The organism is Pseudomonas sp. ICBG1301, from assembly GCF_016918385.1.
GTDB classification, from domain to species: domain Bacteria; phylum Pseudomonadota; class Gammaproteobacteria; order Pseudomonadales; family Pseudomonadaceae; genus Aquipseudomonas; species Aquipseudomonas palleroniana.
In genome coordinates this window covers 173,015-229,611 of the sequence record NZ_JAEKGB010000003.1, presented here as the reverse complement: position 1 = coordinate 229,611, position 56,597 = coordinate 173,015, and the positions used below count along the sequence as shown (strand labels likewise).

Here is a 56,597-nt window from a genome sequence, read left to right as displayed (position 1 = left end):
CCCTGGAAGACCTGAACCTCAAGCTGGATGGCAGCACCTTCACCGGTCGCGTTGCCGTGGATGACTTCGCCAAGCAGTCCCTGCGCGTGCAGCTCAAGGGCGATACCTTCAATGCCGACAACTACTTGCCGCCTAAATCCGAGTCCGCCAAAGGCGCCGCCGCCGCACGCCAGGCTGAAGTCCAGAACAGCGAAATGGGCGCCATGGCCGCCGGTGGCACCACACCGCTGCCGGACGCCCCGACCAAAGGCGCTTGGAGCACCGACAGGCTGCTGCCGCTGACCCGCTTGCGCACCCTGGACGTGAACGCCGACCTGGCCTTCGGCCAACTGACCCTGAGCAAGCTGCCGATCCAGAATGCTGCACTCCAAGCCTCCGGCATCGACGGCCAACTCAAGCTCGACAACCTGAGTGGCGGTCTCTACAACGGTACGTTCCAAGCCAACGGTACGCTGGATGTGCGCCAAGACATCCCGGTCGTGGCACTGCAAACCCATATCAAGCAAGTGCCGGTCGAACGCATCCTGCAGGCCCAGGGGCAAAACCCGCCGGTGAAAGGCCAGGTCACCCTGGACAGCAACCTCACAGGCCGTGGCAACAGCCAGAAAGCCCTGGTCGACAGCCTCAACGGCACCGCCAGCTTTGTGATCAACAACGGCATGCTGCTCAATGCCAACCTTGAACAGCAACTGTGCACCGGCATCGCCCTGCTCAACCGCAAGACCCTGAGCAGCACCCCGCAGGGCAAGGACACGCCCTTCCAGGAACTGCGCGGCAACCTGACCTTTCATAACGGCGTGGCCAGCAACCCGGACCTGAAAGTGCGCATCCCGGGCTTGACGGTCAACGGTAACGGTGACGTCGACCTGCGTGTGCTGGGCATGGACTACCGCGTCGGCATCATCGTCGAAGGCGACAAGCGTGACGTTCCGGACCCGGCCTGCCAGGTCGGCAGCAACTTCCAGGGTATCGAAGTACCGCTACGCTGCCGTGGCCCGCTGGAGTTGGGCGCCAAGGCCTGCCGCCTGGACAAGGATGGCTTGACCCAGGTGGCGCTCAAGGCGGCCGGCAACAAGCTCAGCGACAAGCTTGAAGAGAAGCTCGACAAGGTCAACCCACAGTTGAAAGACGCCCTGAAAGGCCTGTTCAAGCGATGAGAAACGAGCAATTTTCACAGGCGGTGCTCGACTGGTACGACCGCCACGGGCGCCATGACCTGCCCTGGCAACAGGGCATCACGCCTTACCGGGTGTGGGTCTCGGAGATCATGCTGCAGCAGACCCAGGTCAGCACGGTGTTGAACTACTTCGATCGCTTCATGGCCTCGCTGCCGACGGTCGAGGCCCTGGCCGCCGCGCCGGAGGACGAGGTGCTGCACCTGTGGACGGGCCTGGGTTACTACACCCGTGCCCGCAACCTGCAGAAGACCGCCAAGATCGTCGTCGCCGAATACGGCGGCGAATTTCCCCGCGATGTCGAAAAACTCACCGAGCTGCCCGGTATCGGCCTGTCCACCGCCGGCGCGATCGCCAGCCTGAGCATGGGCCTGCGCGCCCCGATCCTCGACGGCAACGTCAAACGCGTGCTCGCGCGCTTTACCGCGCAAGAGGGCTACCCCGGCGAACCCAAGGTCGCCAAGCAGCTGTGGGCTACCGCAGAGCGCTTTACACCGCATGACCGGGTCAACGCCTATACCCAGGCGATGATGGATATGGGCGCCACGCTCTGCACGCGCAGCAAGCCAAGCTGCCTGCTGTGCCCACTGGAAAAAGGCTGCGAAGCCCACATGCTCGGCCTGGAGACGCGCTACCCGGTCCCCAAGCCGCGCAAGACCATCCCGCAAAAGCGCACACTGATGCCGCTGCTGGCCAACACCGATGGCGCGATCCTGCTTTACCGACGCCCGTCCACGGGCCTGTGGGGCGGTTTGTGGAGCCTGCCGGAGCTGGATGACCTGGAAGACCTGGACCACCTCGCCAACCAGCACGCGCTGGCGTTGGGCAAGCAGCAGCCACTGCCCGGGCTGATCCACACCTTCAGCCACTTCCAGCTGGCCATCGAGCCGTGGCTGGTGCAGGTTGAGGAAACCGTCCATCACGTGGCCGAGGCCGACTGGCTCTGGTATAACCTCGCCACCCCGCCGCGCCTGGGCCTCGCCGCCCCGGTCAAAAAATTGCTGAAGCGCGCGGCCGATGTATTGAACGCAGGAGAGTCGTCATGACCCGCACCGTAATGTGCCGCAAGTACAAAGAACAACTGCCGGGCCTGGAACGCCCACCGTATCCGGGCGCCAAGGGCCAGGATGTATTCGATCACGTGTCCGCCCAGGCATGGGCCGACTGGCAGAAACACCAGACCCTGCTGATCAACGAAAAACGCCTGAACATGATGAACGCCGAAGACCGCAAATATTTGCAGGGCGAAATGGACAAGTTCTTTTCCGGCGAAGATTACGCCAAGGCCGACGGCTACGTGCCACCTGCTCAATAACTGATCAAAAACCGGGGTCGGAACGTAAGCGACGGTAATAATTAAATATTTTTTGAAAACTTGCTTGACGCCCCCCTGAAAAACCCGTTTAATGCGCCCCGTTGCCCAGATAGCTCAGTCGGTAGAGCAGGGGATTGAAAATCCCCGTGTCGGCGGTTCGATTCCGTCTCTGGGCACCACTAATACCGAAAAACCCCAAGCGAAGATGATTCCTTGGGGTTTTTTATTGCCCACGATTTAACGCCGGCTGGACGAACTCAGGGCCACGCCGGACCGCCCCCCAGTTGAAGCTTGTTTATCGTGCGGCTCAATCGTCTAGTTTTTACATTTCTGGCTGCAAGGTAGTGATTTCATGACCCGGTATTTGTCCTGCGCGCTGTTACTGCTGGCTGCACTGCTCAGCGGATGCGCCACGCAAATGGATGTTTCGATCAACGCAACACCTGATCCGGACTATCACTTTGATCGAGAGGCAACCGTGCTGGTGACGACCTCCGTTGGCGGCAATGCGCAGAACACGCTCAATGCGCGCTACTACCTTCGAGACATGGTCAGGGCCATGAAGGACCAGGGCTTTCGCAACGTGTTCACTGACACCACCCTGCCTCAGAACCCTGCACCGATCAGAATGACCGTCACGCTCGATGTCGACAGCCGCCAGGTCACTTACCGCTACACCGCCACCGAGTACGGCCAGGTGCCGACCAGCACCACCACTGAGTGCAAGAAGAACAAGAAAAAAGACGATCAACTGACCTGCACCAGCAAACCCAATACCACCTATGGCCCAGTGGGCACCTCGGAGCGAACCGGCTACACCACGCTCACCACGTTCACCGCCACGGCTCGGGACGAAGCGAGCCGGCGCGCGGTGTATGTGCTTCGGGCAACGTCCTACAACGAGGATTGCCAGGCGGCCAAAGTCGAGGCGTTCCTGGTTGAACAGGGTTTGCAGAACCTGAATTTTCAGGATCGCGTGCAACGCAACTACACCGTGAAGATGCCGGAGGGCTACCAGTGCAAGTAGCCTGCACTGGTTCCGCGGTTTAATTGAGCAAAAACACCATCAACGGATTGTCATTCAAGCGCCCTTCGAAGCTGGGCGCCAGTTGCTCCACCGGCGTGCCCTTCAAAAGCGCAGTCTCTTTACGCGAGACAATCACCCAGGATGGACGCGGCAACGCGTTCAACTTCTCAAGCTCGTTACGCCCCACGAACAGCGGCTGCTCATCGTGGTCCAGGTTCATCATGTAGCGTATGGCCCAGGTGTCCCGCGCCAGATCGACAAACACCAACGGGCCGGGCTGCGATACCCGAAGTGTTTCTACCTGGCTGACGAACCGCTGCGTATCGAATTGCAGGTCCTTGGCCGGCTCGATCACCGCCACCAGCAGCAGCCATTGCGCCGCCAGCGCGATCACACTGAGCGACACCAACCTCAGCTCCCGCCGCCAGGCCACCAGGGCCGCCACTTGAAGAATGACCAGCACACCGATCAGCAGCGGCAGCGAAACATCAGGCCAGTAACCGTGCTTTTGCCATACCTGTCGACAGACGAAGAGCACAACCACGCCCAAGGCCGGTAGCGCTGCGACAAGCCATTCATAACCGCGACGTACACCCACCAACCAATTTTGCGCGTGAAGCAGCCCATAGGCGGCGACAGCGGCAAACATCGGCACCATTGGCAGGATGTAGTAAGCACGCTTGAAGTGTGGCACCGACAGGCCGAGCAAAATCATCAAGCCACACGCGCCCAGGCGCCAAAAAAGCTGCATGTCCTCATTCGCCCAGCGCTCAGACCAACGCTGACGCAGCACAATCAAGGTCGCCAGCGCCATCGGCACCACAGGGAAGTAGCGATACAAACTCAGCTTGAAGTAGAAATAAAACGGCTCGCCCGACTCATCAAGACGGCCACCCACCTGCATTTTGAAAACTTCATCGGCAAAGGCATCGCCGCCACTGATACGTGCCAGCTTCATCAGCAGCCACCAGCACGCCGCAAGCAGCACCAACCCGACAACGCCGTGGACCAGCACCTGCTTGACCCTCTCGCCTGGCCGAGCCAGCGCCCAATACACGCACACCACCCCGCACACCTCGATCAACCCCAGCGGCCCGCGAATCGCGAAGCCCAGGACGAACAGCGGGAACACCGCCAACTGCCGCACCCGCGAACCCAGACGCTCGCCGCTGTGCAGCAGATAAAAACTGCCGACGCACAACAACGCGACCATCTGGTCCAGGCATACCGAGCGGGATTTTTCCAATAACTGGGTCGTGAGCAGCGTCAGCAACACCGTGAGCAACGCCCAAGGACGGCCAGCAGGCGCCAGCAAGCGGTAGATCAGGGCGACCACACCTGCCGAGGCGAGCGCCGTAGGCAGCACATTCGCCAAGTGATTCGGCGCACCAAACAACCGGGCAAACACAAAACTGAAGAAAGTCGCCGTGCCGGGGTAATCCGCATACGGCTGACCATAGGTAGTAGGGAAAAGGCTCGCACCATGGCGAAACATTTCCTGCATAAACAGCGCCCAACGCCCATCAAAACCCTGGGGCTGCTGATCCCAGATCCCTAGGGTGAATAGCAGTAAGGCGATCAGAAAAATGCCCAGGGACTCCAGGCGAAAACGACTGCGGTGGTCCATCGATTGTCCTTTCAGGTAGGGTGCGCCGACTTATGGTGCCGCAGCCCGTCCTGAATGACGCCTGAACAAAACCCAACATTCACGCTTTACCGATTGGCGGGCCACACCCACGGTGGCACCAGGCGAATGTAGATCAGCTCCCCCACCAACTCGACCAGTGTTTGCAGGATGACTGCCGTTGCGGCAATACCTCGCACCTCTTCGGGCAGAGCCAACGCCAGGGGCAGCACCACCAGCGAATTGCGGGTCGATGCACTGAAGGTCACCGCCCGCGCCGTCATCGCGGGCAAAGCGAACAACTTCGATGCAAACGCGCCCATCAGCGGCGCCAACAACAGGAAGCCCAGGTAGACCGGAACCACCGGCAACAACAGGCCGATATCGCGCACCACTGCGCTGATCTGCCCGCCGATCACCACAAACAGCACCAACGCCATCGCCGGCACCGGCAGCCAGGCCCAGGCATTGTTCCACGCGCCGACAATCTTGGAGCGGCGCGCCAGGGCCGTGGTCAGCACCGCAAGGATCATCGGCGCCACGATCAACCCCAGGAATGCCTCGACAAACGGCCCCACCGCCACTACCCCCTCGAACTGCGCGCCCAACAGGAAACTCAGGTAAACCGGCAGCAACACCAATTGCAGCAACAACAGCAGCGGCGTCGCCGCCAGCATTGACCGCGAATCGCCCTTGCCGATATGGGTAAACACCACCACGTAGTCGATGCACGGCGTGAGCAGCACCAACAGCGCCCCCACCAGCAAACCCGGGCGCTCCACCAGGCCACGCGTCAACGCCCACACGAGCAATGGCACCAGGACGAAATTGGCCAGCAACAATGCCCAGAGGAAGCGTTTGTTGGTCAAGCCCTGGCGCAGGTCCAGAAACGGAATTTGCAGGAACATCGCGTACATCAGCACCGCAATGGCGGGCATGACCAGCATGCCAAGCCCTTGGGCGGCCACGGGCGCGAGCAATCCGAAGCAGGCAGCCAGCAGGACCGCCGCAAAGTACACAGGAATCTGGTGGTGTTCGAGGGTGTCGCGGGTCATGGGCCACTCTGTTCAATCAACACGATCGCAAGCCTGGGCGGCCGAGGCGATACACCGAGCATACCGGCACTTTCTGCACGCATGGCAGGTTAAATTTGGTAATTTCGGCTTCTTATAAAAAAGCGCATGAGTCTCCAGGCTTACCCTACAAGCGCATGGATTGAGGCAACCGATGAACCTGCCGACCCGACCTACCCCAGAAGCCTTTCGACAGCCTGCCGCCGACGGCTACCTTATCGGCGGCTTCACCTGGCGGCACATCCGTACCGACCCAACACGCCCGGTGGTGATCATCAACGCCGCCACGTCCGTGCGCTGCCGCCATTATTCACGCTTTGCCGACTATCTGTTTGCCAATGGCTTGGACGTCATCACTTACGACTATCGCGGCATCGGCGAATCCAGGGACGGCTCCCTGCGCGGCTTCAAGGCCTCTTGGTCAGATTGGGGCGTGCTGGATTTCGAGGCAATGCTGCAACGGGCTCAGCGAGAATTTCCCGGGCAACCGATTGATGTGGTCGCCCACAGTTTCGGCGGTTGCGCTGCCGGACTGGGGGCATCGGGAGCGGTGATTCGGCGGGTTGTCACGGTAGGCGCGCAGTTCGCCTACTGGCGCGATTATCACGCAAGCGAACGCTGGCGCATGCTTGCCAAATGGCATGTGGCGATGCCCTTGCTGACGGCACTGTGCGGTTACTTCCCCGGCAAGCGTCTGGGCTGGTTGGAGGACACGCCGACGGGCGTGGTGAAGGATTGGGCCACACCGACCTCGAGTTACGAAAGACGCCCCAGCGGTCGCATCCTGGGTGAGCTGCCATTTAGCCGCGTGAAGGCGCGGATACTGGCCATCAGCATGACCGACGACCCGTTTGGCACCGTGGCGGCCATCGAACGGTTACTGGGCTATTTCAACAACAGCGAATGTACTCACTGGCGGATTGCCCCCGAAAATATCGGCGAGAAAAACGTCGGACATTTCGCGTTCTTCCGTAGCGAGTACCAGAACCGACTATGGCCCATCGCACTGGCGTGGCTACAAAAAGGCGAGATGGCAGACGGTACGCCCGGGCACCGAGTGACGGAACGCACGTAGATTCCCTTGGGATTTCACCCAACCTGCGCTTCAATACCCGACCCCGATCCTGAACCAAGGACGCAAGCCCATGGCTTCGCCAAACAAACAGCAAAAACGCGCCCACCGGGCAAAGGCCAAGGCCAAGCAAAACCGCACCCAACGCGCCGTCGCGGCGAAGCCGGATGCGTTCGCCGGCGATGACAACCGTATCGACCTTGAATCGGTGGATTTGACCGAGCTGTTTGTTGAAATGCGCACAGCCGGTGAAATCAGCCAGCAGGCGCTGTGTGCGGCATTCCTGTCGCACCCTTTGCTGGCACTGGTGCTGGAGCAGGAAGGCGAAGAGGAAGCCACCGATTTTATCCTGGCGGCGCTGATCGAGTATCGGCAATGGGCCACGGACAGCGATGACGAAGCGGCGGCGCTGGCGTGGATCGAATCGTCAGAGTTCCAGGCCGATTACGTGGCAGCTTCCCAAGCGCTCGCCAACTCGGAAGACTGACGCAAAACGAAATGTGGGAGGCGGCTTGCTCCCGATAGCATCAGGTTTGTCAGAGTATCTGGTACTGACACACCGCTATCGGGAGCAAGCCCCCTCCCACATTTTTGCTCTGCGGCGTGTCAGTTCAGTACTGCAGCACCCACTCTTTGAGCCTTGCGACGGCTTGCCACAACCAACCCCGCCAACACCACCAACAAGCTCAAGATGCCGGTCGCGATAATCTCGACCCGATGCGCTTCCTGGAACAGCATGACGGTCAACGTACCGACGATGAACACCATCACCGCGTAGGTCAGGCCCGGGAACAGCCACATTTTGAACGCGATCTTCTCGCCCGCCGCCGTGCGCTTCTGGCGCATGCGCAGTTGCGACACCGCAATCACCAGGTACACCAGCAACGCAATGGCACCGGAACTGGCCAGCAGGAACTCGAACACTGCCGCCGGCGCCACGTAGTTGGCAAACACCGCCAGGAACGCCGCGCCAGTGGACAGCAACACCGCCCAGTAAGGCGTGCCGCTTTTGTTGGTGCGCTTGGATACAGCCGGCGCATCACCGCGACGCCCCAGGGAGAACAGCATGCGCGAGGCGGTGTACAGCGCCGAGTTCAGGCAACTGGTCACCGCAACCAAGACCACCAGGTCGACGATCAACTTGGCATTCGGGATGCCCATGCGCTCCAGCACCGTCTGGTAGGAACCTACCGCCGCCAGAGTCGGATCGTTCCATGGCACCAGGGATACGACGATAAAAATCGACAACAGATAGAACAAACCAATCCGCCAGATCACCGAGTTGGTGGCCTTGGTGATTTGTTGGCCGGGGTTCTTCGATTCAGCCGCCGCGATGGTGACGATCTCGGTGCCCATGAACGAGAACATCGTCGTCAGGATGGCCGCCAAGACTGCGCCGATGCCATTAGGCATGAAGCCCTGGGTGTCGAACAGGTGCGAGACGCCACTGACCTGGCTGGTTGGCAGGAAACCGAAAACCGCCGCCAACCCGAGGATCACGAAGCCGACGATCGCCACCACTTTGATCAGTGCAAACCAGAACTCGAACTCACCGTAGTTCTTCACGCTGAACAGGTTGGTCGCCGTCAGCAGCAAGGTGATGATCAGGGTAAACGCCCAGATTGCCACGCCGGGGAACCAGGCATGAAGGATGGTCGCAGCGGCGTTGGCCTCCAGCGGAATCACCAGCACCCAGAACCACCAGTACAACCAGCCGATGGTGAAACCGGCCCAATGGCCGATCGCACGGTCGGCATAAGTGGAAAACGAACCGGTGTCCGGCGACGCAACGGCCATTTCGGCCAACATGCGCATCACTAATACCACCAGCGTACCGGCCGCCGCGTAGGCCAATAGCACGGCCGGGCCGGCTGCAGCGATCGCATGGCCGGAGCCGACAAACAAACCGGCACCAATAACGCCGGCAATCGACAGCATGGTGACATGACGCGGTTTGAGCCCCTGTTCGAGGTCATTGGAGCTTTGCGTACTACTCATTGACACACCTTTGCGAGGAATTGCGAAAACGGTCCGTCCCGCCTGCAGTCTTTCTCGTGAAAAGAAACCAACGGGGCGTTCTTTATTTTTTACGCAAGATTTGCGCCAAAATGTTACAAAGCCGCGATTGACGCGGGCTGTAGGACGATTCAACAACCGACGCAAGTCATTGAGAACAATGGCATTCCGCTATAGCGTTACCGTGCGACCCACTTTCAAGACGAACAAACGCACCAAAAGCACACACAAAAAGTACGTGACGCCTCATAAAAGGGCTGATAAGCACCGTTTGCCCGGTTAACCCTTCCAACACCCGCCCAAAGCTGGCACCATCGCGCCCTTTTTTACGCGAAGCCTGTGGATTTACCGGGTTCAAACGTCTGTCAGGTTGTAGATGGCGCGACACGCTGCTGTGCCGATGCGACACCCTGCCGCAGACCACCCGTTAACCGCCCGCAGCGCTGTTGGCTGCCATCCGAACGCTATGCTAGCTTGGCGCCTCGCCAGGAAGGCGGCCCAACAGCGTCGAACGCAACGAACACAATGAGGACCGCACATGGCTGAGGCCACGCCCGCGCTTGAAATCCGCAACTTGCATAAACGCTATGGTGAGCTGGAGGTACTTAAAGGTATCTCGCTGACCGCCCGCGACGGCGACGTGATCTCGATCCTGGGTTCCTCCGGTTCCGGCAAGTCCACCTTTTTGCGCTGCATCAACCTGCTGGAAAACCCCCATCAGGGCCAGATCCTGGTCGCCGGTGAGGAACTCAAGCTCAAGGCCGCGAAAAACGGCGAGCTGATGGCTGCCGACGGCAAACAGATCAACCGCCTGCGCAGCGAAATTGGTTTTGTGTTTCAAAACTTTAATCTGTGGCCGCACATGAGCATCCTCGACAACATCATCGAGGCGCCCCGCCGCGTGCTCGGCCAGAGCAAGGCTGAAGCCATTGAAGTGGCCGAAGCCCTGCTGGCCAAGGTCGGCATCGCCGACAAACGCCACGCTTACCCTGCGCAACTGTCCGGCGGCCAGCAGCAACGGGCGGCCATTGCGCGCACCCTGGCGATGCAGCCCAAGGTCATCCTGTTCGACGAGCCGACCTCGGCCCTTGACCCGGAAATGGTTCAGGAAGTACTTAATGTGATCCGCGCACTGGCCGAAGAAGGCCGCACCATGCTGCTGGTCACCCATGAAATGGGCTTTGCCCGCCAGGTGTCCAGCGAAGTGGTGTTCTTGCACCAGGGCCTGGTCGAAGAGCAAGGATCGCCACAGCAGGTGTTTGAAAACCCGCTTTCGGCACGCTGCAAACAATTCATGTCCAGCAACCGCTAACGGAGCAACATGCATGCAGAACTATAAAAAATTCCTTCTGGCCGCGGCCGTCTCGATGGCGTTCAGCGCCACAGCCATGGCGGAAACCCTGAAGATGGGGGTCGAAGCGGCCTACCCGCCCTTCAACAATAAAGACGCCAGCGGCAACGTCGTGGGCTTCGACAAAGACATCGGCGACGCCCTGTGCGCCAAGATGAAAGTCGAGAAGTGTGAAGTGTATGTCTCCGACTGGGACGGCATCATCCCGGCCCTGAACGCCAAGAAATTCGACTTCCTGGTGTCTTCGCTGTCGATCACCGATGAACGCAAGCAGGCCGTCGACTTCACCGACCCGTACTACTCCAACAAGCTGCAATTCATCGCGCCGAAAGCCACTGCGGACTTCAAGACCGACGCGGCATACCTGAAGGGCAAAACCATCGGCGCACAGCGAGCGACCCTGGCCGGTACTTACCTGGAAGACAAGCTGCCGGACACCACCGCCAAGCTGTATGACACCCAGGAAAACGCCTACCTCGACCTGACGTCCGGGCGCCTGGACGGCATCCTCGCCGACAAGTACGTGCAATACGAATGGCTCAAGAGCAAAGACGGTTCGGCCTACGAGTTCAAAGGCGACCCGGTTGTAGAAAGCGACAAGATCGGTATCGCCGTACGCAAGGGCGACCCACTGCGCGAGCGCCTGAACAAAGCCCTGGCGGAGATCAAGGCAGACGGCACCTACAAGAAGATCAACGACAAGTACTTCCCGTTCAGCATCGAATGATCTGAACGACTTGCCCGGCGTGCTCAGCGGAGCACGCCGGCTTTAAGCTCTGCCTTGCGATATGAAAACACCATGAATTTCGATCTCTACGGATTCGGCCCGGCACTTGCCGCCGGCGCGCTGATGACCGTCAAACTGGCGCTCACGGCCCTGTGCCTGGGGCTGGTGCTGGGCCTTGCCGGCGCCTTGGCCAAGACGTCCCCGTACAAGCCGCTGCAATGGCTTGGCGGCGCTTACTCGACCATCGTCCGCGGTATTCCCGAATTGCTGTGGGTGCTGCTGATTTATTTCGGCACGGTCAACCTGATGCGTGCCCTCGGTGAGTTCTTCGGTAACCCCGACCTTTCTCTCAGTGCCTTTGCCGCCGGGGTGATCGCCCTCGGCCTGTGCTTTGGCGCCTACGCCACGGAAGTGTTCCGTGGCGCGATCCTCGCCATTCCCAAGGGCCACCGCGAAGCGGGTGTGGCGTTGGGGCTGTCGAAGTTCAGGATTTTCACCCGCCTGATCATGCCGCAGATGTGGCGCATCGCCCTGCCCGGCCTGGGCAACCTGTTCATGATTCTGATGAAGGACACTGCACTGGTTTCGGTGATCGGCCTGGAAGAAATCATGCGCCACGCCCAGATCGGCGTGACCGTGACCAAGCAGCCCTTCACCTTCTTCATGGTCGCGGCATTCATGTACCTGGGCCTCACCGTGCTGGCCATGACCGGCATGCACTTCCTGGAAAAACGCGCCGCCCGCGGCTTTGCAAGGAGCACCCAATGAGCGGCGACTACAGCTGGCTGGCGCATTTCGACCTGGGCCTGAACTGGGCCGTGATCATCAAGTGGCTGCCCAAGCTCGCCCAGGGCGCCACCCTCACGCTGGAACTGGTCGCCATCGCGGTGATTGCCGGCCTGCTGCTGGCGATCCCGCTGGGCATCGCCCGTTCCTCGCGCCGCTGGTACGTGAGCGCCCTGCCCTACGCCTACATTTTCTTCTTCCGGGGCACGCCACTGCTGGTGCAGTTGTTCCTGGTCTATTACGGCCTGGCACAGTTCGATACGGTCCGTGAGAGCGTCCTCTGGCCCTACCTGCGCGATCCGTTCTGGTGCGCCACGGCGACGATGACCCTGCACACCGCCGCTTATATCGCCGAGATCCTGCGCGGCGCGATCCAGGCCATCCCGCCGGGTGAGATCGAAGCGGCACGCGCCCTGGGCATGTCCAAGCCCAAGACGTTGTTCTACATCATCCTGCCCCGCGCCTCGCGCATCGGCCTGCCGGCCTACAGCAACGAAGTGATCCTGATGCTCAAGGCCAGCGCCCTGGCCAGCACCGTGACCTTGTTGGAGCTGACAGGCATGGCGCGTACGATCATCGCCCGCACCTACTTGCCGGTGGAGATATTCTTCGCCGCCGGGTTGTTCTACCTGCTGATGGCTTACATCCTGGTGCGCGGCTTCAAACTGCTCGAACGCTGGTTGCGCGTCGATGCCTGCCAGGGACGCTGAGGCCCGTTTCAAAGCGCTGGATGCGTTTCTGATCGAGCATCAAGGGCTGTGGCGACCACGGCCCTTTACGCACTTGCAATTACCCTGGGAAGCCGCGCATCCCGAGTTGGCCCACTGGCTTCGCCAACGCTCGTTGGCGGATGCCGAAGCCAGCCACAATCATGCCCACGCGTTAGCGGCGCCTGCGCCTTTTCCACAGTTGGCGGAGCGGGCATTGCGCCTCAGTGCAGTGGACGAGTTACCCAAACGCGCACTGGAGCCGGCCCGCCACCGCCTGAACGTCGACGTGCCTGGCCGCAAATGGCAGCAGATCGAAGCCTTCGGCGCCGCATTGCAATTCACCGAAACACCTGGCCACTGGTTGGACTGGTGTGCCGGCAAAGGTCATCTCGGCCGTCGCCTGCTGCAACCCGGCCAGCAACTGACTTGCCTGGAATACGACCCCGCCCTGATCGACTCAGGCCAGGCGCTGAGCGAGCACCACCGATTGCCGGTCACGCATCGCCTGCAAGACGTGATGGCGGATGTGACACTCAGCCCCGCCCACACGCCCGTCGCCTTGCATGCCTGCGGCGACTTGCACGTGCGCCTGTTGCAACTGGCCAGTGCTGCCGGCTGCAAACAACTGGCGCTGGCGCCCTGCTGTTATAACCGCATCAATGCCGAGCACTACCAACCGCTATCGAGCGCCGGCCGTACGTCAGCCCTGCACCTGTCAAAGGATGACCTGGGCCTGCCATTGAGCGAAACCGTCACCGCCGGCAATCGCGTGCGCCAACAACGTGACACTTCCATGGCTCGACGCCTGGGCTTTGACCACCTGCAACGCCAGTTACGCGGCCACGACGACTACTTACCCACCCCGTCACTGCCCGCCAGTTGGCTGGGCAAACCCTTCGCCGACTACTGCCGGGAACTGGCGAACCTCAAGGGCTTATCCACAGGTGAACAGGATTGGGCTGCACTGGAGGCCGAGGGTTGGCGCCGCCTCGCACAGGTACGCAACCTGGAATTGGTGCGAGGCTTGTTTCGACGCCCGCTGGAGATGTGGCTAGTGTTGGACCGGGCGCTCTATCTGTCGGAACAGGGCTACAAGGTCGAGATAGGCAGCTTCTGTGAGCCCGCCCTGACCCCACGCAACTTGATGGTGCTGGCCGAGCGCGATTAAGGGGCAAAATTTCCTACACGCCCCTGTGGATAACTCTGTTGATGAATTCTTTACAGAGGCTGTTCCCATCAGCGCTGCAGGCCAAAAGGCACGCTGGTCATTTTTTGTTCACAAAATAAAATGCACACAAAACAGGCAGTTGCAGCGTGTTGAGAACCGCTCCACAAAATGGCCGTCGCCTGACAGCCGCAACCAACCGATTGTGAATAAGCATCTGGCATTAAGCCTATAAAGCGTGCTTCATGGTTTCTTTTTCGGTGCCTTCAACGCCAGGCAAATCTCATTGATATCGTCTCCGGCCAGCCGCTTGGCTGCGCTGTCCAACGGGTCTGCCGCAAAGGCCAGCGCCTCGTTGATTGCCACGTCACGATGTACTTCAAATGGTGGGGACTCCAAGCGCTGCTTGAAGGCCTCGACCATGTCCAGGCCGAAGGCATCGCTCTCGTCCACCTGATTGACCACTACATGCACAGAGGGTGGGCGAGAGCCCTCAAGATGGGGCGCCAGCAGTTGGTCAAAATGCTCCAGAGTGGCAAGACACGCAGCATCGGGATGAACCACCAGCAGCACCACGTCGGCAACGCTCAGCGCTTGATGGAAGTAGACGTTATTACCGGCAGGCGTATCGATGATCAGCGTTTGCCGCTCGCTCAGACCGAGGGACGCGAGACGCTGCGCCAACCAACCGGGCTCATGCTTGAGCCAACGCTCCAGGTTTTCCTGCTGCTGGAAATCGATATCGCCAAAGGTAATCACCTGGCAACCGGCGAAGCTGACCTGTTGCAAAGCCCCCCACTGCCCATGCTCCAGACTGGTGCGACCAATACCGGGTAACGCCGCACTGACGCCGAAGTGATGGTGCAAGGCATTTTGCGGGTCCAGATCCAGCGCCACCACTGACTCACCATGACGCTGCAAGCCACTGCTCAAGGCCGTGGCCAACGTGCTGCGCCCAACGCCGCCATTGATAGACACCAGCGCCACGACCTTGGCGCGCACAACCGCGATATCGACGGGCGGGGAATGTGAGTGGGTGTTTTCGTCGCCAGGCACACTGCCAAAAAAGTGCATCCGCGCATTAATGCCTTGGGCATCGTGGCTGACATCTTTGCCAAATAACGCCAAAAGTTCTTCGCTGAGGCTCATAGCCTTCTCCTCACGACGCAGCTTAAAGACGTGAAGTTCGGCAAGCAGGCACTAGCCGCAGGTCTTTTTTATAGGCGTCCCGGTGAATGCATTCTGGGTCAGGCACAGAAAAGTGTCATTATTTTGATGTTTTAGCAGATTATTTTTCGGACGAACGGCTTTAAGTCAATTAAATGGCTTTCCAGCCACATACTGCCCCTTCCCCCTTCAGCCCTCCTTCGTATCGGCAAGTACATAAATATTCAGCCAATACACAACGAGACAAAACCCAAGATCGACGACACAGACCAGATACCTCCCAGGCGCTCAATGACCTCACCCCATCACTGACCCTGAGGACACCACGATGAACCCCAACAACTGGAAACCCCTGATCGCCGCCGCCCTGCTTGCACTGACCGCCACCGCACACGCCGGCGTAACCCCCAAGCCAGACATCCAGCGCGTACTCTCCACCAGCGAAGACTCCCGCTCGGGATGCGGCATAGTGAACGCGCGAATGACCTATCTCGACTCAAAGAACCAGACCCGGGTGTTGGAGTACATGAAATTCACGGACAACTGTGGCGATGGCAACTGAGCTGATTTGCCGGCCCCGGAGCACGACTCGCCGCAACGAAAATACGGCCTGCTCAAAAAAACCTCTGTATTTGCAAAAATAGTCAGAATTCAGGGGTTTACAGATGCCTGCCAATCGCTATAATCGTCGCCCTAACACGCCGGTATAGCTCAGTTGGTAGAGCAACTGACTTGTAATCAGTAGGTCCCGGGTTCGACTCCTGGTGCCGGCACCATACAAAACGAAGCCCTCGCAGAAATGCGAGGGCTTTGTCGTTTCTGGAACGTCCATTTTTCCGTCAACCCACTGACAATCTTCCAGCCAATACACCAACACAACGTAAGTAACTTCACGCCTATTGGCCGAAAACGCTGAACAGTGCATCCAACATCAGCGTGCTTATCTTTGCCCGCTGCCTCTCTAGACTGGGTCGTACCTTTCCCAGCCCAAGGAGCATTGTCATGTCCAAACATTCAATCAATGGCAAGGTCGTACTGATCGCCGGCGGTGTGAAAAATCTCGGCGGTTTGCTCGCCCGCGATCTCGCCCAGCAGGGTGCCAAGGCGGTAGTGGTGCATTACAACAGCGCCTCCAGCCAGGGCGATGCCAACGCCACTGCGGCGGCTCTCGAGGCGCTGGGAACCCAGGCGGTGGTGTTGCAGGCAGACCTGACCACCGCTGGGGCCGTTGAAAAGCTGTTCAGCGATGCCGTGGCCGCAGTCGGGCGTCCGGATATTGCGATCAACACCGTGGGCAAGGTGTTGAAGAAACCCATGGCTGAGATCACCGAAGCTGAGTACGACGAAATGATGGCGGTTAACTCTAAAACCGCGTTTTTCTTTCTCAAGGAAGCCGGCAAGCACCTCAACGACAACGGCAAGATCTGCACCATCGTCACCTCGCTGCTCGGCGCGTTCACGCCGTTCTACGCGGCGTATGCCGGCAGTAAAGCGCCGGTGGAGCAGTTCACCCGAGCGGCTGCAAAAGAACTCGGCGCGCGTGGTATTTCGGTGACGGCAGTGGGCCCGGGCCCGATGGATACACCGTTTTTTTATCCGGCCGAAGGTCAGGATGCGGTGAACTATCATAAGACCGCCGCGGCGCTTTCGCCGTTCTCACGCACGGGCCTGACTGATATCGAGGATGTGGTCCCGTTCATTCGCAACCTGGTGAGTGATGGCTGGTGGGTGACGGGCCAGACGATTTTGATCAACGGCGGGTATACCACCAAGTAACGGGCGAAAAGCGATTGCAACCCCGTAATGCGGCGTTGACACTTTTCCCGACAAACCAGGCCGTGGGTTGCTATGAACCTCGATCAGTCTGCACATCACCCGCCGGTTTCGAGTGAAACAGGCTAACGCCGTCGTCGAGCACTGATAACCCATGGACCGCATCGACCAGTACCAAATTTTCGTTCAGGTGGCTGAGCTCGGCAGCTTCATCCAGGCCGCACGCCTGCTGAAACTGCCGCGTGCCACGGTATCGGCGGCGATTCAACAATTGGAAGCCAATACCGGAACGCGCTTGCTGCACCGCACCACGCGTAAGGTGTCGTTGACCACCGATGGCAGCCAGTTACTGCAGCGCGCACGCCAGGTATTAGTCGAGATCGATGAGATCGACCAACTGTTCCACATCCATCAAGAGCAGGTAATGGGGCGCCTGGAGGTCGATGTGCCCAGCCGTATCGCCCGGCGCCTGCTCATTCCTGCGCTGCCCGATTTTCTCCAGCGTTACCCGCACCTGCAACTGGGCCTGGGTTCCACTGACCGGGCGATAGACCTGGTGCAGGAGGGCGTCGATTGTGTGATTCGTTTCGGCACGCCGCAGATCAGCAGCCTGGTAGTGAAACCGTTAGGGCAGGTGTTGATGATCAACTGCGCCAGTCCCGCTTACCTGAGCGAGTTTGGCGTACCCACCGACCTTGCCGAGTTGCAGGAGCGGCACGTATGCGTCGGCTATGTGGCGGGATCGAGCGGGCAGGAGGTTCAGTGGGAATACTGTCTCGACGGCGTCCGGCATTCGTTGCCACTGCCCTGTCGCTTGGTGGTCAATAGTGCGGAAAGCTATATCACCGCATGCCGCACAGGCCTCGGTTTGATTCAGGTGCCGTTGTTCGATGTGCAGCATCTACTCGATAGCGGCGAGTTGGTGGAAGTGCTGGCAGCTTACCGGCCGCCGTCGATGACCGTGTCTGTACTGTATCCGGATCGTCGCCAACGCTCTCGCCGCCTCAGTGCCTTCATCGAGTGGTTTGCCAGCTTGATGGCGCCGTATCTGCAAAGTAGGTAACGCTATTTGAAAGCCAGCTGGCGGCCTTTCAACTGCTCAGTGGTAGCGCGCAGCGGCGAGGCGTAGATCTCGGAAAGTTAGACGGTGACGTGCAAACGCACATCGACGTTGCCACGGGTGGCGTTGGAATACGGGCACACTTGATGGGCCTCCTCCACCAACGCGTGTGCATCGGCTTGCTCCAGGCCCGGCAGGTTGATGTTCAGGTCGATATCCAGGCCAAAACCGCCTGGGATCTGGCCAATGCCGACCTGCGCCGTGATCGTGGCGTCGACCGGAATGCTGCGTTTGCTCTGGCCGGCGACGAATTTCAGTGCACTGATGAAGCAGGCCGAGTAACCGGCGGCGAACAGTTGCTCAGGGTTGGTGGCCTCACCACCGGCGCCACCCAACTCCTTGGGAGTGGCCAGTTTCACGTCAAGGTTGTTGTCGCTGGAGATGGCCCGGCCATCACGACCACCGGTTGCGGTGGCGACTGCGGTGTAGAGAATTTTCATGGTTTTCCTCACTTTTGAATGTCTTCGGGTGCCTTACCGTCTCAAGCCACGACCGGAGTCGGGCAGACTGCCTGTCGCTGCCAAGCCGTCGGTGTCATGCCTACAGTTTTCACGAAGGTACGGCAGAAGTGAGATTGATCGCTGAAGCCGCATTCCAGCGCGATCTCTGTGAGCAACATCGTGGAAGTCTTCAATAACTCTCTGCTCTTCATGACCCGCTGTTCACGCAGCCATCGCTGCGGGGGCATCCGGGTGCTTTCCTTGAACAGGCGGGTGAAGTGACTGCGCGACAATGCGCAGGCTTCAGCGAGTTCAGTCACTGAAATGCCGGTATCCAGTCTGCCCAGCATCAGTTGTTTGGCAGTGCTGATCTGCCAGGATTTGAGCGGTTCTGTCGAAGCCAGTGTGAGAGTCGCAAGCACGGTAGATTTGTCCATGTTCATACACATCTATTAATCCGGGTAACCGGGTGCAAGCGCCTGACTCGAACAGCACTGGGCACTGGAAACCCCCAGAGGTTCCAGGCCAGGCTCGTTTGACTCGGTTCAGTCGACTGCGCACCCTTCGCAAGTCTGTGAACAGCCCCCAGGGCAGGGGCTGGCGATGGCTCAGACAGATGCAGCGACAGGCGCCAAAGTAGGGCCATGCTGAACGCGCTCAGGCGCCTTGTGCACCATGGTGTAGGCGTAGTCGACGCCCATGCCATAGGCGCCAGAATGTTCCTTGACCAGTTCCATTACGGCGTCGTAGGTGTCGCGGTTCTTCCAGTCCCGCTGCCATTCCAGCAGCACCTGCTGCCAGGTTACCGGTACCACGCCGGCCTGGATCATGCGCTGCATGGCGTAATCGTGGGCTTCTTTGGTGGTGCCGCCGGAGGCGTCTGCAACCATATAGATTTCATAGCCGGCATCGTTCATTGCCGACAGGGCGAAGGTGGTGTTGCATACCTCGGTCCACAAGCCGGAGACGATGATCTTGTTGCGACCATTTCTCTTGAGGGCGTCGCGTACCTTCTGATCGTCCCAGGAGTTCATGGAGGTGCGCTCCAGCAGCGGGGCGTCCGGGAATACAGCGAGTAGCTCAGGGTAGGTGTGACCTGAGAAGCTTTCTGTCTCAACCGTGGTGAAGGTGGTGGGGACATTAAAAATCTTCGCGGCCTTGGCCAAGGCAACGCTATTGTTTTTCAGCGTTTGCCGGTCAATGCTCTGAACGCCGAAAGCCATCTGGGGCTGCTGATCGATGAAGATCAGTTGGCTGTTCAGCGGAGTCAGGACTTCAGTTTTAGGATTGCTCATTTTTTGTTTTCCTTTCGGCTTGGATGAAGTTCTATCGCACACGTCTCGGGTCCCGCACCTTGCAGGCATCACCGTAGCCATGAGCGCACTCCTCAGCGTCATGGCTTGAGGACGAGCAAAAGATAACCAATCAAGACGTTTCCTGGTGGCGCACTTTTGCGCCTGTATTGGCTCATTTATGCGCCATCACCCACGCGATCGCGCTGTTAGCATTCGCCCACCCATTCGGATCAAGCCGATCCGTCATGTGCAGGAGAATGCAATGGCAGCGTCACAACCGTTCAACAAGCAGACCGCCTACTGGGGCGTTTCCTGGGAGGAGGCATATGGCTATCCGCAGGCACGGCGGGTGGGAAACGAGATCTACGTATCAGGTCAATTCAACCATGACGAGGAAGGTAACCAGGTAGCCCCGGCGCCGCTGAACGCCGACGGTAAGCCCAGTGATTTCTCTTCGATGGGAGAGCAGATGCGGGTCTCTTATGACAACATTTCGAAGCTGCTCGCCTTGTATGGCGCCACTCTGCAAGATGTTGTCGAGGAAACCCTTTATGTGCTGGATATGGACGCTGCGTTTGCCGTGGTCGGCAAAGTGCGCAAGGCGGCCTATGGCACTGAGCGGCCGCAGTGCGCGAGCAATATCATTGGGGTATCGAGACTTGCCCAGCGCCAGCAGTTGATTGAGATCGTGTGCAAAGCCGTGATTGGCGCCCGAGACATCTGAGTTGCACTCCCGGTTTCGATCTAGACGACCGGGAGTATCAACTGCCCCTCGACCAAAGGCTTTTGACTGGCCACGGCAGCGGCGCAGAAGGTCATGAATGCTTTGACTCGCCACGACTTTCGAATGTCCTGGTGAGTCAGCAACCACAACTCATCCTGAAGCTCTGGCACCACCGGGCCGGCGCGTACCAACCCTGGAGTTATGTCGCCCAACATGCAGGGAAGGAATCCAAACCCCAGACCCGCCGCAATTGCAGCGCTTGCTGCTGCAACTGAATCGGTGCGGTACGCGATGCGCTCAGCAGCGACTCGGTTTTCGACATAGCTTGTCGCCTTCAAACCGAAGAGCGCTGCTGAGTATGACACCCATGCCTGGCCCTCTTCGAAAAGGGGCGCGGCAGTCACCTGTTTGGCGCAGCAGTAAGGTGCCCAGGCAATATTCGCCAGCTTGCGTCCCACCAGGCTTTCCGCAGGTTTTCTGGTCGCTCGAATCGCGATATCCGATTCATCCCGGGCGAGGCTGAGGGTTTCATTGCCCACCAGCACCTCGATGGTGATGCCCTCGTTCAGGGCTTTGAAATCCGCGATGATGGGGGTGAAGAAGTACAGCAACAGCGAGTCGCTGGTGGTAATTCGAAGTTTGCCCAGAGGGCCCTGGCCTGAACGTGAAACACGCCGCGTGACGCTGACGATATCCAACTCCACTCTCTCGGCAAGTGCTCGCAATTCAGCGCCCTCGGCGGTGAGCAGATACCCGGATTTGCGGTGATCGAACAGCGCGATGCCGAGCGTTCGCTCGACTTGAGCAACTCGGCGCGAAACGGTGGATACGTTGATGCCAAGCTTCTTGGCTGTAGCCGAACGATTGCCGCAATCACTGAGCGTCTTGATGATGCGCAAGTCGTCCCACGAGAGCTGATTGACAGCCTCGCCTACGTCCCACTTCGTCCCATCAGGGGCAGCCGGAGTTTTTCCAGTTAGCGATTTCACACAGTTCGTTCCAGATGCGAAGGCGCTGATGATACGAGAAGGGGTTGGGTGAAGCAGCCATATTGTTCCGGCGACTGGTTTAAAACGGCTGCTTCCGGTGGATTCCTGCCTGTTTTCTGCGCAAGGCCCCAAACACCCGCACACGACTCATACTCGACAGACAATCAAGCAACCCGCCCCCCTCTCCTGCGCAAGTAGATCATCTGCACAGTAACGCCGATAACAAGCACCAGCGCTATCCCCGCTTGCGCACCAATCAGCACCGGCGATTTCAAATCGGTAACAAAAGGATGACCATCAGGCACCCGACGCAATGTCTCGGACACCGTCGGCACCATCAGGAAAAACGCCGTCAGGCTCAGGAAGATGGTTTCCAGATAAATCCGCGCACGGCCCAGCCAGGCCAGGTGCGCAACGCCATAACCGGCCACGAGCAAGGCAATCGTGATGACGCCAATGAGGTTGCTGACCGGTTGTTTGGCGACCAGGAACACGCTGAAGGCACCGATCAGCATCGATGCCAGATAGAACCTGCCCGGTGTTGAGCGGGGAACGATGCGCCCGCAGCGGATGAACATGTAGGCCGCCAGTGGAATGGCGGGCAGGCTGCCGAGGGTGTGGATCCAGCCGAGGGTGGAGATTCCGAACATTTTGCGTTTCCCGTGTGATTGGAAGATATGCATAAACGACCTGCGCTGGAAACGCTCATCCAGATCGCCTCAGCGCGTTATGATCCGGGAATCAGCTTATTGAAGGCATGGCCGTGCAGACATGACCAATCCCCTCGAACATTTGATCATTCATCCGGAAATGCAGTTGGAGGGCCTGGCCAAGGGCGACCTTCTGTCTCAGGTACTGGCGCAGATTCGTCTGACGGGCGACCGCGTTTATGCCTCTGAGCTGACCATCGGGCAGCCGCTCAAGCTTGATGAAAAGAGCGCGCATATCTGCGTAGTCCAGCAAGGCGGGTTGCAACTGGAGAGTGGTGGTCAACCACCGGTTATGCTGGAACAGGGCGATGTCCTGCTACTCCCTCACGACCCCACAGGTATCAGGATTACGGCATGCAGTGGGCCGGCCACGGTGGTGGTCTGCCGATTCTGGTTCGATGCAAGCAGTTTCCAGGCGATGCTGTTTGCCCTGCCGCAGTTGATCCACATCCGACAAACCGAAGCGGCGGCCTGGGCCGAAGGTATTCTGCATTTCATGTTGCTCGAAGCCCATGACACGCAGCCCGGCGGTGCGTTGATGATTTCGCGCCTGATCGATCTGGTGGTGATTCGCATCCTGCGCACCTGGGTTCAACAGGGTGGCGCGTCGGGATGGCTCGGCGGGTTGTCGGATGCGCGTATTGCCCGGGCGCTGCGGGCGATCCACGCAACGCCCGGCCAGCAATGGCGCATTGATGCGCTGGCGGAAGTTGCCGGCATGTCGCGTTCCAATTTCTGCGAGCGGTTCAGTACGTTGGTCGGGCGCTCACCGTTGCGCTATCAGAATGAGTGGCGGCTGACCTTGGCAAAAACCATGCTTTCCCGGCAGGGAGGTCGCATCGGCGAGGTTGGGTTTGCGGTGGGCTATGAGTCCGAGGCAGCGTTCAGCCGGGCCTATAAGGCTTTTTTCGGGCGTTCGCCTCGGGATGACCACGCCCGACACGCACCCGATAAGTGATCGCCTGCACATAAAAAAACCCCGAACCAGTCGGGGTTTTTATCGCCTGGGATCAGGCGCGACTTGCGATCAATCAGAAAACGTTGATCGGGTAGTCGGCGAACAGACGGATTTCGTTACCGCCTACGTTGTAGTTGCTGGCGTTGTTGGAGACGCGCAACCAGGACGCACGCGCACGCAGGCTCAGGTCTTTGGCTGGGCCGCTCTGTACGACGTACTTGAACTGGTTCCAGATTTCACGCTCGGTGCCGTCGCCACGGTTGCTACCGTCGTCGATGTTGGTACCGCGTACGTAGGCAACGTTGTAGGTCAGGCCCGGTACGCCGAAGGTGGCGAAGTCGATGCCGTAGCCAACCTGCCAGGAACGCTCGTCCTTGCCGTTGAAGTCAGACCAGTAGGAGTTGGCCAGCAGGATGGTGTTGCCACCGTCGCCGATGCCGCCGGCGTTGCGGTAGCCGCCGTACAGGTAGCCGGTGTCGCCGGTGCTGCGCTGGTGAGCGACGGTGAAGCTGTGCGGGCCGACAGCCCAGGTAGCGCCCAGGCTCCAGATCTTGTTGTCGCGAGCGTCCGCATCACCTTGGTTTTCCAGGGCGAAGCTGCGGTCCAGCTTGGTTTTGTAGCCGTTGAAGTCAAACGTCAGGGACTGTTTCTCTGGCAGGGCCAGCACGTAGTTGACGTTGACGTATTGCTTCTTCAGCACGTCCTGCATGTTGGAGGCATACAGTGCAGCCGACAGGCTTTCGGTGAATTTGTAGCTACCACCGATGTAATCGATGCTTTTCAGGCGGCCGCTGTCGCTGCCTTCGGCGCTCTTGCGCGCTTCCTTGGTGAAGTGACCGGCGTCCAGTTGCAGGCCGGCGATCTCTTTGGAAACGATCGAGGTGCCTTCAAAGGTTTCCGACAACAGACGGGAGTTGTCGTACTCCAGGACCGGTACGGCTGGCATCTGCTGACCGTATTTGATCACGGTATTGGAGATGCGCGCCTTGACGGCTGCGCCACCCTTGGCCAGGTCGTTGGCGGCTTCGCCGCTGTCGCCTTGTTTGAAGAAGTCGATACCGCCAGCGCCGCTACGGCCTTTGCCACCGTCCAGGCGAATGGCGTACTGGCCGATCACGTCCACACCCACACCGACGGTGCCTTGGGTGAAACCGGACTCGAACTTGCCGATGAAGCCTTGGCCCCATTCGGCTTTGTCTTGCTTGCCGTTTTTGTAGTCGCGGCTGATGTAGGCGTTACGGGCAGCAATGTTCAGGTGGCTGTCGTCAACAAAACCCTTGGATTGCTCCTGGTCGTTTGCCATGGCTGTCGATGCGCTCAAAATCCCCAGAGCGATCAGACTCATCCGTTGCTTCAACATATTCTTATATTCCTTATTACTGGTTGAGTACGCGCTGTGACACCAGGCTCCGTGTTGCTTTTCTGGTGTCGGCTTTTTCCGGAAAAAAGAAGGCCCGCGGACGACTGAACTGCCGCGGGCCTTTTTTTATTGGAGTAAGTCATGGCGGTTAGCCACAGGCGTTGGCGCAATCCTATGCGCCCGTTGAACTATGTGTCAATTTCGTGAATCGTCTGTATTTAGGCGAAATAATTCTAAGCAGCGTCCTACTGCGCCCACCGTGGATGGGTATGCGCAAACCGGCAGTTGCGCGTGGCGCTCTTCAGTTCTTCAATAACTCACACAATGCTTGCACTTCATCGTCACTGAACAACCCCACCGGATAGCGCTGCATCACCACGCTGCGCAGGTCTGCCCGCCTGGCTGGTCGCGGACCATTTGCCTTCAACCACAGCGCCAATGCGTGGATCGCATCACCGTTGACCCGCGTCGGGTGGAACGGGCGCGTGTAGATCAGGTTGATATCGGCATTCATTTCAGCGCTCTCTCCTACTGCGTGAGCGGCTAACTTACTCAAGGTTTATGACAGAACTGCGCAGTCATCAAACCTTGATCACGGTGACAACACCGATACAAGAGCTATGCCAAAGTCCCGTGTTTGCAGGCTTTAGAGCATAAAAAAGCCCGCGACCTTGCTGGGCCGCGGGCTTGCTATGGGCGCTCTAAAGAGGTAGCGCGCAGCGCTGCTGCAAGCGCTGTTACAACTGCACTCAGTTTTTGTGCGGGGCGGGCTGTTGTTGGGTCAGGCAATGGATATTACCGCCGCCCAGTAACAGTTCACGGCCCGGCACCATCACCACTTCGTGCTGCGGGAACAGGTGCTGCAGGATAGTCCTGGCCTGGCCGTCCATCGGATCGTCAAAGCTCGGCGCGATGATGCCGCCGTTGACGATCAGGAAGTTGACATAGGAACCGGCCAACCGAACGCTCGGGTTACGCTCCTGGCTGCCATCCACCGGGTCCACGCCTGCGCACTCTTCCTCGGTGGCGAACAGCGGCCCCGGGATCGGCATTTTGTGCACGATGAACGAGCGTCCCTGTGCGTCAGTGCTACTTTGCAGCACATCCATGGCCGCGTGGCAGCGCGCATAGTTCGGGTCTTGCGGGTCGTCGGTCCAGGCCAGCAGCACTTCGCCCGGGCGTACGTAGCAGCAGAAGTTATCCACATGGCCGTCGGTTTCGTCGTTGAACAGACCGTCCGGCAGCCAGATGATCTTATCCACAGCCAGATTGGCGCTCAGCACGGACTCGATGGCCGCGCGATCCAGATGCGGGTTGCGATTACGGTTCAGCAGGCATTCTTCGGTGGTGATCAGCGTGCCTTCGCCGTCGACATGGATAGAACCGCCTTCCAGCACGAACCCTTCGGTGCGGTAACGCGGTGCGCGCTCAATCTCCAGGATCTTGCCGCCCACCTGCGAGTCACGGTTCCACGGCGCATACAACCCCCCGTCAAAACCGCCCCACGCGTTGAAGTCCCAGTTAACCCCACGCACCTCACCGCTGTTGTTGATGACAAAAGTCGGGCCGGTGTCTCGCACCCAGGCGTCGTCGCTGGACATTTCCACGACACGGATATTGGGCACATCCAAACGTGCGCGGGCGTTTTCGTACTGGCCGGCGGAAACAGCAACCGTCACCGGCTCAAAACGCGCAATCGCCTTGGCCACCGCCACATGAGCCGCCTGCGCCGGCTTGCCGCCCAGGCGCCAGTTGTCCGGGCGCTCGGGCCAGATCATCCAGGTTTGGGTCTGTGGCGCCCATTCGGCGGGCATATAGAAGCCATCGGCGCGAGGTGTGCTGTGCAGGGTGGTCATGGCGTTCAGGACTCCGAATGGGGGAATGGCCGACTTTATAGCGGATAAAAATCGGCTTTAAAAGCAACAAAAGATCATATGAGGAAAACATTACATAAATTGGTCGATAAAAATCGGCCATCTATAATTGTTCATCCAGCACCTTCGACAGCATGTCGACGAAGAAATCCACGCTGCGCCTGGACGTGACCATCGGCGGCTTGATCTTCAAGATGTTGAGATAGTCGCCGGTCGGCTGCATGAAGATGCCCAGCTCGCGCAGACGATCGCACAACAGCGCGGTCTCGAAAGTGGCGGGCTCCAAGGTATGCCGATCACGAACCAGCTCCAATCCCAGATAGAACCCAGAGCCGTGAACAGCCCCTACCAATGGGTGACGGTCGATCAGTGCCTCCAGGCGAGCCTTGAAATGCCCTCCCACTACCTGGGCGTTTTCCCACAGCTTTTCTTCCTCCATCACATCCAGTACCGCCATGCCGATACGGCAACTGACCGGGCTCCCCCCTGCCGACGAGAAGAAATAGCCCTCGGCCTCCAGCGCTTCGGCGATCTCCCGTCGGGTGATTACCGCACCGAGCGGTTGGCCGTTGCCCATGCCTTTGGCCATGGTGATGATGTCCGGCACCACGCCCTGCTCCTCAAAGCCCCAGAAAAAATGCCCCATGCGGCCGTAGCCCACTTGCACCTCATCGGCGATACACACACCACCCTGGGCACGTACCAGGCCATACACCTGCTGCAAATAGCCCGGCGGCAGGGAAATGCCACCGGCATTGCCGTACACCGGCTCGCAAATGAAACCCGCCAACTGGCGTTTGCTCGCGGCGATTTTCGCCAAGTTATGCTCCACGCTTCGCACGTAATCTGGCGCGCTGTCCGGCCCGCGGAACTCACCTCGATAGGTATTCGGTGCGGTCACCGGGTGCACCCAATCCGGGCGGCTGCTCAATGCCTGGGGGTTGTCGGCAATCGAGGTGGACACCGCATCCGCCGCCACCGACCAACCGTGGTACGCCTCCAGCACGCTGAGCATGTCGCGCCCACCGCTGTAGGCCCATGCCAGGCGGATCGCCAGGTCGTTAGCCTCGGTGCCGCTATTGACCAGGAATACCCGGTCCATGCCATCCGGCGCCAGCGCCAGCAAACGTTCGGAAAACTCGGCAATCGCCGCGTAGTGAAAGCGCGAGTTGGTATTGAGCAACGACCATTGCCGCGCCGCCACTGCGGCCATGCGCGGGTGACCATGGCCCAGCACCGCCACGTTGTTGAGCATGTCCAGGTAGGAACGGCCCTGCATGTCGATCAGGTGGTTGCGCCAACCCCGCTCGATGCGCGGCGGGTCTACGTAATAGTGCTTCTGCGAACGCGCGAAACTGGCGTCACGTCGCGCCAGCAGGGCTTCGGGGTCCAGTTCCGGCTCGGCATCACAGGCCAGGCCCAACAGCGTTGCGGGTGAGGGGCAAAGCGCCTGCCAGGCCGGCGCCCTGGAGGGCGTGCAAAACAACGGCGGCTCAAGCTCCGCCCGGCACAACTGGACCGTGAGCGGCGCCTGCACTTGCCCCAGGACCTGCCCTTTGACCAGTGCCGAGCCAGGCGTCAACTGCGTCTTCACGCCCCATAAACGCAGGCTCAATGGCGCCCCCTGCAAACACACTAGACCGTCAGCGCCTGCGTGCAATGTCCCGGCAAAAGGCGCTTGTACGACACTGCCGTGGGGAAGATGCAGCTCCACATGCAGGGCAAAGGTTTCCGGCTCGGCGGCGCTGTCGGGGCGCGTGCGCGACAACCGGTACTGCCCATATCGGCTGGCCGCCAGCCCATGCACCGCCGCCGCCTCATCCAGCAGCCGGTGGTCGATACCCGGCACTTCCCAGTTGCCGGCCTCGAAATGCGGGCTGAGTACGCCCAGGTCGATCAACGCAAACTCACGGCCTACCAGGCCCGGCAGCAAAGGGGCAAAGTCCTGCTCGGCAATCGTCGGCAACGTGTCACCGAGGCAACTGAAGATCGCGGCCTCCATCAACTCGAACGGTACCGATGTCGCCACATCGAAGATTTCCCACTCGTGCTCGGCGTTTTTCAACAGGTAGGCATTGTCCGGGTCCAGGCGTTGCTGCTGTTCGCTGCTCAGCACCAGCACCGCCGCACGGGCGACGATCAACGGCCATAGCACTTGCAGCTCTTCGCGTTGCAACGGCGTGATTGCGTGGCACGCCTGGATCGCCGGCAAAATGGCAAACGGGTCCCCTTCGGCATGGTGCAGCAGCGCCGCGCAGGTGACTGACAGGTCGGCAATGCGCCAGGTGTGCACCAGATCACCGAAATCAATCACGCCCTGGCATTGCCAATGCCGCTGGGCGTCGCGCTGCCACACGACATTGTCGTCAGTGATGTCCATATGCACCGCCTGCCATGGCAACCGTTGCGCCAGAGGCTTCACGTACGCTTCGACCTGCCGGGCCACCTGTGCCAGGGCGGCGCGCTGAGGCAGATCCTGTAGAGTCGTCAACAAATGGGTGATCAGTTCCTGTGCATGGCGCGGGTCCCACTGCAGGGTACGCTCCAGGCCCGGGTGTTCGAAGCCCGCCAGGGCCTGGCTCATCCGCCCGCACAGCGCTCCGAAGCCTTGGATCACTTCGCGGCTCAGGTGCGGCAAATCGGTCAGGGGCTGGCCGTCGATATACTCCAACAGCCGCAGATGCAGGGTTTGGTCATCGAGGCTTACCGTCAGCAGTTCGTCGCCCTTGAGGCTCTGGATGACCTTCGGCACACGTAGGTGCTCGCGTCCCTGCAGGTCCTTGAGGGCGGCATGCTGGGCCTGTAATTCAATGGCGGCGTAATCGCCCCGGCTGATTTTCAGAACAAACCGGCCGCGCTCGCTGTCGATCTTGTAGTTGACGTCTTGTTGGCTACCCAATGACTGCAAGGAACCATCAAGGCCATAATGCTGCTTGAGTAATTGCGCCGCTTGGTCAGGGCTCACTTGTGGGCAAGGCAAACTGGCACGATGGATCAATGTGGCAAGCAACATTGTGACGCCCTCTGTTTTTTCAGGCGTCTATATCGCCATTGTTATGGGCAGTTAATCAACCCCTCATGCTCGCCGTGCTTGCACCAGCCCGCCTCACAACTCAAGCTATGCTTCTTTCGCCCAGTGTCCGTCTAAGGAAAAGGCCCTCGACATGCGCATTCTCATCACCGGCGGTGCCGGATTCATTGGCTCTGCCCTGATCCGCCACCTGATACAACACACTGAGCACGAAGTCCTTAACCTGGACAAACTCACCTACGCCGGCAATCTTGAGTCGCTGACCAGCATCGCGTCCAACAGCCGCTACGAGTTCGTCCAGGCCGACATCGTCGACCAGGCCACCGTCAGCGCCGTACTCGCGCGCTTCGAGCCGCAGGCGATCATGCACCTGGCAGCCGAGTCCCACGTCGACCGCTCCATTGACGGTCCGTCGGATTTTATCCAGACCAACATCGTCGGTACCTATAGCCTGCTGGAAGCCACACGGGCTTATTGGCAGAAGCTGGCAGAACCAGCCAAAAGCGCGTTCCGCTTTCACCACATCTCCACGGATGAGGTATACGGCGACCTGCACGGTGTAGACGATCTCTTCACTGAAACCACGCCTTACGCGCCGAGCTCGCCGTATTCCGCGAGCAAGGCAGCCTCCGACCACCTGGTACGCGCCTGGCAGCGCACTTATGGCCTGCCGGTGTTGCTGACCAACTGCTCGAACAACTACGGGCCGTTCCACTTCCCCGAGAAGCTGATCCCGCTGGTCATCCTCAACGCCCTCGCGGGCAAGCCACTGCCGGTCTATGGCGATGGTCTGCAAGTGCGCGACTGGCTGTTCGTCGAAGACCACGCCCGTGCCCTGCTCAAGGTGGTAACCACCGGCGTAGTCGGCGAGACCTACAACATCGGTGGCCACAATGAGCAGAAGAACATCGATGTGGTGCGCGGCATCTGCGCCCTGCTCGAAGAACTGGCGCCGCAACGCCCGGCCGGCGTGGAAAAATTCACCGACCTGATCACCTTCGTCAAGGATCGCCCAGGCCACGATCAGCGCTACGCGATCGATGCCAGCAAGATCGAACGCGAGCTGGGCTGGGTTCCGCAAGAAACCTTCGAAACCGGTCTGCGCAAGACCGTGCAGTGGTACCTCGACAACCTGGAATGGTGCCGCAGGGTCCAGGATGGCAGTTATCAAGGTGAACGACTCGGCAACACTGACGCAAAGGATCTGATCGCATGATGAAGGGTATTGTATTGGCCGGCGGTTCCGGCACCCGTTTGCACCCCATCACCCTGGGCGTGTCCAAGCAACTGTTGCCGGTTTACGACAAGCCGATGATCTACTACCCGATCTCGGTGCTGATGCTGGCGGGGATCAAGGACATCCTGGTGATTTCTACACCAACGGACTTGCCGCAGTATCGTAACCTGCTGGGTGACGGCAGCCAGTTCGGCGTGCGCTTCAGCTATGCCGAACAGCCGTCTCCGGACGGGCTGGCTCAAGCCTTCATCATTGGTGAAGAATTCATCGGTGAAGACCCGGTGTGCCTGATCCTGGGCGACAACATCTTCCACGGCCAGCATTTCGGCGAGCAGTTGCGCACCGCGGCCCAACGCCCGTCCGGCGCCACCGTGTTTGGCTATTGGGTCAAAGATCCTGAGCGTTTCGGCGTGATCGACTTCGACAAGGACGGCCGTGCCCTGTCCATCGAAGAAAAACCGGCGAAGCCCAAGTCGAGCTATGCCGTGACCGGGCTGTATTTCTACGACAACGACGTGATCCAGATTGCCAAGGCAGTCAAGCCTTCGCCGCGTGGCGAATTGGAAATCACCGATGTCAACAACGCCTACCTCAAGCGAGGTGACCTCCACGTTGAACGTTTCGGCCGCGGCTTCGCCTGGCTCGACACGGGCACCCATGACAGCCTGCTGGAAGCTTCAACCTACGTGCAGACCATCGAGCATCGCCAGGGCCTGAAAGTTGCTTGCCTGGAAGAGATCGCCTATCAGAACGGCTGGATCGACCGCAACTATCTGCTGGAGCGCGCCAAATACTTTGGAAAAACCGGCTATGGTCAATACCTGTACTCACTGGCCGACGAGGACACTAAATGAATGTAACCGCGACTGAATTGCCCGGTGTATTGATCATCGAACCGAAGGTTTTTGGCGATGATCGCGGTTTTTTCTATGAAAGTTTCAACGCCCGGCACTTTGAACAAGCCACCGGGTTGCAACAGCAGTTTGTGCAGGACAACCACTCGCGCTCGCAAAAGGGCGTGTTGCGGGGCCTGCACTATCAGGTCGAGCACGCCCAGGGCAAACTGGTGCGTGTGACAGCCGGTGAGGTTCTGGACGTGGCGGTGGATATCCGCCGCAGTTCGCCCAACTTCGGCAAATGGGCCAGCGTGCGCCTGTCTGCCGGCAATAGTCGCCAACTGTGGATTCCACCAGGGTTCGCCCATGGTTTTGTGGTACTCAGTGATTACGCTGAGTTCCTCTACAAAACCACCGACTATTACACGCCGGCAGCCGAGCGTTGCATCAGTTGGAACGACCCCACGCTCAACATTGACTGGCAACTCGATGGCCCGCCGATCCTGTCCGCCAAAGACCAGAACGGCAAGAGTTTCAAAGACGCGGACGTGTTCTCGTGACCTCCCGTCTGAAAATCTTGATCACCGGCCAACACGGCCAAGTCTCCCAGGAGCTGCAACAGCGGCTCCTGGACCTGGGCGAACTCATCGTACTGGGCCGCGACCAACTCGACCTGGCCAACGTCGAGCAGATCCGCCAACAGGTTCGCACCCATCGCCCCGGCCTGATCATCAATGCTGCGGCTCACACCGCTGTCGATCAGGCCGAAAGCGAACCAGATGCAGCGTTTGCGATCAACGCAACCGCACCCGGCATCCTTGCCGAAGAAGCCAAGGCCCTGGGCATCCCACTGATTCACTACTCGACCGACTACGTGTTCGATGGCGGCAAGCCGGCGCCGTATACCGAAAACGACACGCCAAACCCGCTGGGCGTCTATGGCCAGAGCAAGCTGGCGGGCGAGCAGGCGATTGCAGCGGTAGGCGGTGAGCACCTGATTTTACGTACCAGCTGGGTGTATTCGAGCCACGGCAAGAATTTCCTGTTGACCATGCAGCGTCTGCTGCAAGAAAAACCGCACATGCGCATCGTCGCTGACCAGATCGGCGCGCCGACCTGGGCCGGCAGCATCGCCGAGAGTACCCGCGCCCTGATCGAGCGCTGGTTGGCTGGCGCAGCGGGTGAATGGGGGGTGTATCACCTGACCGCCCAGGGCGAGACCTCATGGTTCGGCTTTGCCCAGGCGATTGGCGAACACCTGCGTGCGCAAGGCAAGCCTTGCGCCGAGCTGGAAGCGATCCCGTCCAGCGCTTACCCGACGCCCGCCCAGCGGCCGCTGAACTCGCGTCTGGATTGCAGCCGCCTGCAGCAACAATGGCAGGTCAGCCAGCCGCGTTGGCAAGACGCATTGCGCGAGTGTCTTGCAGGGCAGCACTAGGCATAATGCGCCTGTACCCACAGGCGCATGACTTCCATGACTCCACCCCTTCCACGAAGACCTCGCTGGCGCAGCCTCGCCCTGTTGGCGTTATGCCTGGCCCCGCTGCTGTGGCCGCTGGAACACTTGGCCGAGCGCTATTACGGCAGCGAGTTGGCGGGCCAGAACCGGCAAACCCTCGACCTGTACGTGGCCAACCTGTTGGGCACCCTGCACCGCTACGAAGTCTTGCCGCAGATCCTGGGGGACCTGCCCGCCCTGCGCACGGCCCTGGATGCGCCTCAGGTGAGCACCAACCTGGCCAACGCCAACCAGTTGCTCCAGGACGTCGCCGCCCAGGCCGGGGCGGAAGTGATGTACCTGATGGATACCTCCGGCAAAACCCTGGCGGCTTCCAACTGGGACAAGCAAGACAGTTTCGTCGGCCGTAACTTCTCGTTCCGACCCTATTTCAGCGAGGCCATGGCTGGGCGTCTGGGCCGTTTTTTCGGCCTGGGCACCACTTCGGCCAAGCGCGGCTACTTCTTTGCCGCCGCCGTGCGCGATGGCGAAAAGATCATCGGCGTACTGGTGGTCAAGGTCGACCTGGACCATACCGAAAGCCTGTGGGGCAATACACCGGAACAGCTGTTGGTGACCGACCACAATGGCGTGGTAATCCTGACCTCGCGCCCGCAATGGCGATTTCGCGCCACCCGGCCACTGAGCGCTGCAGAGCGTGAGGCGATTATCGCGATCCAACCCTACCCCACCCGCGACCCACAGCCGCTGGCGCTGAGTGCCACGGCATGGCTGCGTCAATCCACGGCCATCGCCGAAACCGGCTGGAATGTGGAGATCCTCGCGCCACGCTCGCTGATCAATCGCCCGGTGCGCACGGTGGTCGCCGTCGGCGGCGCGACGCTGTTGGTGTTGATGCTGTTGCTGGGCCTGATGATGCAACGTCGGCGGCATTACCTGGAGCGCATTGCCTTCGAAGCCAAGGCGCGCCGCGAGCTGGAAGCGCGCGTGGCCGAGCGTACCAGCGATCTGGAGGGCCTTAACCGGCGTTTGAAACAGGAAGTACTGGAACGCGAGCACGCCCAGCAGGAACTGGTGCGCGCCCAGGATGACCTGGTGCAAGCCGGCAAGCTGTCAGCCCTGGGTACCATGTCGGCGAGCATCAGCCACGAACTGAATCAGCCCCTGGCAGCGATCCGCAGTTATGCAGAAAACGCCGAGATCCTGCTCGACCATGAACGTACCAACGACGCCCGGGGCAACCTCAAGCTGATCAGCGAACTGACCGGGCGCATGGCCTCGATCATCGCGCACCTGCGTGCGTTCGCCCGGCGCGACCGCCATGCACCGGAAAGTGTGGCCCTGCAGCCGGCGCTGGATGATGCACTGGCGTTGCTGGCCAAGCGGCGGCGGTCGATGGAAGTCGAACTGATCCGCGATCTGCCGGAGGCGACCTTATGGGTGCAAGCCGGGGAAACCCGCTTGCGCCAAGTGCTTGGCAACCTGCTGGCCAACGCCCTGGACGCCCTCACCGAAAAAGGCCCGCCGCGAAAACTCTGGTTGAGTGCCCAAACCACCGAACAGGGCGTCAACCTGTACATTCGCGACAACGGCCCCGGGTTTTGCATGGAAGCCCTGGGCCGCGCCAGCGAACCGTTCTACACCACCAAGACCCGCACCCAGGGCTTGGGGTTGGGCCTGGCGATCTGCGAAACCCTGATGCGTGCCTTTGGCGGCGAACTGCTATTTGCCAACCACAAGGAAGGCGGCGCGTTGTTAACCTTGAAATTGCGTGCCGGTTCGCCGGGCGTCAGTCTGCAACCGTCCGAGGACCGCAGTGTATGAGTATCGATAACCAGATTCAGGTGGTGTTGATCGACGACGATCCACACCTGCGTCAGGCCCTGTGCCAGACCCTGGACCTGGCCGGGCTGGCTGTCCTGACGCTGGGTGAAGCGACCGGCCTCACTGCGCGCTTGACGCGGGACTGGCCAGGGGTAGTGGTCAGCGACATCCGCATGCCCGGCATGGACGGCCTGGAGCTGCTCGCCGAACTGCACGGCCAGGACCCGGACCTGCCGGTGCTGTTGATCACCGGCCACGGCGACGTGCCGTTGGCGGTGCAAGCCATGCGTGCCGGGGCCTACGATTTTCTGGAGAAACCCTTCGCCAGCGACGCCCTGCTCGATAGCGTGCGCCGCGCCCTGGCGCTGCGCCGCCTGGTGCTGGACAACCGCAGCCTGCGCCTGGCCCTCAGCGACCGCCAGCAACTGAGCACACGCCTGGTGGGGCACTCGCCACAAATGCTGCGCCTGCGCGAGCAGATCGGTGCCCTGGCGGCGACCAAGGCCGACGTGCTGATCCTCGGTGAAACCGGCGCCGGCAAGGAAGTCGTGGCGCGTGCGCTGCATGACTTGTCGAGCCGGCGCAGCGGGCCGTTCGTCGCGATCAACGCCGGCGCCCTGGCCGAATCGGTGGTGGAAAGCGAACTGTTCGGCCATGAGCCCGGTGCCTTTACCGGCGCGCAGAAGCGCCGTATCGGCAAGTTCGAATTCGCCAACGGCGGCACACTATTTCTCGATGAAATCGAAAGCATGAGCCTGGATGTCCAGGTCAAGCTGCTGCGCCTGCTGCAGGAACGCGTGGTCGAGCGTCTGGGCGGCAACCAACTGATCCCGCTCGATATCCGCATCATTGCCGCCACCAAGGAAGATCTGCGCCAGGCCGCCGACCAAGGGCGCTTCCGTGCCGACCTGTATTACCGGCTAAACGTCGCTCCGTTGCGCATCCCGCCGCTGCGTGAGCGAGGGGAAGATGCGTTGATGCTGTTCCAACACTTCGCGGACGAAGCCGGCAGCCGCCACGGCCTGCCATTGCAGGAGTTGCAACCGGGCCAGCGTGCGCTGCTGTTGCGCCACAGCTGGCCAGGCAATGTGCGCGAACTGCAGAATGCAGCCGAGCGCTTCGCCTTGGGCCTGGAACTGGCTTTGGACAACACTCAGGACAGCCCTTCCACGGCCGTGCTCACCTCCACACCGGGCGGCTTGAGCGAACAAGTCGAACAGTTCGAAAAAAGCCTGATCGCCGCCGAACTGACGCGCCCCCACAGCTCCGTGCGCAGCCTCGCCGAGGCACTCGGCATTCCGCGCAAAACCCTGCACGACAAATTGCGCAAGCATGGCTTGATCTTCGCCAACCAGAGTACCGACGAAGAATGATCCACACACACCAAGAGGCCCACATGAACCGCGACAGCCGTTACCTGGAATCCGTGCTGCACCATGACATCCCCCTCACCCGGGAAATGGGTCTCAAGGTACTCGACTGGCAACAGGGCCAATTGGCGCTGCATCTGCCGTTGCAGGCCAACATCAACCACAAGAGCACCATGTTTGGCGGCAGTCTCTACTGCGGCGCGGTATTGGCCGGCTGGGGTTGGCTGCACTTGAAGCTGCGTGAAGAAGGGGTTGAGGATGGGCACATCGTCATCCAGGAAGGACAGATCAGTTATCCGCTGCCGGTCACACGGGACGCCACCGTAGTGTGCCCTGCCCCCGAAGAAAAGGTGTGGAAGCGCTTCGTGGCGACGTACAAGCGCTATGGCCGTGCACGCCTGATGCTTGAAACGTGGATTGTGAACGAGGGCAGTGCAGACCACGCTGTGGCCTTCACTGGGCAGTACGTCCTGCACCGCTAGATGCTACGACGCAAAACTGAATGTGGGAGGGGGCTTGCTCCCGATAGTGCTGTCTCAGTAAACGAATATGTCGACTGACCCAACGCTATCGGGAGCAAGCCCCCTCCCACATTTTGACGTGTGAGATCTTAACGGCGGGCCAGGGCCAGCAATCGCTCACGCCAGGCTGCCTTGGCCGGCAGAGCCAGGAAGAACGGATTCAATAATGATTCCCGGGCCGGGTAACTGAACGGCTCGCCACTCAACTCCAACACTTCACCGCCTGCGCCTTCGAGCACACCTTGAGCAGCGGCGGTGTCCCATTGCGACGTCGGCGCCAGCCGCGGGTAGCAATCGGCACTGCCCTCGGCCAACAGGCAAAACTTCAACGAACTGCCGATATTGGCCAGCTTCAGCTCGCCCAACCCGGCGCTCAAACCGTCCAGCAGGCGCTCCTGCTCAGGGCTGGTATGGCGACGACTTGCAACCACCGTAAAGGGTTCGCCGACTGCCGGTGCCTCGCGCACCTGAATCTGCCTGGGCGCTTCGTTTACATCGGAACGCCAGGCGCCCAGGCCCGCGCCACCGAAATAACAGCGACCACTGGTCGGCATGGAGACCACGCCGAACACCACGCGGCCCTGCTCAACCAGCGCGATGTTGACGGTGAACTCTTCACTGCCGCCGATAAATTCCTTGGTGCCATCCAACGGGTCCACCAGCCACCACCGCTGCCAGCCGGCACGTACGCTCTGGTCTATATTCGCGTCCTCTTCGGACAGCACGGGAATACTCGGGTCCAGCGCGGTCAAGCCGGCCAGAATCAGATGGTGAGCGGCCAGGTCCGCCGCCGTCACGGGGGAGTCGTCAGCCTTGGAGGTGACGGCAACATCGGCCCGCCAGTAAGGCAGGATGACCTCACCGGCCTGGCGGGCCAGCTCGATCACAGGAGCGATAAACGGATGGCCCAGAAACAGTTCGCTCATACGATAAACGCTCCACGCTGGGTCAACAGGTCTCGCACCAGATACAACGCGGCCAGGGCGCGGCCTTCGCTGAACTGCTCGTTCTGTGCCAACTGCGACAGCTCGCGCAGGTTGACCCGGTCCACCCGCATCGGCTCTGGCTCATCGCCTTCCAGGCGCTCTTCGTAGAGATCGGTGGCCAATACCACCTGGATTTTCTGGCTCATGTAACCAGGCGACAGCGAGAGTTCGGTAAGGTGTTCCAGTTGACGCGCGCCATAGCCGGCTTCCTCCTTGAGTTCGCGGTTTGCCGCCGCCAGCACGTCTTCACCGGGCTCGATCAATCCCTTGGGAAGGGACAACTCATATTCATCGGTACCGCCGCAGTACTCTTCCACCAGCAACGCATGATCGGCATCAATCATCGCCACAATCATCACCGCCCCATAACCGGTACCGCGCCCCACCAGGCGTTCGTAGGTGCGCTCAACGCCATTGGAAAAGCGCAATTGCACTTCCTCCACGCGGAACAAACGGCTACTGGCGACTATTTCTCGGGCGAGAACGGTGGGTTTCTGGCGCATAAGCGGCTCCTTGGCGTGATCGGGTTACTATACCGTGGCTTTTCCGATTGTCTGTGTCGGATATCTTTACTTACATGAGACCACCCCATGCCCTCTTTGCCCTGGCACGCCATCGACACCGTCTTGCTGGACATGGACGGCACCTTGCTCGACCTGCATTACGACAACCACTTCTGGATGGAGCACCTGCCCCAGCGCTATGCCGAGCTGCATGGGGTGAGCCGCGCCATGGCCGAGATGGAGCTGCAGCCTCTGTTCGAGCGTAACGCCGGACAGTTGCAATGGTATTGCCTGGATTTCTGGAGCACGGAGCTGAACATTCCGGTGCGTGAGCTCAAGCTGGAAACCGCCCACCTGATCGCCTTGCGCCCGGATGCGGACACTTTTCTGGCGGCGATCAAACAGGCCGGCAAGCGCGTGATCCTGATCACCAATGCTCATCGTGATTCGTTGTCATTGAAGTTGGAACGCATTGAACTGGCGCCGTATTTCGAGCGTTTGATCAGTTCCCACGACTATGGCTTCGCCAAGGAAAACCCGCAGTTCTGGCACGCCCTGCACGCCGACATCGGCTTCGACCCGGCACGCAGCCTGTTTATCGACGATACCTTGCCGATCCTGCGCAGCGCCCGGGATTTCGGCGTGAGCCATTTGCTGGCAGTGAGGGAACCGGACAGCCGAAGAGGCCCCAAGGACACCGCAGAGTTTGCCGCCGTCGGAGACTACCGTGATCTGATTGCCGGCCTTTAACGCAATGAGGGAGGGGGTTGCCCCCTCCCTCATCAGGCCCAGCCTGTTACTCAGGAATACGCAGCGTCTGCCCTGGGTAGATCTTGTCAGGATGTGACAACAATGGCTTGTTGGCCTCAAAGATCTTGTTGTACAGGTTGGCATTACCGTACACCGCCAGCGAGATCGCGCTGAGGGTGTCACCTTTTTTCACTACGACGAAACGGGCAGCCGCAACAGCTGGCCCGGATACAGTGATTTGATCATCCACACTGGCTACGCCGGCAATATTGCCTGCCGCCAGGATGATTTTTTCTTTCTCTTCCTGGCTGGCCACTTCACCGGTAATCGTGACCTTGTCACCGTCAACGGTGGCATGCACGTTCGGATTACCCAGCCCGACATCCTGGATATGCTTTTTCAGCTCGTCACTGGCGCTGGCATTACCGGGCGTCAGCAGATTGATCAGCTTTTCGCCTGCTTCCTTAACAAAACTGAGGATACTCATAGTGCGCTCTCCTTGGGATTTGGTTTCCAGATGCCCAAGACTAGACCAGTCCTACAGACTTGGGTTCCACGCCGACCAAAGACCCGTGATCGACGCCATCTATCAATAGATCAATACTGGCAATTAGACGCGACCCTTTGTCGCGCCTAGTCTAAGCCTAGATCAATCCGCTGGTAGCACTGCCGCAGAGTAGTACGCGCGGGTTTACAGCCCTGCGATGGAGACCCGCCATGAGCAATCATCACCAAGCCGACCAAACCCCTACCCCGCGCTACAAGCCCTATAAAGGCCCGGCCGGTGGCTGGGGCGCACTGATCAGCGTGGCGCAAGCCTGGCTGACCAGCGACAACGCGCTGAAAAACCTGCGCATGATGCTCAAGACCAACCAGAACGGCGGCTTTGACTGCCCAGGCTGCGCCTGGGGCGATTCGCCGGAAAGCGGCATGGTCAAGTTCTGCGAGAACGGCGCCAAGGCGGTTAACTGGGAAGCCACCAAACGCCGTGTCGACGCGGCTTTCTTTGCCAAGCACAGTGTCAGCGCGTTGCTGGAACAGAGTGACTATTGGCTGGAATATCAAGGCCGCCTGACCGAGCCGATGCGCTATGACGCCGAGACGGACCGCTACAAGCCCATCAGTTGGGAAGCCGCCTTCGAGCTGATCGGCAAACACCTCAACGCACTGCCCAGCCCGGACATGGCCGAGTTCTACACCTCGGGCCGGGCCAGCAACGAAGCGGCCTACCTGTATCAGCTGTTCGTGCGCGCCTACGGCACCAACAACTTCCCGGATTGTTCGAACATGTGTCACGAGGCCAGCGGCGTAGCTTTGGCCCAGAGCGTCGGCGTGGGCAAAGGCACCGTGACCTTCGATGACTTCGAACATGCCGACGCGATTTTCGTCTGGGGCCAGAACCCCGGCACCAACCACCCGCGCATGCTCGAACCGCTGCGTGAAGCCGTCAAGCGTGGCGCTCAGGTGGTGTGCATCAACCCGCTCAAGGAGCGCGGCCTGGAGCGCTTCCAGCATCCGCAACATCCGCTGGAAATGCTGACCAACGGCGATAAGCCGACCAACACCGCCTATTTCCGCCCCGCACTGGGCGGCGACATGGCCATCCTTCGCGGCATGGCCAAGTTCCTGCTGCTGTGGGAGCGCCAGGCCCAGGCTGAAGGTAAGGAAGCCGTGTTCGATCACGATTTCCTCAACGCCCACACCGCCAACGTGCTCGATTACCTGGGCCAGATCGACGACACCTCCTGGGATGAAATCGTCAAGCAGTCCGGCCTGACTCTGGTGGAAATCGAGCAAGCGGCGCGAATGTACGCCACAGGCAAGAACGTGATCATGTGCTGGGCGATGGGCATCACCCAACACCGCCACTCGGTACCCACCATCCAGGAAATTGCCAACCTGATGCTGCTGCGCGGCAACATCGGTCGTCCAGGCGCCGGCCTGTGCCCGGTGCGTGGCCACAGTAACGTGCAGGGTGACCGCACCATGGGCATCAACGAACGCCCGCCGGTGGCCTTCCTTGATGCGCTGGAGCGCCGCTTCCAGTTCCAGGTGCCACGCACCAACGGTCACAATGTGGTCGAAGCGATCCACGCCATGCTCGAAGGCCGTTCCAAAGTGTTTATCGGCCTGGGCGGCAACTTCGCACAAGCCACGCCAGACAGCCTGCGTACCTTCCAGGCCCTGCGCAACTGCGACCTGACGGTGCAGATCAGCACCAAGCTCAACCGCAGCCACCTGATGCACGGTAAGGATGCGCTGATCCTGCCATGCCTGGGCCGTACCGATATCGACATCCAGGCCAACGGCCCGCAAGCGGTCACCGTGGAAGACTCGTTCAGCATGGTTCACGGCTCCAATGGCCAGCTGCAACCGTTGTCGAAGTTGATGAAATCCGAACCTGCGATCCTGGCCGGTATCGCCGCCGCTACCCTGGGCAGCAAGCCGGTGGATTGGAACTGGCTGGTGGCAGACTACGGACGCATTCGCGACCTGATCGCCGACACCATCCCGGGCTTCAAGGACTTCAACGAAAACATCAAGCATCCGGGCGGTTTCTACCTGGGCAACGCTGCCGGCGCGCGTCGCTGGAACACCTCTTCGGGGCGCGCCAATTTCCGTCCGAATATCCTGCCTGAAGACCTGATTCACGAGCGCACCCATGCGACCGGCCGCGTGCCGGACCTGATCATGCAGTCAATGCGTTCCCATGATCAGTACAACACCACTATTTACGGCCTGGATGACCGCTACCGTGGGGTGAAAGGCCAGCGTGACGTGCTCTTTGTCAACGAAGCCGACATCATCCGCCTAGGCTTCAAGCCAGGGCAGAAGGCCGACATCGTGTCGCTGTGGGAAGACGGGCGTGAGCGCCGTGTGAAGGGCTTCACCTTGCTGGCATTTGATATTCCGGCAGGGCAGGCAGCCGCTTACTACCCGGAAGTGAACCCGCTGGTGCCACTGGAAAGCACCGGGGATGGCAGCCATACACCGACATCGAAGTTCGTGGCTATTTGCCTGGAGGCGGCGAGTGACGACGGCCTGATCATGGCGCGCTCGGCGTAAATTCCAGGCACAAAAAAGGCCGCTTTTGCATAAAAGCGGCCTTTCCCAAGTAGCTAAAGACTCACAAAAAAGACTTAAGTTCCCCAGTAAAAACAGTAAGTTATAGAATTGTGTACAACTCGTGCTACTGGTCGGATTTCTATTGTCACAGTATCGATACAGCCCCAAGATCGCGCCGTCATCCTCTTGAGGTCTCCCTAATGAAGTTCTCCTCGATTCTCTTGTTGTCCCTTGGCCTGGTCAGTGGCGCAGCCATGGCCGGTGGCACCGCCGAAGCAGGCGTGGGCGGCGCATTGGGCGGGGTTCTAGGTTCGGTTGTTGGCCAGCAGCTAGGTGGCAACACCGGTTCGACCATCGGTGCGGCATTGGGCGGCGCGGGTGGCAGTGCGGTCGGCGCCGACAAACGCAGCCGTGGCGAAGCCGCCATTGGCGGCGCACTGGGCGCAGCAGGCGGCAACGTGGTTGGCCGCAGTGTCGGCGGCAGCACCGGTAGCCTGATCGGCGCAGCAGCCGGTGGCGGCGCAGGTGGCGCACTGGGCAACTACATGGGCAACAAGAGCGATGACGAAGACCGCCATTACCGTGGGCGTGACAACCGTCGCTACGACCGTGATGACCATCGCGGGCGCGGTCACGCTTATGGGCATCGCAAGAACAAGCATCACCACCGTTATGATGATTGATAAGGCCTGAAGCCTTCGTCCTGGGTGTAGGCGTGCGCGCCTACACCACCAAACGCTGCAACGCCTCGCGCAACATCGCCGGAATAGTGACCGGCTGGTTCGACCCTCGATCCACGAACACATGTACAAAACGCCCCGCCGCGCAGGCGTCCTCCTCGCCCGCCTTGAACACCGCCAATTCATACTGCACTGAGCTATTGCCCAACTTGCCCACCCGCAAGCCGACGTCAATGCGTTCGGGAAAGGCAACCGACGCGAAATAGTCGCACGCAGAACTCACCACAAATCCCACCACTTCACCGTCATGAATATCCAACCCTCCCTGTTCGATCAGGTAGGTATTCACCGTGGTGTCGAAGAAGCTGTAGTAGGTGACGTTGTTCACATGGCCGTACACATCGTTGTCGTGCCAACGCGTGATAATCGGTTGCAAGTGGGGGTAGTCGGCACGTGTTGGCACTGAATCAGGCATGGGCGGGTCTCGTGAAGTGAATTTACAGGTGCTTCAGATGGGCTTCGGCCCATTCGCGCACTTCGGCGTAAGGGTAATCCTCCAGCGCAGCAAACCCCGGGATACCCCGCGCCTTCAATGAATTGAACAAGGGCACGCTGATACCACCGAGAAACCGCGTCAACCGCTCGGAGCCGGGCAATTGGCCCGTCAATGCATGATGCCTGTGGATAAAATCCCCGCACAGCTCCATGAAATTTTTATCCACAAGGGGCGGTAAGCTTGGCGGTGGCGGAAGGTGCGCCACACGGCCGTGGCATACCGAACAGTGCCCGCAACGTTGAGGTGCGTTTTCGTCGCCAAAATATTCGGCCAGGCGCTGCCCCAGGCAGCGTTCGGTGGCGAACAGATCCAGCATGGCGTGAATCCGCGCCACCTCGGTAACCTCGTGCTGCTTGAAGCCTGTGTATAACTCGGCGCTCAAGGCCTGTGGATCAAAGTCGGTATCGAGCAGGCTGTAGACCTCGGTCATCTGCTTGCTTTCGAGTTCGATCAAGCCTTGCTCCTGAAAGTAATCCAGGGCTTTCACCACTCGATTGCGTTCGGCGTTGTGCTGCTGATACAGCGCGTCAAAATCCACCGTCGCCCAGGTTCGCGCACGCTTGCACACCTCGATGATCGCTGCGACGAACTGTTGTCGCTCCCCCGAAAACCTTGCCAGCAACGCCTCAGGTTCGACCAGGTATTTGAAACGGTATTCAGCATAGAACGCGTAGCGCGGCGCAATCACGCCCTTGAGTTCCAACTGCACCAGCAACGTCTTGAGCGGCAACTCGCGGATATTGCTGTGCTCAGACAATGACCTCAGCAAAAACTCCCATTGCCCCTCTGGCCGCGCCGCCTGCAATGCCTCCAGCACACGCAGAATGCCCTCTTGCTCGGGTGTATCACCGTAGACGAAATTTTCCAGCACGTTGAGGCTGTCGCGGTTAGCCAGTACCAGGCAGTCGGAGGCTTGAGCGTCGCGCCCGGCACGGCCGATTTCCTGACTGTAGTTCTCAATGGACTTGGGCAAGTCGAAGTGCACCACATTGCGGATATCACTTTTGTCGATGCCCATGCCAAACGCGATGGTGGCGACGATGCAATTGGAGCGTCCACCCATGAAGCGTTGCTGGATGCCCTCACGTTTATCGTGGGGCAAACCGGCATGGTAGGCCTCAGCCTGGATGCCATTGCGATTCAGGTGCTCGGCAATCTGCTCGGCGGTCTTCTGCAGGGTGACATAGACGATGCTCGGCTGGTTGGCGCGCTCGCTCATCCACTCGACCAAACGCCGACGCTTGTCGGGGCCGCTTACCGGCTCCACCAGCAAATTGAGGTTGGGCCGGTAGAAACCAGTGGTCACCACATCCTGCGGTGCAATGCTGAACTTGGCCTGCATGTCGGCAATCACCTTAGGCGTGGCCGTGGCCGTCAGCAGCAGCGCCTGTGGGATATTGAACTGCCGTTGGTAGTCTGGAAGCTTCAAATAGTCCGGGCGGAAGTTATGGCCCCACTCCGAAATACAGTGCGCCTCGTCCACCACCAGCAGAGAGATCTGCACGCTTTGCAGGAAATTACGAAAACGCTCGTTCTTCAAGCGCTCCACGGAAATCATCAGGATTTTCAGCTCGCCCGAGCGAGCACGGGCCATTACCTCATTGGCCTCATCGCGGCTCTGGGCCGAGTCGATACTGCCGGCTGAAATCCCGTGACGCTGCAGAAAGCCCAATTGGTCCTGCATCAACGCCAACAACGGCGACACCACCAACGTCAGATGCGGAAGCAGCACGGCCGATAGCTGGTAACACAAGGACTTGCCCGACCCTGTAGGGAAGATCGCGGCTGCCGAACGGCCGGCCAGCACGGCTCTGACCGTTTGTTCCTGGCCCGGGCGGAACTGTGGATAACCGAAGACCTGTTGGAGGGTGTCGTGCATAGGCTGTCACTCCATTGACTGCTGAGATGGCTGAAAAACATAGCCTGTGAATCTCAGCGAATCGAGAAAGGTCGCAAGTAAAAAGAGACAGGATGATACATGGGGTCAGGGATGGCCCAGGGCCGAAGGGGGAATAATCCGAGGTGCCGGCAGGAAAGATACAGATCCAAATGTGGGAGGGAGCAAACCCCACCCCACATTCTTAGTTCTACAGCAGGGGCTGAATCAGCGGTTCTGTACCCGCTCGATCGCCGTGTCATACACCGGGTTGGCCTTCTGCTCCTTGGCTAACTGGTAGTGACGCAAGGCGTCCGGGAACTGCCCTGCAGCTTCGTAGATGCGCGCAATGTTGTAGTAGGCCCCTGCACGCACGGTTGCAGCGTTCGCACCGGTAGCCAGGGCGATAGCCTTGCGGTTGGCCCAGATCGACTCGGCGGTGTTACCGGCCTTCTGATACGCCAGGCCCAGGTTGCCATAGGCTTTACCGAAGCCGTTATCCAACTCGATGGCTTGACGGAACAGCTCGATGGCCTGGTCCAGATTACCTGCCTGGTAGGCTGCTTCACCCTGCACGTTCAGACGCTTCGCATCGGTTTGTGCGGAAGAGCTGACGGCCACCGCGGTCACTGCAACGCTGTCATCCAGCAACGCTTTGACTTCGTTGAGGACGTTCGGAGCATCGACTTGCACACCACTGAAATTGTTGATGTCCTGGAAATCACCGCTGCCGGTCATGCGGAATACCGTCCACAAGTTACCGCTACGGTTTTTCGGCACGTAGTAGGTGCGTACCAGGGATTGGCCCATGTACACGAACACCTTGGCCTCACTGTTGGACAGCTGGCGAGAGCCTGGATTGCCGCTATTGGTGAAGTCATGTACGGCGTAGACATAACTTTCGCCGTAGTGCTTTTTCTGCAGGGTGATGGTTTCCGGGCCGTAGCTGTCGGTGTCATCCACATCCAGTTCGGCGTCGGTGCCTTTCTGGTTGCCGAAGAAGATATTGTTACCAGGGAAGATCATGTGAGAGTCGAGGTCTTCCGGGGTTTTGCCCCAGGTCAGCACGACCCGCAGGCCGTCGAGGTTTTCCATGACCGGGCTGATGGCGTAGGTCATCCCTGCGCAAGGACACTTCACCACCAGATTCGAGTAGCCGGCTTTTTTGATGATCAGCAGGTTGGACGCATCGTCGGCCGCTTCGCTGGTCAGTGTCACCTGGCCCTGGGCGTTGGTACGGCCCACGACGTTTTGCGCACCATTACGCTGCAACAGCACTTCGGCATCGGCAATCTTCTGGTCCTTGACCACCGCACTGAGCACCTCAATCGGCAATTGCTCGGCTTGAATTGAAAACGCCACCGCACACAATGACATCGCCGAGGCGACACGAAGCAAACCCATGCTTAACTCCCTTTAAGTGGTGGGCGGAATCGCCCTACGAGATTTTGCGGTGAAACATACGCTGAATTCAGACTGCTTGCGTTTTTTTTATACAGAATGTGACGTGGTTTTTATCCCGCCTGCACACTGAAACATTGCGCGACAGTCATGCCTTACCGCCCAGAAGCACAACGCGTGAGCGAACTGACGTTTGAGCAAAAACACGATCATTGCCACAAGGCCCGCCGTCGCAATTACCTGGCCGGCAAACATCGACAATCCTCTGCCGACCCGTGAAGCCGTCCTCGCCAAGTACCGCAACACCCCGTGCTGATGCTCGACGAAATACTCCTGCCTGACCGGAGCATGAACCATTAAACCCTCTGTTTATTGCCCGAGAACCCACTCACTTCTAAGGTTCACTCCGTCGCTGCCAAATCAGCGACCGGGTTTGGTCACCCGAAAAACAGCACACATAAGTGCCATCACTTACTCTTCGAACGTCTATCGTCTCGTATCGCAGTGCTATGGCGGCTGTGTGGGGGACGTCTTCGGACGTGTCGGAGTGCTGTTTCCGGCTGGCCAACCCGCGCACAGTCCGCCACCCACCGTTTGGCCACGGGGATGTCGGTTACCTAACAGCAAACCGAGTACCGTCAAATGCAAATACCTGAAACGATGGACCGCTATCGTCAGCTACGCACTAATTTCACCGATACCCATCCGCTTATCATCGATACGCAAGCCAAGGCGGAAGACATCCAGTCCGCCGCCCATCAACGCATTCGCGCAGCCACGGATCTGCTTGAAACCTTCTCCTGCCTGACCTTCGAACACGCCGACCTCAAAGACATTTCCCACATCACCAATGCCCTGTACCTGCTCGTACAAGACGGCTGCGATCTGCTGGAAGCTGTGCAACACGTTCAACTGCAACCCGCACAACCGTAAATCTAAGCGACACCCCGTGTAGGAGCGAGCTTGCTCGCGAAAATCGTCAACAATGACGCAGTAAACCAGAAGGCGCGCGGCCTCCTTTGGTTTTTCGCGAGCAAGCTCGCTCCTACATTGACCAGTGTTGCCTGTTGAATCACTTCAGGCTCGGCCGGCAAAGGCTATGGCTTACTCCTCACCGCCCCCGCCTTTCGCGCACAAAAAAGCCGCCTGCAAGAGGCGGCTTTCTCACATCAACGAATCTTACAACTTAGGCCCTGCAGCCTTGATCGCATCGCTCACTTCAAACTTCTTGAAGTTCTCGATGAACAGGCCGGCCAGTGCCTTCGCCGCTTCGTCGTATGCAGCTTTGTCGGCCCAGGTGTTACGTGGGTTCAACAGGCCGGTTTCAACGCCCGGTACGGCCAGTGGCACGTCGAGGTTGATGGTGTCGAGGTGCTCGGTTTGCGCACCAATCAACGCGCCGCTCTGGATCGCTGCGATGACGCCGCGAGTGGTCGGGATGTTGAAGCGCTTGCCGACGCCATAACCACCACCGGTCCAGCCGGTGTTGACCAGGTAGACCTTGGAGCCGAAGCCACGGATGCGCTTGATCAGCAGTTCTGCGTATTCACCGGCCGGGCGCGGGAAGAACGGCGCGCCGAAGCAGGTGGAGAAGGTCGACTTGATGCCGCTGCCGGAACCCATTTCGGTCGAGCCCACCAGAGCGGTGTAGCCGGACAGGAAGTGGTAGGCCGCTTGCTCTTCGCTGAGGATGGACACTGGCGGCAGCACGCCGGTCAGGTCGCAGGTCAGGAAGATCACAGCGTTTGGCTCGCCGCCCAGGTTCTTCTCGGAACGCTTGGCCACGTGCTCCAGCGGGTAGGCGGCGCGGCTGTTCTGGGTCAGGCTGACATCGGCATAGTCGGCGTGCTTGGCGTCGTCGATCACGACGTTTTCGAGCACGGCACCGTGCTTGATGGCTTTCCAGATAACCGGCTCGTTCTTCTCGGACAAGTCGATGCACTTGGCATAGCAACCGCCTTCGATGTTAAACACCACGCCTTCGCCCCAACCGTGTTCGTCGTCACCGATCAGGTAACGGCTTTCGTCGGCGGACAGGGTGGTTTTACCGGTGCCCGACAGACCGAAGAACAGGGTCACGTCGCCGGCTTCGCCGATGTTGGCGGCGCAGTGCATCGGCAGTACGTCGGCGGCCGGCAGCAGGAAGTTCTGCACCGAGAACATGGCTTTCTTCATTTCACCGGCGTAACGCATGCCGGCGATCAGCACTTTTTTCTGTGCGAAGTTGAGGATCACGCAACCGTCGGAGTTGGTGCCGTCACGCTCTGGCACGCACTCGAAGTTGGCTACGTTAAGCACCTGCCACTCTTCACGACCGGCCGGGTTGTATTGGGCCGGGTTGATGAACAGGCAACGACCGAACAGGTTCTGCCAGGCAGTCTGGGTGGTCATTTTCACGGGCAGGTAGTGATCTTGCGCAGCACCGACGTGAACGTGGGAAACGAAATGCTCTTGCGCATTGTTGAAGGCTTCGACACGCGCCCACAGGGCGTCGAACTTGTCGGCCGGGAACTTGCGGTTGATCGGGCCCCAGGCGATGGCGTCCTGGGTGGAAGGCTCTTCAACGATGAAACGATCGACTGGCGAACGGCCGGTACGGTGACCGGTTTCTACGACCAGCGCGCCAGTATCGGCAAGCACGCCTTCACCGCGCTGCAGGGCTTCTTTGACCAGATCATCAACACTCAGATCGGTGTATACAGCGTTATTGGCTTGCGTCATGAGGTTCCCCGTCGGCCTGTAGCCGAGTGCTCCAAACGTTTTGTAGTAGAAAGTTGCGCACTACTACCGCGAAAAAAGTGGGCCGGATTATGCCAGAAAAGCCCAAAAAGAGTAGGGCCCTCCCGTCAGAACTGCGCTAATCCGGCGTTTGTCAGGTGATTTACCTGTGCTTAAACGTTTTAGTGGCGGGTGTCGGAAGGGGTGTCGATGCCTGCGCCGGCGAATAACTGGACTACATCAGCGGCATCGAACAGGTAGCGCTGGTTGCAGAACTGGCAGTCGATTTCAATATTGCCACCGTGTTCCACCACCAGATTCTGTGCATCCTCAAGGCCCAGGCTGACCAGGGCATTGGCCGAGCGCTCGCGCGAGCAGCTGCAATGGAAGCGCAGGCTTTGGGCATCGAACAACCGCACAGCTTCTTCGTGATAGAGGCGGTGCAGGATGGTTTCATTGTCCAGCGCCAGCAACTCCTCGGTGGTCAAGGTGCCGGCCAGTGCAGTGAGGTTGCGCCAGCTTTCGGCACGCTCGTCGTCGTCCTTGATACGATCGGCCGGCAGTTGTTGCAGCAACAGGCCACGGGCACGCTTGCCGTCGGCTTTAAGCCAGAAACGCGTACCGACTTGCTGGGACATCACGAAGTAGTTGGTGAAGCAGTCCGACAGGGTTTCACCGTCAAGGTCGACAATCCCCTGATAGCGCTGGCCCTCGGTCGGGTCAACGGTGAGCGCCAACACACCATTGGGCATCAGGTCGGCCAGGCACGCGTCCGCGGCAATCCGGTCAGCGTCGTAGCGGGCCAGGCCACGGATGTCGCGCTCGCTGGAGCACTCGATCATCAGCAGCGGAATCGGCCCTTCGGAACGCGCTTGCAGGATCAGCAAACCGTCGAATTTCATGGTACCCACCAGCAGCGCCGCCGCCGCCATCAGCTCGCCGAGCAGTTGCGCGACCGGCTCCGGATAGGGGTGCTTGGCGAGGACTTCGGCATAGCTGCGCTCCAACGAGACCAGTTCGCCGCGGGCGTCGGTCTCGTCGAAGATAAAGCGTTGGGTGAAGTCGGTATCCGGTAGATCAGTCATAGGTCTGGGTATCTGAGTTGAATAATATTGACGCGAAGATGACGCAGTTTATGAACAATCCGGGTTTGTTCCAAGCCAAGTGAAGCCCCAAGCGATTACCGGCGACTTTATTCGTCACCGCCACTGCCACGGAACTTGAACAGATCGCGGCGTTGCTTCTTGCTCGGTTTCCCATCGGTACTGACCCCCAGAGCCCCCGCCTTGCGCATGGCTGCTGCATGCTCACGCTTGGCGATACTCGCATCAGTCTCGGCATACAGCGTCTGAGCCTCGGGCGCGCCACGCCGTACAATCGACAGTGCCTGAACCACTATGGTCTTTTCATCAAAGCCGGTACGAATCTGGAACTCATCCCCTACGCGCGGTTCCTTGCCCGGTTTGCAGCGCTCGCCCCGGTGATGCACCTTGCCACTCTCGATGGCGGCCTTGGCCAAGGCACGGGTCTTGTAAAAACGTGCGGCCCATAGCCACTTGTCCAAACGGACTTTTTCGTCCTCTTCCTGCTTCTGAGCCACTTGAATTCCTCTCGCTGAAAAATGTCGCAACTTAACCGTTGAACCCCTTCGACGCATAAACCCCAAGGCTCACCTAAGATACGCCAGGTAGCACCCTGTTTTCGCGAGGATACGCCGTGACCGACTTCCCCGTTTCACTCACCTCGCCTGGCCAACGCTGCGTGGGCTGCCAGCAAAGCGAGCCGCTGGGTTTCGACTTCGCTTTCGCCTACCAGCCTATCGTAGACCTTCGCGATCATTCCATTTTCGCCAACGAGGCCCTGGTACGGGGGGTCAATGGCGAAGGGGCGCTATCGGTACTGGCGCAAGTCAACGAGAGCAACCGTTACCGCTTCGACCAGCGTTGCCGCACCCAGGCGATCGCCGGCGCAGCGGCATTGGGGATGCAAACCCACCTGTCCATCAACTTCATGCCCAATGCCGTCTATCGGCCAGAGCTGTGTATCCGCAGCACTCTAGAGGCGGCTCGGGCACATAACTTCCCGCTCGACCAGCTGATTTTCGAGACACTTGAAAACGAGCATGTAGATAACTATCGCCATTTGACGAATATTCTGCGTGAATATCGCGAATTCGGTTTCAAGACCGCCATCGACGATTTCGGCGCGGGCTATTCGGGGCTGAATCTGCTGGCCGATTTCCAACCTGACTTGATCAAACTCGACATGGCGCTGATCCGCGATGTCGATCAGGATCGTGTCCGTCAGGTGATCGTCCAGGGGATTGTCACAATTTGTGAGCAGTTGGGCGTTACCGTCATCGCCGAAGGCATTGAAAGTGCCGGCGAGCGCGACTTCCTGTCCGACTGCGGAATATTCCTGATGCAAGGCTTCTGGTTCGCCAAGCCTGCATTCAAAGCCCTGGCCGAGGTTTCCCCTCACGCCTGGGCGAATTGACCGGTTACCTATATTGAAGACATTTGACCATTTGACCGTTGTGGGTCTGCGTGAGTGGGTGGCCCTCCCTGATTTGGGGGTGGCGGGCCTGCGCGCGAAGATCGACACCGGCGCCAGCACCTCAAGCCTGCATGCCACCGATATAGAGCCCTTTGAGCGTGACGGTGAAAAGTGGGTTCGCTTTACCGCGCACCTGGGCAGCGTTGTGCAACTGCGTCACCGCCGTTGCGAAGCGCCCCTGGTGACGATGAAAACCATCAAGAGCTCCAACGGGCATGCGCAGGTGCGATACGTGATCAGCACTACGTTGGCGCTGGGTGACCGGGTATGGCGGGTGGAGTTCACCCTGGCCTGCCGCAAGGCCATGCGTTATCGCCTGTTGCTCGGTTCCAAGGCGTTGATTGACGGCCAGTTGGTGGTCAATCCCGGCGTCAAGTACGTTCAAGACAAGCCGGTGTTCCCGGTCTCAACTATTTCTGCCCCAGGTGCTGCATGAAGATCGCTGTGCTGTCGCGAAACCCGCGTCTGTATTCCACCCGCCGCCTGGTTGAGGCCGGTACCGAACGTGGCCACGAAATGGTGGTGATCGACACGTTGCGGGCCTACATGAACATTGCCAGCCACAAGCCCCAGATCCATTACCGGGGCAAACCGCTGGAGGGTTTTGATGCGGTGATCCCGCGCATCGGTGCCTCGGTCACTTTCTACGGCTGCGCGGTGTTGCGTCAGTTCGAAATGATGGGGGTATTCCCCCTCAATGAATCGGTAGCCATCGCACGCTCGCGGGACAAGCTGCGCTCGCTGCAACTGCTCTCGCGTCGGGGGATCGGCCTGCCGGTTACCGGCTTTGCCCACTCACCGGATGACATCCCTGACCTGATCGACATGGTCAACGGCGCGCCGCTGGTGATCAAGGTGCTGGAAGGCACCCAGGGCATTGGCGTGGTGCTGTGTGAAACGGCAACGGCCGCAGAATCGGTGATCGAGGCGTTCATGGGCCTCAAACAGAACATCATGGTGCAGGAATACATCAAGGAAGCCGGTGGCGCGGATATCCGCTGCTTCGTGGTGGGCGACAAAGTCATTGCGGCGATGAAGCGCCAGGCCAAACCAGGGGAGTTCCGTTCCAACCTGCACCGTGGCGGCAGCGCCAGCCTGATCAAGATCACCCCGGAAGAACGCATGACCGCGCTGCGCGCCGCCAAAGTGATGGGGTTGAGCGTGGCGGGCGTGGATATCCTGCGCTCCAACCATGGCCCCCTGGTGATGGAGGTGAACTCGTCACCGGGCCTGGAAGGCATCGAGACCACCACGGGCAAGGATGTGGCGGGGATCATCATTCAGCATCTGGAGAAGAATGGCGGGCCGAATATGACCCGGACCAAAGGGAAGGGCTAATGAAGCAGCTGCAAGCTACAAGTTACAAGCTGCAAGAGAAAGGCAGGCTGCGTCTTCTTGTGGCTTGTAGCTAATAGCTTGCAGCTGCTCCTATACCTATACCGCATCTCTAGGCAGCATCAAGCCAAGCGGCAGACGCACACGAGCCTCCAGGCCACCTTCCTCACGATTACGCAGCTCAACATTGCCTCCGTGCATCGAGGCAATCCGCCGCACAATCGCCAACCCCAGGCCCGTGCCTTTGCCCCCACGGGCACGATCGCCACGGGTGAAGGGGTTGAAGATACCTTCCAGTTCCGCCGGGTCGATCCCCGTACCTCGGTCCATCACACTCAGCACGACATAGGGTGCGGCGCTGTCGCCGGACACGTAGGCCGCCACTTCCACATCTGAACCGGCATGATGCAAGGCGTTACCGATGAGGTTGTTCAGCAGACGCTTCATCGACACCCGACGCAGCGCAAACGGTTGGATCGGCTCCAGACGCATGCGCACCTGCTCACCGTTCTGGTTATAGGGGGCCACGACTTCACGCACCAGGTCCGTGAGGTCGACCTCTTCAACCACTTCATCGCGGCCATCACGGATAAACGCCAGGAACTGATCGAGAATCGCGTCCATGTCCTCGATGTCGCGGACCATGTCATCCGTCAGATCGTTGTGACTGCCCATCAATTCCAGGGACAACCGCAAGCGCGTCAATGGCGTGCGCAAGTCATGGGATACGCCCGCCAGCATCAGCTCGCGCTCGCGACCCGCCTGCTCGACATCCTCCGCCATCTGGTTGAACGCGCTGTACACCTCAGTCATCTCACTGGGCGTATCACTGACCGGCAGGCGCACGCTACGCCCCTGCCCGAGTTGGCGGGCTGCGAACACTAGACGTTTCAGGGGCTGGTTGAGCTGGCGCACGAAAATCCAGGCGGATGCCGTAGAAAGCAAACCAATGGCCAGGAACCATCCCAACACGTTCCAGATCTTCTGCCCCCGCAGCGGGTGCGGGTACAGCGGTACTTTCAGCCAATCCTGGCCCAGGCTGGGCGCCCTCACCCATAGCGCAGGCGACACATGCATGCGCAGCCGCACCTCGGTGTCGTCCCCCAGCTCGGCCTGCATCTGTCGCTGGTAGATCTCGCTGTAGGGCCAATGCTGTTCGCCCTCCGGCACACCCGCACCCGCCACGCGAACCAGCGTCGCGGCCTTGGCGATCTTCTCGCGGTTCTCCGGGTCGGCAGCCCAATAGGCGCGCAGGGTCAGGGCGACGCCGTGACTGTATTGCCGATCAACCAGCACGTCTTCGTTCATCAGCAGATAAACCAGCGTGAGGGCCTTGGAAAACAGAACGACGATCAGCACCAGCCAGAGCGTGCGGGAAAAGAAACTTTGCGGGAACCACAGCGGGGTTTTCATAGAGGACAGCTAGATACCTTGCAGGAACGAGGGGCGCTCGCAGAATTGCAGACGCCGGGCATCCCGTTGACTCTCATGGAGCCAAACACCGAAATACCCGCCCCTGCAAATCATGGATCAACTGGTTTTATTGCCATCCGGCACGAATACATAACCCACGCCCCACACCGTCTGGATATACCGCGGCTTGGAAGGATCAGGCTCGATCATCCGGCGCAGACGGGAAATCTGCACGTCGATGGAACGCTCCAGGGCATCCCACTCCCGGCCACGGGCCAGGTTCATTAGCTTGTCGCGGGTCAAGGGCTGGCGCGCGTTCATTACCAACGCCTTGAGGACCGCGAATTCACCGGTGGTCAGCATGTGCACTTCATCGCCACGCTTGAGCTCACGGGTGGCCAGCGACAATTCGTAGTCGCCAAAAGTGACGCTTTCGTCTTCGCTGCCTGGCGCGCCAGGTACCGGCGGAGCCTGGCGACGCAATACCGCCTTGACCCGGGCCATCAATTCGTCCGGGTTGAACGGCTTGGCCAGGTAATCATCAGCGCCAAGCTCAAGGCCCTTGATGCGGCTCAGCTCATCGCCCTTGGCGGTCAGCATGATGATTGGAATCTGGTTGTTCGCACCGCGCAGGCGCTTGCACGCGGTCAGGCCGTCTTCGCCGGGCAGCATCAGGTCGAGTACGACCAGGTTGAACACTTCGCGCCCCAACAGGCGATCCATCTGCTCGGTGTTCGGCACCGCGCGGGCACGGTAGCCCTTGGAGTTGAAGAAGCGCTCCAGCAGGCTGCTCAGCCCTGGATCGTCGTCAACGATGAGAATTTTTTCGCCTTCAGCAGTTTGTACAGTGCTGCTCATTGGATGCTCCTCTTATCTCGGCGCGCATTATGGCTTAGGTGCCGTTATACGCACCGTGTGCATTGTTAGCAGATTTTTCCTCTGCCGCCAGCGAACCCGCGTGCGGCGACCAGCGGCGCAGTACCACCCAAGGTCGGAACGCTGGTTATAATGCGGCGCCTTCGTGCAGGGCAACGTCAGATCGTTACCGTTTACTGCCGGGCTTTTTTTCACCCGTTTGTCGTGATTTTTTCAATTTCGAGGGTCAATAGGCTGCCTCTTGACCCAGGCAGCGGCGCCAGACGGGCCGCTCAACCAGCCTTGCAAGCCTTGTTTTCCGGGCCTTCGAGCTGCTTTCAAGAATTTCAGGTGGTTTTATGGACAGCATCAACAGCCGCATCGCCGAGGAACTCGGTGTACGCCCACAACAGGTCGAAGCGGCCGTCGCTCTACTGGATGAAGGCTCCACGGTGCCCTTCATCGCCCGTTACCGAAAAGAAGTGACCGGCAGCCTCGACGACACCCAACTACGCCACCTGGAAGAGCGCTTGCGCTACCTGCGAGAACTCGACGAACGGCGCATCAGCATCCTCGCCAGCATCGAGGAACAGGGCAAGCTGACCCCACAACTGGAACGCGACATCAAGCTCGCCGACACCAAGACCCGCCTCGAAGACCTCTACCTGCCATACAAGCAAAAGCGCCGTACCAAGGGCCAGATCGCCCTGGAAGCCGGCCTGGGTGAGTTGGCCGACAGCCTGTTCAACGACCCATCGCTGACCCCGGACACCGAAGCGGCCCGCTTCGTCAATGCCGACAAAGGCGTCGCCGACGTCAAGGCCGCCCTGGAAGGCGCCAAATACATCCTGATGGAGCGCTTCGCCGAAGACGCCAGCCTGCTGGAAAAACTGCGCACCTTCCTCAAGCAGGAAGCCACGCTCAGCGCCCGCGTCATCGCCGGCAAAGAGGAAGAAGGCGCCAAGTTCCGCGACTACTTCGAACACGACGAACCGCTTAAAAGCATGCCGTCCCACCGTGCGCTCGCCATTTTCCGTGGCCGCAACGAAGGCATTCTCAGCTCCTCACTCAAAGTCGGTGACGAACTGCCGGGCACCATGCACCCGTGCGAAGGCATGATCGGCCAGCAATTCGGCATCCAGAATCAGAATCGTCCTGCGGACAAATGGCTCG

Annotated in this window: 55 protein-coding genes, 2 tRNA genes and 1 pseudogene (2 of these 58 running past the window's edge); 34 read left to right on the top strand and 24 right to left on the bottom strand. The window is 59.7% G+C overall.

The genetic code is table 11. The features are described 5' to 3' along the window. The 5 genes from JBE38_RS08290 to JBE38_RS08270 all read left to right on the top strand — a co-directional run. Positions 1–1,157: the 3' portion of an AsmA family protein gene (locus JBE38_RS08290; protein WP_205344110.1), read on the top strand. Its footprint begins 1,060 nt before the window's first position; 1,157 of the gene's 2,217 nt are visible here — the last part of the coding sequence; its start codon lies beyond the left edge, outside the window; the stop codon is at positions 1,155–1,157. Beyond that, a complete protein-coding gene (mutY, locus tag JBE38_RS08285) occupies positions 1,154–2,221 on the top strand; it encodes an A/G-specific adenine glycosylase (protein ID WP_205344109.1) in 1,068 nt (355 codons plus the stop codon). The genes JBE38_RS08290 and mutY overlap by 4 nt, the downstream gene beginning before the upstream one ends. Further along, positions 2,218–2,490, top strand: coding sequence for an oxidative damage protection protein (locus tag JBE38_RS08280; protein ID WP_060754618.1), 273 nt, complete (start codon positions 2,218–2,220; stop codon positions 2,488–2,490). The genes mutY and JBE38_RS08280 overlap by 4 nt, the downstream gene beginning before the upstream one ends. Positions 2,491–2,593: 103 nt before the next feature. Then, positions 2,594–2,669: transfer RNA gene (locus tag JBE38_RS08275), tRNA-Phe, on the top strand. Between the two features lie 173 nt (positions 2,670–2,842). Beyond that, entirely contained in the window at positions 2,843–3,517 is a 675-nt protein-coding gene (locus JBE38_RS08270; RefSeq protein WP_060754619.1) for a hypothetical protein, read from the top strand. A 19-nt stretch (positions 3,518–3,536) separates the two neighbouring features. On the opposite strand, the gene JBE38_RS08265 is transcribed toward JBE38_RS08270, so the two are convergent. Next, positions 3,537–5,144, bottom strand: coding sequence for an ArnT family glycosyltransferase (locus JBE38_RS08265; protein ID WP_205344108.1), 1,608 nt, complete (start codon positions 5,142–5,144; stop codon positions 3,537–3,539). Positions 5,145–5,230: 86 nt separating this feature from the next. Beyond that, positions 5,231–6,196 (bottom strand): arsenic resistance protein, encoded by a 966-nt coding sequence (locus JBE38_RS08260; RefSeq protein WP_205344107.1) that lies wholly within the window; start codon positions 6,194–6,196, stop codon positions 5,231–5,233. A 172-nt stretch (positions 6,197–6,368) separates the two neighbouring features. Between JBE38_RS08260 and JBE38_RS08255 the strand changes: the two genes are divergently transcribed. After that, entirely contained in the window at positions 6,369–7,289 is a 921-nt protein-coding gene (locus JBE38_RS08255) for an alpha/beta fold hydrolase (protein WP_205344106.1), read from the top strand. 70 nt (positions 7,290–7,359) lie between these two features. Beyond that, the gene (locus JBE38_RS08250; RefSeq protein ID WP_205344105.1) at positions 7,360–7,773 is read left to right on the top strand and encodes a hypothetical protein; all 414 of its coding nucleotides are present in this window, start codon (positions 7,360–7,362) and stop codon (positions 7,771–7,773) included. Between the two features lie 119 nt (positions 7,774–7,892). Here the strand turns inward: JBE38_RS08250 and gabP are convergent, their stop codons facing one another. Continuing rightward, entirely contained in the window at positions 7,893–9,284 is a 1,392-nt protein-coding gene (gabP, locus tag JBE38_RS08245) for a GABA permease (protein ID WP_060754624.1), read from the bottom strand. Between the two features lie 556 nt (positions 9,285–9,840). On the opposite strand from gabP, the gene JBE38_RS08240 reads away from it, so the two are divergent. The 5 genes from JBE38_RS08240 (at position 9,841) to JBE38_RS08220 (ending at position 14,044) form a co-directional block, all read left to right on the top strand. Then, the gene (locus JBE38_RS08240; protein WP_010213906.1) at positions 9,841–10,614 is read left to right on the top strand and encodes an ABC transporter ATP-binding protein; all 774 of its coding nucleotides are present in this window, start codon (positions 9,841–9,843) and stop codon (positions 10,612–10,614) included. A gap of 13 nt (positions 10,615–10,627) precedes the next feature. Continuing rightward, positions 10,628–11,380: an ABC transporter substrate-binding protein gene (locus JBE38_RS08235; protein WP_205344104.1), complete on the top strand. Its 753-nt coding sequence runs from the start codon at positions 10,628–10,630 to the stop codon at positions 11,378–11,380. 72 nt (positions 11,381–11,452) lie between these two features. After that, positions 11,453–12,148, top strand: a complete 696-nt coding sequence (locus JBE38_RS08230; protein ID WP_053253867.1) for an ABC transporter permease — start codon at positions 11,453–11,455, stop codon at positions 12,146–12,148. Positions 12,149–12,186: 38 nt separating this feature from the next. After that, the gene (locus JBE38_RS08225; RefSeq protein WP_060754698.1) at positions 12,187–12,876 is read left to right on the top strand and encodes an ABC transporter permease; all 690 of its coding nucleotides are present in this window, start codon (positions 12,187–12,189) and stop codon (positions 12,874–12,876) included. Next, positions 12,857–14,044, top strand: coding sequence for a methyltransferase (locus JBE38_RS08220; RefSeq protein ID WP_205344103.1), 1,188 nt, complete (start codon positions 12,857–12,859; stop codon positions 14,042–14,044). The genes JBE38_RS08225 and JBE38_RS08220 overlap by 20 nt, the downstream gene beginning before the upstream one ends. A gap of 240 nt (positions 14,045–14,284) precedes the next feature. On the opposite strand, the gene bcsQ is transcribed toward JBE38_RS08220, so the two are convergent. Further along, on the bottom strand, positions 14,285–15,190 hold the full coding sequence (gene bcsQ, locus JBE38_RS08215; RefSeq protein ID WP_205344102.1) for a cellulose biosynthesis protein BcsQ: 906 nt from the start codon (positions 15,188–15,190) through the stop codon (positions 14,285–14,287). 346 nt (positions 15,191–15,536) lie between these two features. Between bcsQ and JBE38_RS08210 the strand changes: the two genes are divergently transcribed. The 4 genes from JBE38_RS08210 to JBE38_RS08195 all read left to right on the top strand — a co-directional run bounded on the left by JBE38_RS08210 (position 15,537) and on the right by JBE38_RS08195 (position 18,044). Then, entirely contained in the window at positions 15,537–15,770 is a 234-nt protein-coding gene (locus JBE38_RS08210) for a DUF2790 domain-containing protein (RefSeq protein ID WP_126870927.1), read from the top strand. Between the two features lie 138 nt (positions 15,771–15,908). Next, positions 15,909–15,984, top strand: a tRNA-Thr gene (locus JBE38_RS08205). Positions 15,985–16,210: 226 nt separating this feature from the next. After that, positions 16,211–16,984: an SDR family oxidoreductase gene (locus JBE38_RS08200; RefSeq protein ID WP_090367440.1), complete on the top strand. Its 774-nt coding sequence runs from the start codon at positions 16,211–16,213 to the stop codon at positions 16,982–16,984. Positions 16,985–17,135: 151 nt separating this feature from the next. Further along, a complete protein-coding gene (locus JBE38_RS08195; RefSeq protein WP_205344101.1) occupies positions 17,136–18,044 on the top strand; it encodes a LysR family transcriptional regulator in 909 nt (302 codons plus the stop codon). 77 nt (positions 18,045–18,121) lie between these two features. Here JBE38_RS08195 and JBE38_RS08190 read toward each other — a convergent pair whose 3' ends face one another. The 3 genes from JBE38_RS08190 to JBE38_RS08180 all read right to left on the bottom strand — a co-directional run bounded on the left by JBE38_RS08190 (position 18,122) and on the right by JBE38_RS08180 (position 19,836). Next, a complete protein-coding gene (locus JBE38_RS08190; RefSeq protein WP_104995251.1) occupies positions 18,122–18,541 on the bottom strand; it encodes an organic hydroperoxide resistance protein in 420 nt (139 codons plus the stop codon). Between the two features lie 41 nt (positions 18,542–18,582). Next, positions 18,583–18,984, bottom strand: coding sequence for a helix-turn-helix domain-containing protein (locus JBE38_RS08185; protein ID WP_090372275.1), 402 nt, complete (start codon positions 18,982–18,984; stop codon positions 18,583–18,585). Positions 18,985–19,149: 165 nt separating this feature from the next. Further along, entirely contained in the window at positions 19,150–19,836 is a 687-nt protein-coding gene (locus JBE38_RS08180; protein ID WP_090367446.1) for a hydrolase, read from the bottom strand. 262 nt (positions 19,837–20,098) lie between these two features. Between JBE38_RS08180 and JBE38_RS08175 the strand changes: the two genes are divergently transcribed. Then, positions 20,099–20,560: a RidA family protein gene (locus JBE38_RS08175; protein WP_090367448.1), complete on the top strand. Its 462-nt coding sequence runs from the start codon at positions 20,099–20,101 to the stop codon at positions 20,558–20,560. A 20-nt stretch (positions 20,561–20,580) separates the two neighbouring features. Here the strand turns inward: JBE38_RS08175 and JBE38_RS08170 are convergent, their stop codons facing one another. Both JBE38_RS08170 and JBE38_RS08165 read right to left on the bottom strand, forming a co-directional pair. Further along, positions 20,581–21,549: a LysR family transcriptional regulator gene (locus tag JBE38_RS08170; RefSeq protein ID WP_174554026.1), complete on the bottom strand. Its 969-nt coding sequence runs from the start codon at positions 21,547–21,549 to the stop codon at positions 20,581–20,583. A gap of 164 nt (positions 21,550–21,713) precedes the next feature. Continuing rightward, a complete protein-coding gene (locus JBE38_RS08165; RefSeq protein ID WP_205344100.1) occupies positions 21,714–22,199 on the bottom strand; it encodes a hypothetical protein in 486 nt (161 codons plus the stop codon). Between the two features lie 121 nt (positions 22,200–22,320). Here JBE38_RS08165 and JBE38_RS08160 point away from each other — a divergent pair, with 121 nt between their 5' ends. Beyond that, on the top strand, positions 22,321–23,217 hold the full coding sequence (locus JBE38_RS08160) for an AraC family transcriptional regulator (RefSeq protein WP_104995248.1): 897 nt from the start codon (positions 22,321–22,323) through the stop codon (positions 23,215–23,217). 73 nt (positions 23,218–23,290) lie between these two features. Here the strand turns inward: JBE38_RS08160 and JBE38_RS08155 are convergent, their stop codons facing one another. From JBE38_RS08155 to JBE38_RS08140, 4 genes are all read right to left on the bottom strand, one after another. Beyond that, positions 23,291–24,577, bottom strand: a complete 1,287-nt coding sequence (locus JBE38_RS08155) for an OprD family porin (RefSeq protein ID WP_090367454.1) — start codon at positions 24,575–24,577, stop codon at positions 23,291–23,293. A gap of 301 nt (positions 24,578–24,878) precedes the next feature. Beyond that, positions 24,879–25,091 carry a hypothetical protein gene (locus tag JBE38_RS08150; protein ID WP_090367457.1) on the bottom strand — a complete coding sequence of 71 codons (213 nt, stop codon included), beginning with the start codon at positions 25,089–25,091 and terminating at the stop codon, positions 24,879–24,881. Between the two features lie 235 nt (positions 25,092–25,326). Beyond that, positions 25,327–26,433, bottom strand: a complete 1,107-nt coding sequence (gene aguA / locus JBE38_RS08145; RefSeq protein WP_104995246.1) for an agmatine deiminase — start codon at positions 26,431–26,433, stop codon at positions 25,327–25,329. A gap of 121 nt (positions 26,434–26,554) precedes the next feature. Continuing rightward, positions 26,555–29,464, bottom strand: a complete 2,910-nt coding sequence (locus JBE38_RS08140) for an aminotransferase (protein ID WP_205344099.1) — start codon at positions 29,462–29,464, stop codon at positions 26,555–26,557. Positions 29,465–29,615: 151 nt separating this feature from the next. Here JBE38_RS08140 and rfbB point away from each other — a divergent pair, with 151 nt between their 5' ends. From rfbB to JBE38_RS08105, 7 genes are read left to right on the top strand one after another with little or no spacing between them, the layout of a single operon-like run. Further along, positions 29,616–30,698 (top strand): dTDP-glucose 4,6-dehydratase, encoded by a 1,083-nt coding sequence (gene rfbB, locus JBE38_RS08135; protein WP_205344098.1) that lies wholly within the window; start codon positions 29,616–29,618, stop codon positions 30,696–30,698. Beyond that, on the top strand, positions 30,695–31,573 hold the full coding sequence (rfbA, locus tag JBE38_RS08130; protein ID WP_104995244.1) for a glucose-1-phosphate thymidylyltransferase RfbA: 879 nt from the start codon (positions 30,695–30,697) through the stop codon (positions 31,571–31,573). The genes rfbB and rfbA overlap by 4 nt, the downstream gene beginning before the upstream one ends. Continuing rightward, the gene (gene rfbC, locus JBE38_RS08125) at positions 31,570–32,115 is read left to right on the top strand and encodes a dTDP-4-dehydrorhamnose 3,5-epimerase (RefSeq protein ID WP_090367467.1); all 546 of its coding nucleotides are present in this window, start codon (positions 31,570–31,572) and stop codon (positions 32,113–32,115) included. The genes rfbA and rfbC overlap by 4 nt, the downstream gene beginning before the upstream one ends. Further along, positions 32,112–32,993: a dTDP-4-dehydrorhamnose reductase gene (rfbD, locus tag JBE38_RS08120; protein ID WP_205344097.1), complete on the top strand. Its 882-nt coding sequence runs from the start codon at positions 32,112–32,114 to the stop codon at positions 32,991–32,993. The genes rfbC and rfbD overlap by 4 nt, the downstream gene beginning before the upstream one ends. A gap of 36 nt (positions 32,994–33,029) precedes the next feature. Further along, a complete protein-coding gene (locus JBE38_RS08115) occupies positions 33,030–34,838 on the top strand; it encodes a sensor histidine kinase (RefSeq protein WP_104995242.1) in 1,809 nt (602 codons plus the stop codon). Continuing rightward, positions 34,835–36,211, top strand: a complete 1,377-nt coding sequence (locus tag JBE38_RS08110) for a sigma-54-dependent transcriptional regulator (RefSeq protein ID WP_090367471.1) — start codon at positions 34,835–34,837, stop codon at positions 36,209–36,211. The genes JBE38_RS08115 and JBE38_RS08110 overlap by 4 nt, the downstream gene beginning before the upstream one ends. Positions 36,212–36,234: 23 nt before the next feature. Further along, complete coding sequence (locus tag JBE38_RS08105; RefSeq protein WP_126870850.1) at positions 36,235–36,690, top strand: YiiD C-terminal domain-containing protein; 456 nt, start codon at positions 36,235–36,237, stop codon at positions 36,688–36,690. Positions 36,691–36,818: 128 nt separating this feature from the next. On the opposite strand, the gene cysQ is transcribed toward JBE38_RS08105, so the two are convergent. Together cysQ and nudE are read right to left on the bottom strand one after the other, a co-directional pair. Continuing rightward, positions 36,819–37,655: a 3'(2'),5'-bisphosphate nucleotidase CysQ gene (cysQ, locus tag JBE38_RS08100; RefSeq protein WP_060754650.1), complete on the bottom strand. Its 837-nt coding sequence runs from the start codon at positions 37,653–37,655 to the stop codon at positions 36,819–36,821. Continuing rightward, positions 37,652–38,218 (bottom strand): ADP compounds hydrolase NudE, encoded by a 567-nt coding sequence (nudE, locus tag JBE38_RS08095; protein WP_060754651.1) that lies wholly within the window; start codon positions 38,216–38,218, stop codon positions 37,652–37,654. Before nudE ends, cysQ begins: the two co-directional genes overlap by 4 nt. Positions 38,219–38,305: 87 nt before the next feature. On the opposite strand from nudE, the gene yrfG reads away from it, so the two are divergent. Further along, positions 38,306–38,968: a GMP/IMP nucleotidase gene (gene yrfG, locus JBE38_RS08090; RefSeq protein WP_205344096.1), complete on the top strand. Its 663-nt coding sequence runs from the start codon at positions 38,306–38,308 to the stop codon at positions 38,966–38,968. Between the two features lie 46 nt (positions 38,969–39,014). Here the strand turns inward: yrfG and lysM are convergent, their stop codons facing one another. After that, positions 39,015–39,455 carry a peptidoglycan-binding protein LysM gene (gene lysM, locus JBE38_RS08085; protein WP_060754653.1) on the bottom strand — a complete coding sequence of 147 codons (441 nt, stop codon included), beginning with the start codon at positions 39,453–39,455 and terminating at the stop codon, positions 39,015–39,017. Between the two features lie 230 nt (positions 39,456–39,685). Between lysM and JBE38_RS08080 the strand changes: the two genes are divergently transcribed. Continuing rightward, positions 39,686–42,034 carry an FdhF/YdeP family oxidoreductase gene (locus JBE38_RS08080; RefSeq protein WP_205344095.1) on the top strand — a complete coding sequence of 783 codons (2,349 nt, stop codon included), beginning with the start codon at positions 39,686–39,688 and terminating at the stop codon, positions 42,032–42,034. A gap of 200 nt (positions 42,035–42,234) precedes the next feature. Then, positions 42,235–42,717: a glycine zipper domain-containing protein gene (locus JBE38_RS08075; protein WP_060754655.1), complete on the top strand. Its 483-nt coding sequence runs from the start codon at positions 42,235–42,237 to the stop codon at positions 42,715–42,717. Between the two features lie 40 nt (positions 42,718–42,757). Here the strand turns inward: JBE38_RS08075 and JBE38_RS08070 are convergent, their stop codons facing one another. From JBE38_RS08070 to JBE38_RS08060, 3 genes are all read right to left on the bottom strand, one after another. Further along, positions 42,758–43,189 (bottom strand): acyl-CoA thioesterase, encoded by a 432-nt coding sequence (locus JBE38_RS08070; RefSeq protein ID WP_104995237.1) that lies wholly within the window; start codon positions 43,187–43,189, stop codon positions 42,758–42,760. A gap of 22 nt (positions 43,190–43,211) precedes the next feature. Further along, positions 43,212–45,149 (bottom strand): RecQ family ATP-dependent DNA helicase, encoded by a 1,938-nt coding sequence (locus JBE38_RS08065; RefSeq protein WP_205344094.1) that lies wholly within the window; start codon positions 45,147–45,149, stop codon positions 43,212–43,214. 225 nt (positions 45,150–45,374) lie between these two features. After that, on the bottom strand, positions 45,375–46,550 hold the full coding sequence (locus JBE38_RS08060) for a tetratricopeptide repeat protein (protein WP_060754658.1): 1,176 nt from the start codon (positions 46,548–46,550) through the stop codon (positions 45,375–45,377). A gap of 174 nt (positions 46,551–46,724) precedes the next feature. On the opposite strand from JBE38_RS08060, the pseudogene JBE38_RS27645 reads away from it, so the two are divergent. Then, positions 46,725–46,863 (top strand): annotated as a pseudogene (locus tag JBE38_RS27645) (YhfG family protein). A 326-nt stretch (positions 46,864–47,189) separates the two neighbouring features. Next, complete coding sequence (locus JBE38_RS08055) at positions 47,190–47,480, top strand: hypothetical protein (RefSeq protein WP_060754660.1); 291 nt, start codon at positions 47,190–47,192, stop codon at positions 47,478–47,480. A gap of 246 nt (positions 47,481–47,726) precedes the next feature. On the opposite strand, the gene JBE38_RS08050 is transcribed toward JBE38_RS08055, so the two are convergent. The 3 genes from JBE38_RS08050 to JBE38_RS08040 form a co-directional block, all read right to left on the bottom strand. Next, the gene (locus JBE38_RS08050) at positions 47,727–49,268 is read right to left on the bottom strand and encodes a phosphoenolpyruvate carboxykinase (RefSeq protein ID WP_205344093.1); all 1,542 of its coding nucleotides are present in this window, start codon (positions 49,266–49,268) and stop codon (positions 47,727–47,729) included. Between the two features lie 179 nt (positions 49,269–49,447). Then, the gene (gene hslO, locus JBE38_RS08045; RefSeq protein ID WP_090367493.1) at positions 49,448–50,350 is read right to left on the bottom strand and encodes an Hsp33 family molecular chaperone HslO; all 903 of its coding nucleotides are present in this window, start codon (positions 50,348–50,350) and stop codon (positions 49,448–49,450) included. Positions 50,351–50,457: 107 nt separating this feature from the next. Then, on the bottom strand, positions 50,458–50,865 hold the full coding sequence (locus tag JBE38_RS08040) for an RNA-binding S4 domain-containing protein (protein ID WP_060754663.1): 408 nt from the start codon (positions 50,863–50,865) through the stop codon (positions 50,458–50,460). 116 nt (positions 50,866–50,981) lie between these two features. Between JBE38_RS08040 and rimA the strand changes: the two genes are divergently transcribed. Genes rimA through rimK form a run of 3 tightly spaced genes read left to right on the top strand, consistent with a single transcriptional unit; the run spans position 50,982 to position 53,159 of the window. After that, on the top strand, positions 50,982–51,761 hold the full coding sequence (gene rimA, locus JBE38_RS08035; RefSeq protein WP_060754664.1) for a S6 modification regulatory phosphodiesterase RimA: 780 nt from the start codon (positions 50,982–50,984) through the stop codon (positions 51,759–51,761). A 13-nt stretch (positions 51,762–51,774) separates the two neighbouring features. After that, on the top strand, positions 51,775–52,257 hold the full coding sequence (gene rimB, locus JBE38_RS08030; protein WP_005783815.1) for a retropepsin-like aspartic endopeptidase RimB: 483 nt from the start codon (positions 51,775–51,777) through the stop codon (positions 52,255–52,257). Continuing rightward, complete coding sequence (gene rimK, locus JBE38_RS08025; protein ID WP_010214091.1) at positions 52,254–53,159, top strand: 30S ribosomal protein S6--L-glutamate ligase; 906 nt, start codon at positions 52,254–52,256, stop codon at positions 53,157–53,159. The genes rimB and rimK overlap by 4 nt, the downstream gene beginning before the upstream one ends. 96 nt (positions 53,160–53,255) lie before the next feature. Here rimK and JBE38_RS08020 read toward each other — a convergent pair whose 3' ends face one another. Next, positions 53,256–54,569 (bottom strand): ATP-binding protein, encoded by a 1,314-nt coding sequence (locus JBE38_RS08020; RefSeq protein ID WP_060754665.1) that lies wholly within the window; start codon positions 54,567–54,569, stop codon positions 53,256–53,258. A gap of 117 nt (positions 54,570–54,686) precedes the next feature. Further along, positions 54,687–55,427 (bottom strand): osmolarity response regulator transcription factor OmpR, encoded by a 741-nt coding sequence (ompR, locus tag JBE38_RS08015; protein ID WP_090367501.1) that lies wholly within the window; start codon positions 55,425–55,427, stop codon positions 54,687–54,689. A gap of 356 nt (positions 55,428–55,783) precedes the next feature. On the opposite strand from ompR, the gene JBE38_RS08010 reads away from it, so the two are divergent. Continuing rightward, a protein-coding gene (locus tag JBE38_RS08010) for a Tex family protein (protein ID WP_060754667.1) crosses the window boundary here: on the top strand, positions 55,784–56,597 show its beginning. Its footprint extends 1,511 nt past the window's final position; 814 of the gene's 2,325 nt are visible here — the first part of the coding sequence; its start codon is at positions 55,784–55,786; its stop codon lies beyond the right edge, outside the window.

Excerpts from the sequence above, each read along its gene's own strand:
- mutY (WP_205344109.1), top strand. The coding sequence starts at position 1,154 with ATGAGAAACGAGCAATTTTCACAGGCGGTGCTCGACTGGTACGACCGC.
- JBE38_RS08280 (WP_060754618.1), top strand. The coding sequence starts at position 2,218 with ATGACCCGCACCGTAATGTGCCGCAAGTACAAAGAACAACTGCCGGGC.
- JBE38_RS08270 (WP_060754619.1), top strand. The coding sequence starts at position 2,843 with ATGACCCGGTATTTGTCCTGCGCGCTGTTACTGCTGGCTGCACTGCTC.
- JBE38_RS08265 (WP_205344108.1), bottom strand. The coding sequence starts at position 5,144 with ATGGACCACCGCAGTCGTTTTCGCCTGGAGTCCCTGGGCATTTTTCTG.
- JBE38_RS08260 (WP_205344107.1), bottom strand. The coding sequence starts at position 6,196 with ATGACCCGCGACACCCTCGAACACCACCAGATTCCTGTGTACTTTGCG.
- JBE38_RS08255 (WP_205344106.1), top strand. The coding sequence starts at position 6,369 with ATGAACCTGCCGACCCGACCTACCCCAGAAGCCTTTCGACAGCCTGCC.
- JBE38_RS08250 (WP_205344105.1), top strand. The coding sequence starts at position 7,360 with ATGGCTTCGCCAAACAAACAGCAAAAACGCGCCCACCGGGCAAAGGCC.
- gabP (WP_060754624.1), bottom strand. The coding sequence starts at position 9,284 with ATGAGTAGTACGCAAAGCTCCAATGACCTCGAACAGGGGCTCAAACCG.
- JBE38_RS08240 (WP_010213906.1), top strand. The coding sequence starts at position 9,841 with ATGGCTGAGGCCACGCCCGCGCTTGAAATCCGCAACTTGCATAAACGC.
- JBE38_RS08235 (WP_205344104.1), top strand. The coding sequence starts at position 10,628 with ATGCAGAACTATAAAAAATTCCTTCTGGCCGCGGCCGTCTCGATGGCG.
- JBE38_RS08230 (WP_053253867.1), top strand. The coding sequence starts at position 11,453 with ATGAATTTCGATCTCTACGGATTCGGCCCGGCACTTGCCGCCGGCGCG.
- JBE38_RS08220 (WP_205344103.1), top strand. The coding sequence starts at position 12,857 with ATGCCTGCCAGGGACGCTGAGGCCCGTTTCAAAGCGCTGGATGCGTTT.
- bcsQ (WP_205344102.1), bottom strand. The coding sequence starts at position 15,190 with ATGAGCCTCAGCGAAGAACTTTTGGCGTTATTTGGCAAAGATGTCAGC.
- JBE38_RS08210 (WP_126870927.1), top strand. The coding sequence starts at position 15,537 with ATGAACCCCAACAACTGGAAACCCCTGATCGCCGCCGCCCTGCTTGCA.
- JBE38_RS08200 (WP_090367440.1), top strand. The coding sequence starts at position 16,211 with ATGTCCAAACATTCAATCAATGGCAAGGTCGTACTGATCGCCGGCGGT.
- JBE38_RS08195 (WP_205344101.1), top strand. The coding sequence starts at position 17,136 with ATGGACCGCATCGACCAGTACCAAATTTTCGTTCAGGTGGCTGAGCTC.
- JBE38_RS08190 (WP_104995251.1), bottom strand. The coding sequence starts at position 18,541 with ATGAAAATTCTCTACACCGCAGTCGCCACCGCAACCGGTGGTCGTGAT.
- JBE38_RS08185 (WP_090372275.1), bottom strand. The coding sequence starts at position 18,984 with ATGAACATGGACAAATCTACCGTGCTTGCGACTCTCACACTGGCTTCG.
- JBE38_RS08180 (WP_090367446.1), bottom strand. The coding sequence starts at position 19,836 with ATGAGCAATCCTAAAACTGAAGTCCTGACTCCGCTGAACAGCCAACTG.
- JBE38_RS08175 (WP_090367448.1), top strand. The coding sequence starts at position 20,099 with ATGGCAGCGTCACAACCGTTCAACAAGCAGACCGCCTACTGGGGCGTT.
- JBE38_RS08165 (WP_205344100.1), bottom strand. The coding sequence starts at position 22,199 with ATGTTCGGAATCTCCACCCTCGGCTGGATCCACACCCTCGGCAGCCTG.
- JBE38_RS08160 (WP_104995248.1), top strand. The coding sequence starts at position 22,321 with ATGACCAATCCCCTCGAACATTTGATCATTCATCCGGAAATGCAGTTG.
- JBE38_RS08155 (WP_090367454.1), bottom strand. The coding sequence starts at position 24,577 with ATGTTGAAGCAACGGATGAGTCTGATCGCTCTGGGGATTTTGAGCGCA.
- JBE38_RS08150 (WP_090367457.1), bottom strand. The coding sequence starts at position 25,091 with ATGAATGCCGATATCAACCTGATCTACACGCGCCCGTTCCACCCGACG.
- aguA (WP_104995246.1), bottom strand. The coding sequence starts at position 26,433 with ATGACCACCCTGCACAGCACACCTCGCGCCGATGGCTTCTATATGCCC.
- JBE38_RS08140 (WP_205344099.1), bottom strand. The coding sequence starts at position 29,464 with ATGTTGCTTGCCACATTGATCCATCGTGCCAGTTTGCCTTGCCCACAA.
- rfbB (WP_205344098.1), top strand. The coding sequence starts at position 29,616 with ATGCGCATTCTCATCACCGGCGGTGCCGGATTCATTGGCTCTGCCCTG.
- rfbA (WP_104995244.1), top strand. The coding sequence starts at position 30,695 with ATGATGAAGGGTATTGTATTGGCCGGCGGTTCCGGCACCCGTTTGCAC.
- rfbC (WP_090367467.1), top strand. The coding sequence starts at position 31,570 with ATGAATGTAACCGCGACTGAATTGCCCGGTGTATTGATCATCGAACCG.
- JBE38_RS08115 (WP_104995242.1), top strand. The coding sequence starts at position 33,030 with ATGACTCCACCCCTTCCACGAAGACCTCGCTGGCGCAGCCTCGCCCTG.
- JBE38_RS08110 (WP_090367471.1), top strand. The coding sequence starts at position 34,835 with ATGAGTATCGATAACCAGATTCAGGTGGTGTTGATCGACGACGATCCA.
- JBE38_RS08105 (WP_126870850.1), top strand. The coding sequence starts at position 36,235 with ATGAACCGCGACAGCCGTTACCTGGAATCCGTGCTGCACCATGACATC.
- cysQ (WP_060754650.1), bottom strand. The coding sequence starts at position 37,655 with ATGAGCGAACTGTTTCTGGGCCATCCGTTTATCGCTCCTGTGATCGAG.
- nudE (WP_060754651.1), bottom strand. The coding sequence starts at position 38,218 with ATGCGCCAGAAACCCACCGTTCTCGCCCGAGAAATAGTCGCCAGTAGC.
- yrfG (WP_205344096.1), top strand. The coding sequence starts at position 38,306 with ATGCCCTCTTTGCCCTGGCACGCCATCGACACCGTCTTGCTGGACATG.
- lysM (WP_060754653.1), bottom strand. The coding sequence starts at position 39,455 with ATGAGTATCCTCAGTTTTGTTAAGGAAGCAGGCGAAAAGCTGATCAAT.
- JBE38_RS08080 (WP_205344095.1), top strand. The coding sequence starts at position 39,686 with ATGAGCAATCATCACCAAGCCGACCAAACCCCTACCCCGCGCTACAAG.
- JBE38_RS08075 (WP_060754655.1), top strand. The coding sequence starts at position 42,235 with ATGAAGTTCTCCTCGATTCTCTTGTTGTCCCTTGGCCTGGTCAGTGGC.
- JBE38_RS08070 (WP_104995237.1), bottom strand. The coding sequence starts at position 43,189 with ATGCCTGATTCAGTGCCAACACGTGCCGACTACCCCCACTTGCAACCG.
- JBE38_RS08065 (WP_205344094.1), bottom strand. The coding sequence starts at position 45,149 with ATGCACGACACCCTCCAACAGGTCTTCGGTTATCCACAGTTCCGCCCG.
- JBE38_RS08060 (WP_060754658.1), bottom strand. The coding sequence starts at position 46,550 with ATGGGTTTGCTTCGTGTCGCCTCGGCGATGTCATTGTGTGCGGTGGCG.
- JBE38_RS08055 (WP_060754660.1), top strand. The coding sequence starts at position 47,190 with ATGCAAATACCTGAAACGATGGACCGCTATCGTCAGCTACGCACTAAT.
- JBE38_RS08050 (WP_205344093.1), bottom strand. The coding sequence starts at position 49,268 with ATGACGCAAGCCAATAACGCTGTATACACCGATCTGAGTGTTGATGAT.
- hslO (WP_090367493.1), bottom strand. The coding sequence starts at position 50,350 with ATGACTGATCTACCGGATACCGACTTCACCCAACGCTTTATCTTCGAC.
- rimK (WP_010214091.1), top strand. The coding sequence starts at position 52,254 with ATGAAGATCGCTGTGCTGTCGCGAAACCCGCGTCTGTATTCCACCCGC.
- JBE38_RS08020 (WP_060754665.1), bottom strand. The coding sequence starts at position 54,569 with ATGAAAACCCCGCTGTGGTTCCCGCAAAGTTTCTTTTCCCGCACGCTC.
- ompR (WP_090367501.1), bottom strand. The coding sequence starts at position 55,427 with ATGAGCAGCACTGTACAAACTGCTGAAGGCGAAAAAATTCTCATCGTT.